This is a genomic window from Streptomyces sp. NPDC059787 (assembly GCF_042732315.1).
Taxonomy (GTDB): Bacteria; Actinomycetota; Actinomycetes; order Streptomycetales; family Streptomycetaceae; genus Streptomyces; species Streptomyces atrovirens.
In genome coordinates, this window is sequence record NZ_JBHWHX010000025.1 from 52,631 (window position 1) to 107,510 (window position 54,880).

Below are 54,880 nucleotides of genomic sequence, written 5' to 3' on the forward strand. Positions count from 1 at the left end.
AGCAGCGCCGACGCCGTGAGTACGGTCCCGCGCGGTCCTCTCATGACATCCCCCCGTGACGACCGGCCTGCGACGCGAGTGCGTCCGGTCAGGTGGATACCCGGCGGAGGTGAACCGTCCGCCGACCACGGGACACGAAGCCGTCACGACAGGGCGGCCAGCCACTCGGTCAGGAGCCGGTTGACCTCGTCGGGGCGTTCCTGCTGGATCCAGTGGCCGCAGCCGTCGAGGAGGTGCGAGGAGACCAGGCCCGGCAGCGTCACCGGGTACGCCTCGATCGCGTCGGACAGCCAGGTCGTGGAGGCGTCGAGGGTGCCGCCGACGAACAGTGACGGCTGGGTGACCGGGGCGCCGTCGAAGGCGGCGAGGTCCTCCCAGTCGCGGTCCATGTTCCGGTAGCGGTTGAGCGCCCCGGTCATGCCGGTGCGCTCGAACTCCCCGGCGTAGACGTCGAGATCCCGCTCGCTCAGCCAGCCGGGCAGCCGGCCCGCGGGGAACCGGTCGCGCAGCGTCCCGCCCCTGCCGACGAAGTGCGGATCGGGAGCGCCGGGCGCGGGCATGGTGTCGGCGGACAGCGCCGCGTAGAAGCCCGCGAGCCAGCCCCGTACATCGGGCTCGATCTCCGCCTCGGCGCGGCCCGGCTCCTGGAAGTACGAGACGTAGAACTCCTCGTCACCGCCCATCCCGGCGAAGACGTCACGGGGCCGGGGACCACCGCGCGGGGTGTACGGGACGCTCAGCAGCCCCACCGCGCGGAAGACGTCCGGCCTGAGCAGCGCGGAGTTCGCGGCGACGGTCGCGCCCCAGTCGTGCCCCACGACCACGGCCGACTCCTCGCCCAGGGCGTGCACCACCGCGACGTTGTCCTCCACCAGGGCCGTCATCCGGTACGCGTCCGTCGCGGCCGGCCTGGAGGAGCGCCCGTACCCGCGTACGTCGACGGCGACCGCGCGGTACCCCGCCGCCGCGAGCACCGGCAGCTGGTGCCGCCAGGAGTACCAGGACTCCGGGAAGCCGTGCACGAGCAGCACCAGCGGCCCGGTCCCCTGCTCCGCGAGATGGATCCGGCCCCCGGGCGAGGGAACCAGCCGGTGCGTGATCTCCGTGGCTTTCCTGCTCATGCGCCCTCCTCCAGGACCGTGGTCCGCCATGCCTCGATCATGCGGAAGACCACCCCGAAGACCCGAGCGCGTTTGCCGGTCCGGCAAACCCGGGTCCGGTGCCGACAGCGGACAGGGCGTTCAGATCATGCCGGTCGACGCGGAGCTGACGACCCGCCAGGCCGCCGACATGCCCAGCGTGTCCCGTCCGTACCTGATCGGACTCCTCGAGTCCGGCGAGATCCCCTTCCGGGCTGCCCCGCGTCCTGGACCGGGAGCCGTGACCTGGCGCGGTCGGGCGTGCTACTGCCCCACCCGCCCGTCGACGCACTCGCGCAGCAGGTCGGCGTGGCCGCAGTGGCGGGCGTACTCCTCGACGCGGTGGACCCACAGTTCGCGTACGGAGTCGCCGTCCCGGACGACCCGCGCGCCCAGGTCCGGGTACTCGGCCAACGCCGCGTCGGTGGCCGCCTGTTCGCGGGCGAGGTCGGCGAAGGCGCCGTCGACCAGCGCCTGATCGGCGACGGCGCCGTCGAAGTCGGCGTCACGCGCCCCGTACAGCTTCGGTTCCGGTCCGCCGGGCCGGAACCAGCCCCGCCAGTCCCGCTCCACCTCCGCGAGATGCCGGACCAGCCCCAGCAGGGACATGGTCGACGGCGGCACCGACCGGCACGCCAGCTGCTCCGGGCTCAACCCCTCGCACTTCATCTCCAGGGTCAGCCGGTAGCTCCGCAGGTAGTCCTGCAACGTCGCCAGCTCACCCTCCGGCCCGGCCCCGTCACTCTCCCGGGGATCGTCGTCGGGGTCCGCCCACATGTCGGGGTGGACACTGGCCTGGCTCCATCGCTCCGGCGCATCGCTCACCGGGCCCACGATGCTGAGCGGTACCCCGGGCCGCAAGCGAATATCGCGGCGGCGGCGGTGATGTCAGTGCGGTCCCCGACTTCCACGGAGGTCTTGAGCCGCACCGACCCGTCCGGAGCCGGGGAAAGCGGTCGTGGCCGGCGTACAACCATTGACGGTCCGTACGCGTCCAAGATCGCAGTTCAAGTGTCCGTCCACAGGACGCTTCTCGGACCTCGGAGAATCATGCCCTCCTCGCGTACCGCCCTCGCAGCCGCTTCCGCCCTCGCAGCGGCGCTCTGCACACCGCTCCTCGCCGCCCCCACCGCGTCCGCGGCCCCCGCCAAGTACGCCGACGACTTCAACGGTGACGGCTACCGCGACTACGCCTACGGACAGAGCGTCACCGACGCGGGCAACGACGGATCCGGAACCGTCGGCATCATCTACGGCACGGCCACCGGACCGAACGGGCGCAAGCAGAACATCACACAGAACAGCGCGGGCGTCCCCGGCGCCAACGAGTGGGACGACAGCTTCGGCAACGCGCTGGCGGCCGCCGACTTCAACCGCGACGGATACGGCGACCTGGCCGTCGGCGTCTACGGCGAGGACATCGGCGCGAACAAGGAGCAGGGTGCGACCACGATCCTCTGGGGGTCCGCGAAGGGCCTGTCCGGAGGCACCACCGTCCCGAACAAGGCGCCCGGGAAGTACGGCCAGATGGGTCTCGACCTCGTCGCCGGTGACTTCAACGGTGACGGCAAGCCCGACCTGGCCCTGATCAACGACCGCACCGCGCACGTGTACACCGGCTCGTTCACCAGGTCAGGCTTCAGCGGCAAGGTCACCAAGCTCAGCAACGACAGGGTGTTCGCCGAGCACCTGACCGCCGGACGGGTCACCAAGGACAAGGCTTCCGACCTCGTGGTCATCGGCGCGGTGGACGGAGACCAGCACACCGTCACCGGCGCCTGGTTCATCCGCGGCGGAAGCACGCTCACCCGGGGCAAGACCTACAGGATGGGCACCGGCGAGGACACCAGCTGGGAGGTCGACGCCCGGATCGCCGACTTCGACAAGGACGGCTACGGGGACATCGCCCTCGGACACCCCAACGCCAACGGCGCGGGCGGCGTGCTCGTCTGGCGCGGTGGTTCCAGCGGCCCCGGCAGCGTCACCCGCGTCAACCAGAACACCGCGGGCGTCTCCGGCGGCATGGAGAGGGGCGACCGCTTCGGCGCCCGGATCTCCGTCGGCGACGTCAACCGCGACGGCTACCCGGACCTCGCCGTCTCCGTCCCCGGAGAGGACATCGGCAAACACGCCGACGCCGGCGCCGTCCACATCCTGCGCGGCAGCGCCTCCGGGCTCACCGGCTCCAAGTCGCAGTTCATCGACCGCAACACCTCGGGTGTGCCGGGCGGCCTGGAGGCGAACGCGTCCTTCGGTTCCTACCTGCGCCTGCGCGACTCCGACCGTGACGGCCACGCCGACCTCTTCACCGACGACCTCCGCCTGCGCGGTTCCTCCGGAGGCATCACGGCCTCCGGCATCCAGCAGGCCGCCTGGTCCGACTTCCTGGAGTAGGGCTCAGGCCTGACGGGTGCGCGGCTCGATGCCGGGGGCGCAGACGAGCGGCACGGACTCCGGCAGGGCCGCCGGTGCGGCCGGGTCCGGACGCCGGTCCGCGGGCGGTCCGACGACGAGTGGGTCGTACGGGTCGAGTGGTTCCGGGACGGAACCTCGCTGCGCGCGGAGGTGTACGGTCCGGGGTTCCCCGCGAGCGTGCGCCTCCGTCGGCCGGCACCGCTCTCGGCCACGCTGCCAACGCCGTCGACCGGAGCGAGCCGCGACGGCCGGCACACGGCGACGATGCCCGAGTCCACAGCTCGGGAAGCTGTGATCACCCTTTGCGACGCGGCCGGAGCGGGATCAGTGGTGGAAGCCGACGCGGGCCGAGTCGTGGGGGTGCCCCTGGTCGAGGTGTTTGATCGCCCTGCGCATGTCCTGGGCGAGGAGTTCGATCTCGTCGCGGTCGACGCCGTGCCGTACGAGGACGCGCTGGATCACGGTCTCCTGGCGGTCGGGCGGGAGCGGGTAGGAGGGGACCTGCCAGCCGCGCATGCGGAGCTGGTCGGACAGGTCGTACAGGCTCCAGCCGGTCGAGGCGGGGTCGGTCAGGGTCCAGGAGGCGGCGGGCAGTGCTCCGGTGCCGTCGTAGAGCAGGGTGAAGGGGCCCATGTCGGCGACCTGCCGGGCGAGGTGCTGTGCGGTGTCGGCGCACGCCTGGTACACGCGCCGGTATCCCTCGCGGCCCAGGCGCAGGAACATGAAGTACTGGGCGACGACCTGGCCACCGGGGCGGGAGAAGTTCAGGGCGAGGGTGGGCATGTCGCCGCCGAGGTAGTCGACGTGGAAGACCAGGTCCTCGGGCAGGGCCGCCTTGTCGCGCCACAGGGCCCAGCCGACGCCGAGCGGGGCCATGCCGTACTTGTGGCCGGAGGCGTTGATCGAGGCGACCCGCGCCAGTCGGAAGTCCCACTCCAGGCCGGGGTGGAGGAAGGGCGCGATGAACCCGCCGGATGCCGCGTCCACGTGCAGGGGGACATCCAGGCCGGTCTCCGCCTGGATGCGGTCGAGTTCGGCCGCGATCTCCGCCACCGGCTCGTAGGTGCAGGTGTAGGTCACCCCGAGGATCGCCACGACGCCGATGGTGTTCTCGTCGACGTACTGGCGCAGTTGGTGCGCCTGGAGGCCGGTGGCGCCCGGTTCCACCGGCACCTGGCGCAGCTCCACGTCGAAGTAGCGGGCGAACTTCTCCCAGCACACCTGCACCGGCCCGCACACCAGGTTCGGCCGGTCGGCCGGCCGGCCGGCGGCGCGCCGGCGGTCGCGCCAGCGCCACTTCAGGGCGAGGCCGCAGAGCATGGCGGCCTCGCTGGAGCCGGTGGTGGAGCATCCGACGGCGGGCTCGGCGTCGTCGGCGCCGAGCGGGGCGTGCCACAGGGAGGCGAGGATGTTGACGCACCGGGACTCGATCTCCGCGGTCTGCGGGTACTCGTCCTTGTCGACGATGTTCTTGTCGAGGCACAGGTCCATCAGGCGGCGGACCTCGTCGTCGATCCAGGTGGTGCAGAACGTGGCCAGGTTCTGGGCCGCGTTGCCGTCGAGCAGCAGTTCGTTGCGCAGTAGCTGGTGGACGACGTGCGGGGGCGCCGGCAACTCCGGCATCGCCCGCTTGGGCAGGGGCTTCTCGCTGATCGGCGACGTGAAGATGTCGGCGGCCGGATCCGCGGCCGTCCCCTGGGCGTCGTGCAGAGCCACCGCCGGCCCCTCTCGCGTTGTCCTGTGGTCTCCCTTTCGGAGGTTACGAACGGGAGCCCGTGCCCGACACCGGGCGTACTCCACCCGGGTGAAGCGGTCCGCCCCGGGGCCGGACCTCCAGCCACTCCGGTTGCCGTTCCCGCGGAGGGGAAGACCAAAATACCCATTACGCGCGGTTTGCCTTTGCGAGGTTGCCGCGCGATCGGGAGTGCACAGGCCAGCCGCCCCATGCGTCCAGTGACCCGGGAAGTGACATGAGCGAAGCACGAGGTGGCTCCGGCAGGAACGCGGACGCGAGCAGCGGGAGCGGCACAGGGGTGTCCCCGGAACCGGACGCGGGACCGAGGCCGCCGTCCTGGCGGGCACTGCTCGGCGGCCTGCTGATCGCGCTGGTCATGGCCACCGTCATGATCACCACCTATGTGTCGGCGCAGCACGCCGTGGTCGCCCGCGACCTTCCGTGGGGCGTGACGGGCAGCTCGCCGCTGACCACGGCCGTCCAGGAGAAGATCTCGCTGAGGATCCACCGGTACAAGGACCAGGCCGCTCTGGAAGAAGCGGCCCATCGCACGGAGATCTACGGCGGATTCGTGGCGCAGAGCAACACCCTCGTGATCGCCGAGGCCGCGAGCCTGGTCGCCCCGGGACAGATGCCCGCCCTCTACGAACAGGCCGCCAGAGCTCAGGGCCGGCACCTCGCCTTCAAGGTGGTCGACAAACTCCCCAAGGAAGACCCGCTCGGCGTCGTCCCGGGCATCGCGGTGTTCGTACTGCTCGTGGCCGGTTATCTCGGCTCCACCCTGGCCATGCAGCGCACCGGCACCGCGGCGGCCCGCAGACGCGTCCTCAGCCTCGTCTGCTACGCGGTCGTCGCCGCCCTGGTGTGCAACGTGATCACCGGTCCGATCCTGGGGGCCCACCCCGACGTCGGCAGCAACTTCCGGCCGCTGTGGGGGGAGTTCGCCCTCATCTGTCTCGCCGTCGCGCTCTTGGCGGCGACCCTGCAGAGTCTGATCGGCCCCCTCGGCACTCTGGTCACCGTCGTCGTCGTCTTCTTCGGCAACCCCTCCACCGGCGGCGTCAACGGAACCGCCCACCTGCCGGCCTTCCGGCAGTACCTCGGCCCGGTCCTGCCCCCGTGGAACGGGACGGCCCTGATCCGCAACACCCTCTACTTCGACGGAAACGCCATCACCCAGCCGCTCATCGTCCTCAGCGTCTACGTCGTCCTCGGCGCCGCCCTCGTCATCGTCTCCACCTACGGCCGTCTGCTGTGGTGGCGTGGCGGCAAGCGGCGTTCCCCCATCAGCCCCGAGGAAGAGGGCGGCATCGCCGCCATCCCGCCCGCATGAGCTCCGCCGAGCAGCACGCCGAGGGCGCGGGGCCCTTCACCACCCGGCTCACCTGGCGTCTTCCCGGCGGCGGCACAGCCGTGTGGGAGTCGCGGCCCGCACGGCGGCGCGGAACCCTCACGGTCCACACGCCCGGCGTGCCCGGCAGCCGTCGCACCAGCGCCGACGAGGTCGCGCTGCGCCGTCTGCGGGGGCTCAACGCCGTCGCCGCGACCGCCTTCGTCATCGGCGGCGCCCTCTTCGCGGTCGGTGCCGGCGTCGCCCAGTTCGGCTCCGGGGACGCCACCACGTGCGCGTCGGTCTACTTCGCCGGCGGGCTCTTCTTCAACACCGGCGGCTACGTCTCCCTGCTCCAGGTCGTCAACGCTCCCCGCCACGTACCCGGCGGCGAAGGCCTGCTGGTCACCCGGCGCTGGTGCTGGTGGAGCTACGAGCCGACGCGGGCGGACTGGCTGAGCGCGTTCGTCCTGTTCGCCGGAACCCTGGTGTTCGCCGTCAACCTGCTGGACTCCTTCATCCAGGGCCTGAGCGTCCAGCAGATCAACCGGCTGATCTGGACCCCGGACGTGATCGGCTGCGTGCTCTTCCTGATCTCCGGCCACCTCGCGTTCGCCGAGATCTGCCACGGCCGGCTCTGCTTCCGCCGCCGCAGCCTCGGCTGGTGGATCGTCGCCGTGAACCAGTTCGGCTCCGTCCTCTTCATGGTCTCGGCGCTCGCCGCCTACACCCGTCCCGCCACCGGCAGCCTCGTCAACGCCGGCCTCGCGAACTGGACCACCCTCACCGGCGCCTCGTGCTTCTCCGTCGGCGGCCTCCTGCAGCTCTACGAACGCCCCTGACCGAACGGACCTCCCGGCCACGACGTGTGACGTGCGGCGGCGGAGGACCGGCGTGCACAGGATGTGAACGGCCTGGGACACGGCACCTGCCTGGGGGCGCCCCGCCCGGACGTCGTCGACCAACCGGCGTACGGAGCCGGGTCCTACCGGGCCGCCCCCATGCCGTCGGCCGCCGTGCTCCGCGCGCCCTTGAACCTGGCCCGGCTGATCGAGGCCGGAGCGCACCGGACTGCCGGAGAGGCGGAGGAACCCAGGTCGGTGAGCGAAGGTACGGGTCCCGTCAGGGACCCAGGAGCCTGGTGAGCGGTGGCACCTCCGGCGGTCCAGAGGCGTCCCCGACGCAGCAACAAGGCCCCAGCCCGCGAGGAAACAGCGGGCAGGGGCCTTGAAGACGTGGGCCTACTTCTTCTTGCCCTGGGTCTGGCGGGCCCGTTTTCCGCCCCTGGTCAACGGGCCGCGCACCTGAACTGACCTGCGGTTGGACTGTCGTTGTTGGTCGTTGTTGGTCGTCGTCGGTTGGCCTCGGAGGGCCCAGAGGGGGCCCGGCGCCGTCAACCCGACCTCACTCACGAAGAAGAGCAACCTTCATCCGGCGACAGAGTTCGGGGCCGTCCACGGCCACCCTCCGGGCGGGGCCCCGTGAACGCTGCCGGACAGTGGCGATTGAGACGGGCGCCCGAGCCCAACGGCGCCTCGAAGCTCTGCGTTCCGTAGGGGCAGCGGCACATCGTCCGTTGGCTCTGGGGCTCGGGATGCGTTGCGCGCTTACCGGTGCGAGGGTTGACCTACGGAGGTGGTATGACGATGGCGATACCTGTGAGCCTCCTGGCGACAAACATGGACGCTCAGATGATCGGGCACCGCAACATTGCCCCACCGGATACCCCCATCGCGAAACTAAACGTACGAAATGGGCGGGACGTCTCTCGGGAGTTGGGGGGCCGAGTGCTTCTGAGGTACTGCACCCTGACGGACCTCTCCGCCTTTCGGTGGGGGACTGACCGCGAGATCTACACCACACCGACGCCGTACCCACCAGACCAGGTCATAAGCAATCTGGAGCTACCAGGCGTGACGGTGCCGAGACCTTACGCGTTGGTACTGGACCCAAGAGCACTGGATGGCGTGGCGGGACCCAGATTCATATGGTGGGGCATGGGAATCGAGTACATTCTTCTGCGAGGATTCGACCGTAAGGCGATTCTGTCGAAGTGGGAGGTGGCCCTGTCATGAGCTACGCGCCCAGAGACATGAGCCACACCCCCAGAGAGAGCACGCTCCTGGACTGGCTGGCGTACGCTCAGCCGCAGATGGAGCACAGCAAAGTGCCCAACCGCGACCGGTACATGACCGTCAACAGAGGGGGCGACCGTCACGGAGCCTTGGAGTGGTCATTCAGTTCTGCGGCCGGCAAGGATGACCGCCTGACACGCATGGTGGGCCTTGCGATCATCCCGGACGCATCAGGAGCTGAGGCCACGATCGAGTTCTGGTTCGGCGCGCGGTTCAAAGACCGTTACATACGCAGGCCAGCCTCCGCGATTGTCTTCAGGTATGGGTACAACACGTGGGATCTGGTAGAGCAGCATCTTGTGGAGGCCGAGCAAATGGCCGACAGCCTCACTGAAGATGACCTAACGCAACAGATTCCCACCGCCCTCTGGTGAGCAACCGCCCCTTGAACCGTGCTCACCGGCGTGAGGCGGAGACTGGGCCGTGTAGCCCGGCAGGCTTGTTTCTCGCGCCTGGTCAGCGGGCTGCGCACCTCAACTGACCTGCGGTAGGGCTGTCATTGTTGGTCGGTCCTCCTCACTCGCGAAGAAGAGCAGCCTCCCGCCCGCCTTGCGAGCACATACTTCTCTTCGCCTTGCCCAGGTCGACACCCGCGGTTCGCCAGACGACGCCACGACGAGCCGGTGGTTCACTTTGATGCGCAGATTACTGCTTTCGGCTACAGTGCAGCCATGACCGAGCAGGAGCAGGTCGTTGACGACCTCTCGAAACCGGGTGTGCTTGCTGGCATCACCTGGGCAGCGACCTCCGCCTACGCGGACACGATGCGGATCTACGACCCGCGCAAGGGGCACAAGCCGGGCACTATCGGCTACGTAGCTCACGGACTCATCTGCGACCGCATGGACCGAGTTTTCTCATGCGGTGACTATCTCCTCCCCGCAGGCCAGCCAGCCGGCGCCGGCATGGAGGCGGTCAGAGAGGGTTTGGACCCTGAGGATGCCGACGCGATGCCCCAACTCCCACCCGATCTCGTCTCCTACGCCCCGCTGAACACCTCGCCGGGATGGCTGTTCGGAACACGGCGATGGCTCTTGCAGTCTTTCGAGTTCGGGCAAGTTCGGAAGATCCCGTGGGCCCGCAAGAGCGAAACGAAGCGGCGCGTAGCTTCATACCCGGATCCCGATCCGCCAGAGGACCTCTTCTCCGCGGGCGCACTCGTCATGGATGGGTACCTGGATATGCCTGCGGTCATCGACCCGGAGGAAGACGACGGCATCGACACGTTCGTGCTCGCTCACAGCATCCATGAGGAACTTCGGACGCGCGAACTCTTCTTCGGAAGGCCCAACTTGGTCCGGCGCAAGTCGTGGCACTGGCGCCATGACCTGATCGCCAATCCTCCAACGCTTGGAGGGGGTATGCCTATCGGGCGCGACCCGCAGCCGTACACTCCGAACCCGAACGAAGTCGTCTCCGATGCTCCCGTGCGCCTGCGTAAGACGCCGAAGGAGCGCCATAGTAACGAAACGAGTGGTTAGGCATGAATTCTCGTCACCGGTCCCCGGTCCAGGTCGGTGATGTAGCGCACCTCTTCGACGGAAGGCGCTTGCGCTTGGCCCGCCAGTTGGCGGGCCTCCGTAAGAACGCCTTGGCCGACAAAGTCGATAAAACCCCCACAGCGATTGCTTCGTACGAAAAGAACACGAAACGGCCAGCTCCAGCAACCGTTGCACAGCTGAGCCTGGCTCTCGGAGTGGATCCATCCTTCTTCCTGCCAGGTCCAGTTGAGCTGGACTTCTCGGATGTAGTCGCTCACTTTCGGTCATTGCGATCCACCACACAACTGGCAAGAGACCAGGCCCTCGCTTACGGACTGGCCACGGTAGAGGTGTCCGCAACACTGGAGAGGCACGTAGAGTTTCCCTCCGCCGAGGTTCCGAATTTCGAGATTCGAAGCGACGAAGACTCTCCCGAGGAAGCCGCGAATCTCCTCCGGTCAACCTGGGAGCTACCTACTGGGCCTATTCCGCACCTCGTGCGAGCCGCCGAAAATAGAGGCGTTCTTGTGGTCTTCAGCGCACCCGCAAGCGCAAGCGTTGACGCCTATTCATTCGAAGGCATGTCTCGACCAGTAGTGGTACTCAACCCAGCAAAACGCGACTACTACAGGCAGCGTTTCGACCTGGCTCATGAACTAGGACACCTGGTAATGCATACCGATGCAGAGCCAGGGTCGGCAAAAATCGAGTCTCAAGCGGATCGATTCGCGGCAGAATTCTTGATGCCGCGCGATCAAATCTCGGAGCTTTTGCCCACCAAGGCTGACTGGGGGCAATTTCAACGCCTCAAAGAAGTCTGGGGAGTGAGTTTGCAAGCGCTTCTTTACCGCTCGCGTGCATTGGGTGAAATGAGCGAAGTGACATACCGGAATGCAATGATGTTCCTAAGCTCCAAGGGCTGGCGACGTCAGGAGCCCGGCGTGATGCCTGTACTCGAACAGCCATCACTTCTACCTGGCTCCGTTGCCCTACTGGAATCCTCGGGAGTAGACCCATGGGAACTTGCCGAGGAATCGCGCGTACCCTTGGATCTATTCCGCCAGATTTGCTCCAGATCTCCTAGATACATCCCCGACGGCGGGAGTAATACCGAAGACGTGAATCTGCCTTCTGGGGTCGTGTCGATTTTTTCGAACCGTTAAAAGCGTTCACTCCACTGCAAATAGGATTCGAAGCGAATCTAAACTAGAGTGCCGCGCTAAGCATCGGGCACGGGGGCGGTGCGAACATCTGTCGGAACGAGGCGGCTCGTGAATCGACGCGACACGAGCCACTCGTATGCCTGCGTCACGTCGCCGGGCACCTCCTTCGGTACCGTGAACCCATGCATTGGATAGATCAACAGCCGTTGCAGCGGCATCTCTCGGGGCCGCATTTTCGAAGAAGAGTAGCTGCAGGTGACGCGGGCGAGGTCACCACCGGCAGTAAGCCACGGTCGCATCATCCCCGGATTTGTAGCGTGGCCACCGGCGGCCGGTCGGGTCCGTCGCCTCCGTCTTGCGTACGGTCTCGATCAGCCCTCGGGGACCGTCCGTCCGGAGGGTCGCGAACATCTCATCCCAGGTAGCCATCCCGTACTCCGTGACCAGCCTTGACACCCCGTCGGACATCACTGCAGCGGAACGTACGTCGCGGAGCATCGCCGAGCCGGTCAGGCAGTGCTGCGCTGCCTCTGGATTGGTGCCGGCCACCCAGTAGCCGTCTGGTGTGTTGCGCACTTGCCGCTGAGCGAGCACCAATCGCTGTACGGCCTCTCTGTGCCCCGGGGTGTGGGTTTCGTAGCTCTCCACTTCCGCCCGGAGGTCTGGCAGTACATCGTCCACGCGAAGGTCAGTAATCACCGTGTGGCCACCCTTGGCCCCTTCGAGCACCACGGGCGAGTCAGCGAGCACGAGGTAGTCAAGCACTGCGTGCCGTTGTCGTAGTACTGCGACTGTGGCGGACGGTGTACCTGGGTCGGCAAGGTCGCAGCCCGGGTGGAGTGCTGCGACCCGCTCAAGGGCGAGAGCCAACCCGTCGGACAACGTCGTGCTCGGTTCTGCGAGAGCGGCCATGAGGTGCCCTCCCAGGTGGGCCACGAACCACGGAACACCGTGACGGCATCCTGTGGACAGCCCGGCGGTGCTTAGCCCGTCTAGCACCACGGCTAGGTCCGGTGAGCCGCCCACCCAATCCTCGTTGGGGTTGGCGCCGCCGGCCAGTGAGTCAAACCAGACGCGCATGATCAGCCTTCGTGTCGGTACAGCGGGGTGACCCTGCGGCTCTCCAGCACTTCAAAGGTCTCAGGGTTGTAGCGGCACGAGATGAGCGTGGAGAAGCGTTTCGTGCGGACTTCTCGATACAGCTCAGCAAGGTTGTGCTCCAAGTAGTGGACGACTCCGTTCGCGCCGATGGCGTGGATACCGGCGATGTAGAGGAAGGTCCCGCGCCCATCGAGCCGAGGTAGCCGGCCGAGGTAGCCGAAGTCACCTGCGGACCCGTCTTCGTCCATCGGGGACCGGTACTGCTGCCCCGCCTTCTGGTCGACCAGGTGCCAGGCGTGGTCCTTCTCAAACCGCAGATTGTCGTCCCCTTCCAGTACCTGAGCCACGATGGGCGACAGGCGCGGACCGCAGACAACCACATGGTTGTCACGGTTCAGGTTGACGATGCCGGAGGGCGGAATCACCTCGTACTGGGTATCGAGCTTCATGCCGCTCAGCAACTTGCGCAGGTGCTCGAAGTTGTCGAGGTCTTCCCTGGCTACGACCTCACCAGGGTTCTGGTCTGGCGTCTTTCCGCCCTCGTACTTGCCGCCGAGGGAGACGGTCACGAGGTCAGTGCCGAAGAACGCTCGTTCCGGCGGCGGGCCGGCGGACGCTAGCTGACCGACACGCCCGCGGCTCACTCCGAGTCGCGATGCAATTTCCGCTTGGGTCATGCCGGACGCCTGCGCCTCTTCGATGGCCTCGCGGCGAACGCGGGACAGCTCCAGCACCCACCCCTGATACGTCGCCATCAGGTCGATTGCCGCCTTGGCCCGGTCGACCGGATCTCCGATGTCAGAGACCCGCTCCATGTCGTCGTGCACGACTCTCCAATCGTCGCCTAGGGGGGCTATCAGACTGTACCGCGAGAGGGGGTTGCGCGCAGCCATTAGTTTGCCTACCGTACCTATCAAGCGCGGATGCAACCCCCCCTAGGCAAGCTGGAGGGAGTGTCATCGCGGCTGTTCGACCTGCACAAATAGCCCCGCCGGTCCCGCCTACACGCGGCCCGTGCGGTAGGGGAGACGTCAAAGTCCGTCGTCTTCACGGATCGATCGGTGTCATCGGCTAAGCCGCTGGTCTGACCCTCGGGCGTGGACCCAGGGACCGGATCACGGGGACCCCGGTGATTGGGCTGCACCCGGTCCATGACACCCGCAAGGGATGGGAGCGCCGTTCAGCGAGTGACGTCTGAGCGGCACGGCAATGGCGCGCCGTCCAAGGGAGGCGGAGTGAGGCGTGTCCGGAGCCGCGAGAGATCAAGTCGATTCCCTGCGATCTACGGGGGTCGGTGTGAACCGACGACATATCTGGGGTGCTGCTGGACGCCGGACCGGCCGGCGGCACCTGTGCAGTCTCCCGGTCCGTCTCTCCCTGGTTTCGCAGCACCACCGCTGCGGCCGGCTGCCTCTCCTGCCCGTCCGTTCCACGCAACGCGTGAGGGCGTACGGGCGGGAGCGCGGGGAGCCGGAACCGACTCCAACGGCAAGCGGCTCCCGGGTGGCACCCCGGGAGCCGCGACGGGCCGTTCCGCTGCTGAGAGGAACACGACCCAATGGAGCACATCGTCACTGTTCAGGACGCTGTTACCGCGTTCGCCGACTTCATGGAGCCGACAGCCGCCGAGCTGGACGCGATCGAGCGGGAGATGCCCGTCATCCTGGCGGACGTCGAGCTGCTGGACGCGCACATCACCATGCTGGACCGCACGCCGACCGATCTGGACACCCGGCGCATCCGCCGGGCCCGCCGCCGCGCCCTCGCCGCCCTGCTCAACCACACCACCGCCGCGACCCTGCCCGGGGGTGCCGCGTGAGCGCCACCGACAGGGCCCTGACCCGCACACAGATCGGCGTCCTGGCCGCTGCCTTCGTGCCGATGCTGGCCACGGGCGTGTTCGGCGGCATCGGTACGTACAGCAACATCGGCCACTCCTACGGGAAGGGCACCGCGCTCGGGGCGCTTGCCGCCGGCGAGGGTGCCACCGCTGTGCTCGCCCTGGTCCTGCTCGGCTTGACCATGCTGGGCCAGTCCTCGCCGCGCATCGTGCGCGCCGGTCTGTGGGCGCTGCCGGCCGCCGCCGCCGTCATGGGCGCGATGGCCGCACCCGACATCGGCCGCACGGTCATCTACGCCCTGACCCCCATGGGCATGTCCGTCTCGGCTGAGGGCATGGCGTTCCTGGCCCGCAGGATCGTGGTCCACACACACGGGCGTGACGCGGAGCACGAGCGTCGGACGGCCGATCTGGTGCAGTCACTGGCCTACCACCGGGCCCGCGCCACTCACCACCCCAGTGACCGGGTCAAGAAGTGGTCCGAGCGCAAGTCGTGGCGTCTGGCCCGCAGGGTCGGGGTCGGGGACGTGGCGCTCGGATCGAGGCTGCTGGACGTACAGCGCGACCGCGTCACCGCCGGCGCGGATGCCGCGCTCGCGTCGATGTTCGACACCACCGCCGCCGATCCCACCTCGGTCACGAATGCGGAGGAATTCATCAAGACCGTAAGGAAACGGTCTATGGCTGACCTGCCGGAATCGACCCCGGACCCGGCGGTGACGCTGACCGTGCCGGAACCGGTCGCGGTCGACCTGGGCAAGTCGATTCCACCGCTCAAACCGATGCCCGCGATCCCCGCCCCGATCGAGCCCGCCGGACGGCCCGCGCGCCGGACGGTTCCGGCGGAGTCGACCCCGCCGCGCCGGGCGACCGGCCGACTCCCCGAGGCGGCCCGATCGCCCCGCCCCAAGCGCACCCCGGATCAGTTGCTCGCCGAGGCGCGGTCGGCAACCGCTGAACTGCCGGACGCGAAGGTGACGGCCGAGGGCATCCGCCGCGCCATCCACACCTCACCCGCGAACGCCCGCAAGCTGCGTGACGCCATCCTCGCCGAGCGCGCCACCGTGGCTGAGGCGGCGTGATGGGGGCGCTGCCGGTCTTCCGGTGGCGTCTCGCCCCGGACGGCTACGCCACCCGCCGCCAACTGCGCGCCCTCGGCCTACGCCCCGGTGGGCAGGACGTGGCCGCGCAGTTGGAGCGCCCCCGCCGCCGGCGGGGGCCGCTAGTCGCCTACCTCTACCGCGTCGACCTGGCCCTGCCGGTCCGGCCGATGACCCCGGCCCGCAGGGCAGCACTGGCCAAGGCGAACGCTGCCCGCCGGCTCTGCCCCGCGTGCCGGCGCGATGCCGGTTACGTCATCCCCGCCTCGCTGGGCACGTGCGTGCCCTGCGCCGACCTCGGCCCGAACGGGTCCGATGGGAGCACCTGTGAGCAGTGCTGACCTGCGTCGTCTGGACCGCGAGATCAGGCACACGGCGAAGAAGTTGGAGGCGGTACGGCGGGGTGAGTTGTGGCCGTTGAACGGCCGCGAGCGCCGCGCCATGACCCGCGCCCTGGCCGGCGGCGCCTACCGCACCGCGCGAGGCCGCAGCACCGGCCGCGCGGAGCAGCAGATCGAGTCCACCGGCAGCGCCGCCGAGATGCGGCTGAGCGCGGAACTGTCCGCCCTGCACGGCGAGCGGCAGCGGCTCATCACCGAGGCCGCCCGCGACAAGGCGGCCAAGAAGTCGTCCGGCTGGTGGTGACTAGCCCGCCCTTCTCCGCCGGGGTGACCGCTCTTTCCACGGACCCGGCCACCCCGGCTCTTCCAAACTCCCGCCCCTCGGGGGCAGTCAGGAGCAGTCCCAGCATGTCTGAGAACGTCGTCCCCTTCCACAAGCACACCGACCCGCCGGTCCCCGACGCCGCTCCGACCGTGCTCACGGTCGTGCAGGACGCGCCGCCCGCGCGGCCGGTGCCACTGTGGGTGCGCTCCGGGCGCGCGGTGAAGACCGCCGTCACGCACGAGCGCACCCGGTCGGCCGGCCGTTCGGTGGTCCGGCACAGCCTCTACACGTTCAACGGCGGGCGGATCGTGGCCCGTCGCGCGTGGGACGGCCGTACCGGGGCCCGGTACGAGCGGATGATCCGTGCGGCGGAGGCCGCGGGGAACCTGGAGGCGGCGGAGGAGTGGGAGGAGCGGTTGCAGCGCTTCCGCGCCGCCCGCCACCACCGCCGCATGGACCTCCTGCACTCCCCGGTCGACGCCGCCAAGGGTGTGGCCGTGGGGGCCGGCATGAGCGTCGGTCTGCTGGTCGCCCTCGGCATCGTCATGGCCATCAGCACCGGGGACGCCGGGCACGTGGTCACCCCGCTGTCGGCGACCATCGACTTCATCGCCTTACTGATCCGCATCGTCCAGGTGGTGTGGGGCCCGGCCCTCACCATCGGCCCGTTCCTCGCGCTGCTGGCCCTGTGGTCGGTCGGACGCAAGCAGCACGCCGCCCCCGCGTGGGCGCTGCCCGTGAACGTCCGCACCGGAGAGGGGGAGCCGATCACCCCGTCCATCGTCGTCAAGGCACTACGGGACCTGGGGGTGCCCGCGTTGGCGCGGGCCATCAAGGAGATGGGCGACGCCGGCGCGAGCATGCTCGGGCCGATCACCATCGCCGGATGCGGCGTGGAGGTCGACGTCACGCTTCCGTCGGGGGTGGCGACGAACGAGGTGCAGGCCAAGCGGCGCAAGCTCGCTGAGAACCTGACCCGGCATGAGCACGAGGTGTTCATCACCATCCCGCCGGCCGCCCGCACGGTGCGGCTGTGGATCGCCGACTCCGGGGCGCTGGACGAGCCGATCGGTCCGTCGCCGCTGGTCACGGACGAGACGCTGACCGCGAACTACAAGACCGGCCGCGCGCCGTGGGGGCAGGATCTGCGCGGTGACGCGGCGGAGTTGAGCGTGTATCAGCGCCACCTGTTGGTCACGGGTCTGTCCAACCAGGGCAAGACCGCCGCTCTGCGGGCCCTGGCCCTGTGGCTGGCGCTGGACAGGTCGGTGCAGTTCTGGATCGCCGACCTGAAGGGCATCGGCGACTGGGCCATGTTCGACGGCATCGCACAGGTCCTGATCGAGGGTCCGTCCGATGACCACGTGATCCAGGCGACCGAGATGGTTGAGGACGCGGTGGAGGAGATGAACCGGCGGATCGAGGAGCGCCGCCGCGATCCGGCCGTCGTGTTCGAGCCGCTCATCGTGGTGGTGGATGAGGCGCAGTTGGCGTTCATGTGCCCGGTCAAGGGCGAGGACGGCCGCCCCTACGGCGGTGCCAAGGCCACGTCCCGTTACTTCATGGCCGTGCGCAAGATTCACAACCAGGGCCGTGCGGTCGACGTGCTGATGTGGCAGGGCACGCAGGACCCCACCGACCAGAACCTGCCCAAGCTCGTGCGCGAGGGCGCACACACCCGCGCCTCCCTCGTGCTGGGCACCGAATCGCAGGCAGTGATGGCGCTGGGGGCCAAGGCCGTCAACGGCGGCGCGGCACCCCACCTGCTGCGTCAGGGGCTGGACAAGGGCACCCTTGTGGTTGCCTCCGACGGCATCGCCATCCCCGCCGGGCAGGCGTCCATCACCGTGCGGACCCACTTCATCGACGACGAACCGGCCGCCGAGATCGCCGACCGGGCCAAGGCCCTGCGCGACGGCGTCACCACCCTGCGCGTGGTCGACCAGGGCGAGGAGCGCGACGCGCTCGCCGACCTCGCCACCGTGATCGGCGACGCGCCCCGGCTGCGGACCAATGAAGCCCTCAAGCGGCTGCACACTCTGGCCCCGGACATCTACGGCGACCAGTGGACCAACGACCGTTTGAAGGCTCTGCTGGAGGCGCACGGCGAGGAGCCGAAGAAGTCGCACGGCGTCATGGTCGTCCACCGCGATCACGTCCTGCGGGCCCTCGCCAACCGCGACGAGAACGGTTCCGCTTCCGCCTCCGAGTAGCGGGGAGGAACCACCGCCCGGCCCGGGGAGGCGGGGAGAACTCCCCAACCGCCTCCCCGTACCCGCCTCCCCGTGCTGATCAGCACAAACATCGTTTCGGGGAGGCGGGGAGGCTGCCTGCTCAGACCCCCGAAACACCCCTCTACGCGGCACCCCCAAGGGGGTGCCGCTGCCTCCCCCGCCCAGCACTGGAAGGGATTCCGCATGTACCCCGACCACGTCCGCCACGTGCCCGCCGAACGGGCCGTGACCGCCTACCAGCCGACCCTGCTCCCGCCCGCCGTCGTCCACCCGGCACCGGTCATGCCGGTGCAGCCGGGCACGGTGCCGTCGGTCGCGAGCATCGTCCTGCCCGACGGGCGGATCGTCACCGGCTACGCCATCGACCACCCGCAGCCCGCCCCGGTCGTCGTGAAGCCGGCCGTCTCCCGCGCGGCGGTGAACGTCGCCCTTGGAGGCGTGGGGTTCCTCGCGGTGTGTGGCGGACTGCTGCTACTCACCTCGTTCATCGCCGCGCTGACCGCGTTCATCGGCCAACTCATCACCCTCGCGGCCGTCATCTTCGGCGGCTGGGTCGCCGTCCACGTCCTCGGAGCGAACGGCCACAAGGGCGGCACGACCGTGAACATCCGCCGGGCCGTGTTCAAGCGCAACCACTTCCACGGCTAGCTACGCCAAGGGCGGCCCCCCATTCCGCCAAGAACACCGGGGCCGCCCTTGTCCACCTGCCATCCAACTGACCTGTGGAGGTCTCCCAGCATGACCCAACCCACCACCATCCGGCGAGTGCCCGGCCCACAGCCGGAGTCGGCCGAACTCCTGCGGAGCGCGCTGACGCTGGCCGCGACCGGGGTGCCGGTGCTGCCCCTGCGGGCGGGCAAGGTGCCGTTCGGCAACTGCCACCAGTGCGCGGGCAACGCGTGCGGGGGCCGGCCGAACATGAAGAGCGCGGGACCGTGCCAGTGCCCCGGTGTCTGCCACGCCTGGGCCGCCGCCACCACCGACCCCGCCGTCCTCACCTCCCCGGCCTGGACGGCCGCATGGCAGCGGGCCGCCGCTGTCGCCTACCACCCCGGCGGCGCCGGCCTGACCGTCGTCGACCTGGACGACGCAGCAGCCATCGCCTGGGCCCGTACCGCCCTGCCCGCCACACGGACCGTGGAGACGACGCGCGGAGAGCACTGGATCTACCGGGGCACCATGGCGTCCCGAAACGCGGTCCGCCCCGGCGTCGACCTCAAGTCGACCATGGCCTACGCCCGCTACCTCGGCCCCGGCACCAGCACGATGACCGCCCTGCCGGACGCCGTCCGCGCGCTGGCCGTCAAGGAACGCTCCCCGGCCCGCCCCGAGCCGTACTCGGTCGCCATGCCCGCGGGAGCCGGGAGCAGGGAGTGCCCGCACCGCACCCCCGCTTACCTGGCCCGTGGCATCGCCATGGCGGAGCAGCGCATCACCACCGCGTCCAGCGCGGTGCACGCGACCGTGTACCGGACGTTCCTGGCAGTGCTGTCGACGCACGGCCGGTGCGGCTGCCTCAGCGACGCCCACATCACCCGGCTGTTCACCGCCGCGCAGGCCAAGGGCGAAAGCCTGCGGCACTGCTCCGACGCGTGGACCAACGCCCGCACGACGTTGGGACTGTGACCATGTCCGACGACGACAAGACCCCCGCCCGCGAGATCATCACCGACTACGCGCAATCCCACTTCCGGTACTTCCGCACCGCCGACGGCACCGTATACGCGCAGCGCAACGGCCACCCCGTGGCCCGCCCCATCCGCTCCCAGGGCACAACCGGAAGCCACCGCCAGGAACTCATGGTCGGACTGTTCAAGGACGGCATCGGCGTGTTCAACGGCACCGCCATGAAGGAAGCACTGGACCTGATCGAAGCGCTCGCGCTGACCGAGGACGTCCAGCCCGTACACATCCGCGTCGCCCCCGGCTACGACGGGGCCACATGGCTGGACCTCGGACGGGCCGACGGGCAGTCGGTGCGCATCCACCCCACCGGATGGGACATCCGCACCCCCGACCCGCAGGAAGTCTGCTGGCGGCGCACCCAGCTCACCGGAGAACTGCCCCTGCCCGCCAAGGACACGAACGGCAAGGGCATCGACCTGCTGATGCGGCTGTGCAACTTCGCCACCGCCGAGACCGAGTGCCTGGCCATCGCGTGGCTGATCGGCTGCATGGGGCCGACGGTGCCCGTCCCGGCCCCGTTCCTCACCGGCCCGCAGGGCGCGGGCAAGTCCACCGGCGGGCGGATGCTCGTGCGGATCATCGAGGGCATGAGCGGCGACCTGCGCCGGGCCCCGAAGGACGAGGAAAACCTGATCACGGCCGTGGCCGCCGGCTGGGTCACCGCCCTGGACAACCTCTCCCACATGACCCCCGAGTTGTCCGACGCGATGTGCTGCATCGTCACCGGCGCCGAGAACGTCAAGCGCGCGCTGTTCACCGATGGGGACGTCTTCCGCGTCGGCTACCGCCGCCCGCTGCTCCTGACCGGCATCGACGTCGGGGTGATCCGGCCCGACCTTGCGGAGCGGCTGTTGCCGCTGCGGCTGGAACGTCCCCGGGTTCGGCGTACGGAAGCGGAACTGTGGTCCGACTTCGCCGAGGTGCTGCCCGTCATCCTCGGCTCGCTCCTGGACCTCACCGTGCAGGTGCGTGCGGCGGAGGCGGACATCCCGACTGACCTGCGCATGGCCGACTTCGCGCACCTGTGCGCGCAGCTGGACGCGGCCACCGGTCTGGGGGCGCTGGCCGCCTACCGGGCCAGCCTGGACGACCTCAACGACGACGTCATCGAGGGCGACCTGTTGGCACAGACCGTGCTCAAGCACGCCGCTGGCATCGAACCGGGCACCGAGCAGCGGATGACGTCCGCCGAATGGCTGCACAGCCTCACCGGCCTCTACAGCGGTGAGGAGTGCCGTCCCCTGCCTAAAGGGTGGCCGACCACGGGCAAGGTGCTCTCCGACCGGCTCAAGCGGCTACAGCCCACCCTCGCGGCCCGGGGTGTCCTCATCGACTGGGGGCGCACAAACGCATCCCGCTACATCGAGATCGCGCGGCCGGCCGCCGCACCGCCGGCGTCGGCGCAGGAAGCGGCCTTCTAACCGCCCGGCACCACGACCGCCCGGACCAGCAAGAGGAGCACCCGGGACCGGGTGCTCCTCTTGCTGTTCGGCGGCAGCGCCGCCCTGCGCAGGTCGCGCCGCGCAGCGGCTCCCTCTTCACTCTCTGAGCCGCGCACCACAACAGACACCACCCCCTCTTTGTCCTAAGTAGGAAGACGCTGCGTCACCTGCGTCACCCACACCCCGAAGACGGCCGCTGACCTGCCGAAAGACCGGTGACGCAGACGGCCGATTCCTGCGTCACCCCGCGTCACCTGCGTCACCCGATGACGGAGGTCTACGTCACCGGTGACGCGCCCCCACCGCGCTGCGTCACCACGAAACCGCAGGTCAGAGCCGCGAATGACGCAGATGACGCAGGTGACGCAGAAATCCGCCCCTCGGACACACGCGGAGTCCGAGAAACCCCCGAAGCCAACGCGACTCAACCTCTGAGGACTCCATGAGCCGAACCAGTTCCGCTCAACCTGACCCCCGCGACACGCTCCGCAGCGGCTTACCTGATCGGTACCTCACGCCCGACGACATCGCCGAGATGTTCGGCGTCCCCCTCGAAACCGTCTACCAGTGGCGCAGGAAGCGCAGTGGTCCTCCTGGCTTCCGCGTCGGCAAGCACGTGCGTTACGACCCCGCCGAAGTGGGGGCTTACGTCGCTCAGCTCAAGAACGTCGACCGCGTCGCGGCCTGACGTGACCTCGCACACCGCCAGGGGCGGCCGGTGAACGGCCACCCCTGATCCATGCTGAGAAGGGACTCCGCCTCCGATGGCAGGCAGCATCCAAGACCGTTGGTTCAAGACCACAACCGACGCCAACGGCAAGACCGTCCGCGTCAAGACCGACCGTCACGGCACGGGCATGCGCTACCGGGCTCGCTACTTCACACCCGACGGGAAGCGGAAGGGCAAGTGCTTCCCCGATGGACAGAAGCGCCTCGCCGAGCAGTGGCTGAGCAGCATCACGGCGGACGTGGCCCGCGGCGACTTCATCGACCCGAACGCGTCGCGTACGACGTTCCAGGAGTTCGCCGAGAAGTGGCTTGCGAGCCAGAGCGGCGACCCGAACACCCGGGCGTCGATGGACTCTCAGCTCAGGCTGCACGCCTTCCCGCGCATTGGGGCGCGTAAGCTCGGGGCGTTCCAGCCGAGTCACATTCGGGAGTTTGTGACGCAGCTCGAAGCGTCCGGCATGTCCGGCGCGTATGCCCGTGTGATCTTCTCCAACGTTCGCGCCGTGCTCTCCGCAGCAGTCGAAGATGGGTGCCTGCGCCGCAATCCCTGCAACTCGCGCACGGTGACGCCTCCCGAGCTGGGGACGCGTCGTGTCGTCCCCTGGCCGCCGGAGCGAGTCTTCGCGATGCGGGCCGCCATGGTCGAGCGCTTCCGGCCCATGGTCGATGTTGGTGCCGGCTGCGGTCTGCGGCAGGGCGAGATCCTGGGTCTGTCCGTGGATGACCTTGATTTCGAGGGGGGCACCCTGAACGTGGTGCAACAACTGAAGCTGAGCCTCAGCAAGCCCGTGTTCGCGCCCCCAAAGGGCGGCAAGCTCCGTGACGTCCCTCTGCCGGACCCCGTGGCGGAGGCTCTCAAAGAGCATATGGAGCGCTTCCCGCCGGTCGAGATCACGTTGCCGTGGATGCGCGCGAACGGCCAACCCGTGACCAAGAGGCTCATCTTCAGCGGACCCAACGGCGGCCACGTCTGGCGCACGTCACTAAATGAGGACCACTGGAAGCCTGCTCTGGCGAAGGTCGGCGTCATCCCGCAGGCCAAGAGCCGCGAGCACGCCGCCGCTCGCGAGCACGGCATGCACGCCCTGCGGCACTTCTACGCGTCCGTTCTGCTGGATGCAGGGGAGAGCATCAAGGCCCTTGCCGAGTACCTCGGACACTCCGATCCGGGCCTGACCCTGAAGGTGTACGCGCACCTCATGCCCAGCAGCCGGGAGCGTGCCCGGAAGGCTCTCGGCCACGCACTCCGACCGCAGGACCCGGAGGACTGAGGGCCCAGAGTGGTCCCAGGCCGTGAAAATGCCTCCCATCCGCGCCGTATGCGCAGGTGGGAGGCATGATCATTGGACCTACTTCTTCTTGCCCTGGTTCTTGACCGCCTCGATGGCGGCGGCGGCCGCCTCCGGGTCGAGGTACTTGCCGCCGGGGGTGACCGGCTTGAAGTCCGAGTCGAGCTCGTAGTACAGCGGGATGCCCGTCGGGATGTTCAGGCCCGCGATGTCGGCGTCCGAGATGCCGTCGAGGTGCTTGACCAGGGCGCGCAGGCTGTTGCCGTGGGCGGCGATCAGGACCGTGCGGCCGGTCAGGAGGTCGGGGACGATCGCGTCGAACCAGTACGGGAGCATCCGGACGACGACGTCCTTCAGGCACTCCGTCTGCGGGCGCACCTCCGGCGGGAGGGTCGCGTAGCGCGGGTCGGAGAACTGGGAGTACTCGGCGTCGTTGGAGAGCGCCGGCGGCGGGGTGTCGTAGGAGCGGCGCCACAGCATGAACTGCTCCTCGCCGAACTCCGCGAGGGTCTGCGCCTTGTCCTTGCCCTGCAGGGCGCCGTAGTGACGCTCGTTCAGGCGCCAGCTGCGGTTCACCGGGATCCACAGGCGGTCGGCGGCCTCCAGGGCGAGCTGCGCGGTGCGGATCGCGCGCTTCTGGAGGGAGGTGTGGAGCACGTCGGGCAGCAGGCCGGCGTCCTTGAGCAGCTCGCCGCCGCGCGTCGCCTCCTTCTCGCCCTTCGGGGTGAGGTTGACGTCCACCCAGCCGGTGAACAGGTTCTTCTCGTTCCACTCGCTCTCGCCGTGGCGGAGGAGGATCAGCTTGTACGGTGCGTCGGCCATGTGCCCGAGCGTAATCGACACCCCGCAGGGGCCGCGCGCCCTGCCCGCTTGGCGGACGGTTGACGGGATCTGTTAATTGAGTGGTTACCCCGGCCCCCTGCTCCGTAAGTTGTGCTCACCGCTTCAGCCGCTTACATCTTCCACGGGGGTCCCATGTCGGTCGACGGACTGAGACGTGCCGCGCGTGAGTCCGTCTCCGGGCTTCCCCGCGAGTTCTGGTGGCTGTGGACCAGCACCCTCGTCAACCGGCTCGGGGCGTTCGTCGCCACCTTCATGGCGCTGTACCTCACGCTCGACCGGGGGTACTCCGCCTCCTACGCCGGACTCGTCGCCGCGCTGCACGGGCTCGGCGGGGTCGTCTCGTCGCTGGGGGCGGGTGTGATGACCGACCGGCTCGGACGGCGGCCCACGCTGCTGGTGGCGCAGACCGCCACCGCCCTGTCCGTGGCGCTGCTCGGCTTCATGCGGGACCCGGTCGCCATCGCCGCCGTCGCGTTCCTCGTCGGCATGGCCTCCAACGCCTCCCGGCCCGCCGTGCAGGCGATGATGGCGGACATCGTGCGGCCGGAGGACCGTATCCGGGCCTTCTCGCTCAACTACTGGGCCATCAACCTCGGCTTCGCGATCTCCTCCGCGGGGGCCGGGTTCATCGCCGAGTACAGCTACCTCGCCGGGTTCCTGATCGAGGCGGGCATGACGCTGGTCTGCGCCGTGCTCGTCTTCGTGAAGCTGCCCGAGTCCCGGCCGGGGGGCAAGGACTCCCCGGATGCTTCCGGGGAGAGCGGGTCCGTCTCCCTTCTGACCGTGCTGCGTGACGGGCGGTACATGGGGGTCGTCGGGCTGTCCTTCCTCGTCGCCCTCGTCTTCCAGCAGGGGTATCTGGGGCTGCCGGTCGCCATGGGGGAGGCCGGGTTCACGCCCGCGGACTTCGGGATGGCCATCGCCGTCAACGGCGTACTGATCGTCGTCCTGCAGATTCCCGTCACCCGGTTCATCGAGCACCGGGACCCCGGTCGGCTGCTGGTGATCTCCTCACTGCTCGCCGGATACGGCTTCGGGCTCACCGCGTTCGCCGGGTCGGTCGGCGTCTTCGCCCTCACCGTGTGCGTGTGGACGCTGGCCGAGATCGTCAACGCGCCGACCCAGACCGGCCTGGTCGTACGGCTCTCCCCGGTGCACGGACGCGGGCGCTACCAGGGCATGTACACCATGTCCTGGGCGGTCGCCTCGCTCGTCGCCCCGCTGATGTCCGGGTTCGTCATCGACCACTGGGGCGCCGAGTGGCTGTGGGGGATGTGCGCCGTCGTCGGTACGGTGGCCGGCCTCGGGTACGGGCTGCTGATGCGGCGGCTTCCGGAGGAGGGGCTTCCGGAGAAGGGGAGGGAAGCGGTCGTGGTGGAGGTGGAGAAGGCCGCGGAGGTCAGTGCCTCCTGAGAGGCGTCGGCCTCCGCGGGGGTGCGAACATCCCGGTCAGACCGACAGCGTCACCGCGTGGATCTCGTCGGCCATGTGGCCGGTGCGTTCGTGGATGCGCTGGACCGCTTCGGCGGAGGGGGCCTCGGAGAGGCAGTAGATCGTGCCGGACTCCGGGTCCGCCCACGCCTGCCGGAAGTGGACTCCCTCTTCCTGCTGGATCGCGAGGTCGGACTCGTGGGCCTGCCGCAGCTTCTCCTCCGTGATGCCCTCCATGCCGTGGTGGACGTCCATGAACTGGGTCATGGCTCCGCACCTCCTTCCGACTTCCGAGCTTTCGGGTCGCGTCACCGCCGCCCACCTCCCATCCTGCGCCCCGCCGCACCCACCGGCACGCCGAGGACCCCGGCGCCCGTCACGGGCGCCGGGGTCCTCGGTCGATGACGGGCCGGGTGCGTACGGCGTCAGCCGCACTGACAGGGGTTGCCCGACTGGCAGCCGCAGCCGCAGCCCGAGCCGCAGCCGCAGGCGGCGATCAGGGTGAGGTTCCTGATCTCGGCGGGCTGCTCGGTCTCACGCTCCCGCGCGGGGTCGGGTGTCGTGCTGGGGGATTCGGCCATGGGTCCCTCCTCGGGGCTGGCGCCTGTGCACACCTGCCCCCATTGGACGCCCGCCCCGCCGGGCGCATCAACGGCGCATTGAGGCTCGTACGCACTCCGGCCGAGCCCCTTCGCGCGGGGGTACGCCGGCCGTCAGGCCCCCTCGACCCCCGGCACCGGCTGCAGGTCCGACTGGATCTCGTCCGCGTGTTCGCCGGTGACCAGGTACACCACCCGCTTGGCGACCGAGACCGCGTGGTCGGCGAAGCGCTCGTAGTACCGGCCCAGCAGCGTGACGTCGACGGCCGTCTCGATGCCGTGCTTCCAGCGGTCGTCCATCAGGTGCTGGAAGAGCGTGCGGTGCAGGAGGTCCATCGCGTCGTCGTCCTGCTCCAGCTGGAGCGCCAGGTCGACGTCCTTGGTGATGATCACCTCGGCCGCCTTCGCCATCAGGCGCTGCGCGAGCTGGCCCATCTCCAGGATCGTGGCGTGCAGATCGCGCGGGACCCCCCGCTCCGGGTAGCGCAGCCGGGCCAGCTTGGCCACGTGCTGGGCCAGGTCGCCCGAGCGCTCCAGGTCGGCCGACATCCGCAGCGAGGTGACGACTATGCGCAGGTCGGTCGCCACCGGCTGCTGGCGGGCCAGCAGGGCGATGGCCCGCGCCTCCAGGTCGTGCTGGAGCTCGTCGACCTTCTGGTCGGCCTCGATCACGCTCTCCGCCAGCTTCAGATCGGCGTCGAGGATGGCCGTCGTGGCGCGTCCGATCGCCGACCCGACCAGCCGGGCCATCTCCACCAGACCGTCACCGATCGAATCCAGTTCCTCGTGGTACGCGTCCCGCATCAGGGTTCCTCTCGTGCTTCTTCGTCCGGGCTTCAGGGGCCTGCTCTCCTCCCCACGCTCCCACGTTGTGTCCTCCACGCGTCCGATTCCGCCACCTCACATGAACCGTCCCTGGCTCCAAGGTGAACTCTGGGCGACGAGTGTTCGAGCTCGCACTCCGACGGCTGTGGGCACCGCCCGCGCCATGCCTAACCTGGACGCATGGACGTGAACGCGGCGGTCGCCGCAGTGGCAGCGATCGCCGGGGTGCTCACCGGCGTCATCGCCATGCTGGCGTTCCGCTTCAGCGAGCGCGAACAGAGGCGCCCCACGCGCACCTCCCTGCACACGGACCCGGTGCTTCCGCCCGGTGTGGACACCGTGCTGTCCGTGCTGCGCTCGTCCGCCGTCGTCCTCGACGAGGCCGACGGCGTGGTCAAGGCCAGCTCCGCCGCGTACGCCCTCGGGCTGGTCCGCGGCGGCAAGCTCGCCGTGGAGCCCATGCTGCAGATGGCCCGCGACACCCGGCGCGACGGCGAGATACGCCAGGTCGAGCTGGACCTGCCCCGCCGGGGGACCGGACGCGGCGAGGCCCTCGCGGTGTCCGCGCGGGTGGCGCCGCTCGGCTCCCGGCTCGTTCTGCTGCTCGTCGAGGACCTCACCGAGGCCCGCCGCATCGAGGCGGTACGACGTGACTTCGTCGCCAACGTCAGCCACGAGCTGAAGACGCCCGTCGGGGCGCTCTCGCTGCTCTCGGAGGCCGTGATGGACGCCTCCGACGACCCCGAGGCGGTGGAACGGTTCGCCGGCCGGATGCAGATCGAGGCGACCCGGCTGACGAACCTGGTGCAGGAGCTCATCGACCTCTCCCGGGTGCAGAACGACGACCCGCTGGAGGACGCCGAACCCATCCGCGTCGACGAACTGGTCGCCGAGGCCATCGACCGCTGCCGGCACCAGGCGGGCACCAAGGAGATCACCATGGCTGCGGGAGGCACCGCCGACCTGCATGTATGGGGCAATCGCGGCCAGCTCGCCGCCGCGCTCGGCAACCTCGTCGAGAACGCGGTCAACTACTCACCCGCCCGCACCCGCGTGGGCATCGCGGCCCGTACGGTCGCGCAGCCCGGCGGGGCCCTGATCGAGATAGCGGTGACCGACCAGGGCATCGGCATCTCGGAGAAGGACAAGGAGCGCGTCTTCGAGCGCTTCTACCGGGTCGACCCGGCCCGCTCCCGTGCCACCGGCGGTACGGGGCTCGGCCTCGCGATCGTGAAACACGTGGCCGCCTCGCACGGCGGGGAGGTCACGGTGTGGAGCGCCGAGGGCCAGGGTTCCACCTTCACCCTGCGGCTGCCGGAGGCCCGTGCGGCCCGCGACCGCGCCCACCAGATGTCCCACCGGGACGACATGTCCCACCAGGGCGGCGACACCCACGGCCTCGACGGTGAGGTCCGACGGGCGTCCCACTCATCCCCCCACTCTTCCGATTCATCCGCGTACGAAACGCTTCCCTCCCCGGAGGTCCTTCCGTGACCCGTGTGCTCGTCGTCGAGGACGAGGAGTCCTTCTCCGACGCCCTGTCGTACATGCTCCGCAAGGAGGGCTTCGAGGTCGCCGTCGCGACCACCGGGCCCGACGGACTCGACGAGTTCGAGCGCAACGGCGCCGACCTCGTTCTGCTCGACCTGATGCTGCCCGGGCTGCCGGGCACCGAGGTGTGCCGCCAGCTGCGCGGCCGTTCCAACGTCCCCGTCATCATGGTGACTGCCAAGGACAGCGAGATCGACAAGGTTGTCGGGCTGGAGATAGGGGCCGACGACTACGTCACCAAGCCCTTCTCCTCGCGGGAGCTGGTGGCCCGTATCCGCGCGGTGCTGCGGCGGCGCGGGGAACCGGAGGAGGTTGCTCCGGCGGCGCTGGAGGCCGGGCCGGTGCGGATGGACGTCGACCGGCATGTGGTGACGGTGGGCGGTACGAAGGTCGATCTGCCGCTGAAGGAGTTCGATCTGCTGGAGATGCTGCTGCGGAACGCGGGGCGGGTGCTGACGCGGATGCAGCTCATCGACCGGGTGTGGGGGGCCGACTACGTCGGTGACACCAAGACCCTCGATGTTCATGTGAAGCGGCTGCGCGCCAAGATCGAGCCCGATCCGGGGGCGCCGCGGTATCTGGTGACGGTCCGGGGGCTGGGGTACAAGTTCGAGCCGTAGGCCTGCGGCGCGGCGTTGTCCGGTGCCGGTGCCGGTGCCGGTGCCGGTGCTGTGGCCGGTGCTGTGGCCGGGCGGGGGGTGTTGCGCGGCCCGGCGTTTGCGGGGTGCCGCCGCGCCCACCCGTGCCGCCCCAGCGGCACGACTGCCCGCGGTGGCGCGGCGGGGTGGGCGTCGCCTCGGTGGCATGACTGCCCGCGGTGGCGCGGCGGGGTGGGCGTCGCCTCGGTGGCATGACTGCCCGCGGTGGCGCGGCAGGGTGGGCGTCGCCTCGGCGGCACGACTGCCCGCAGTGATGCGGCGGGGTGGGCGTCGCCTCGGCGGCACGACTGCCCGCGGTGACACAGCGAAGGGCGGGACCCCTCTGGGGGCCCGCCCTTCTGTGTTGTGCGTGTGCTCAGTGGCCGGTCTGGGCGCTTGCCGAGGCTGCGTCGGTCGGGGTGACCGAGGACTCGTCGGTCTCGGTGTTCTCCGTGTTCCCCGGGGCGCCGGTGGCCTCGTCCGTGGTGCCGGCGGCCGGCTCGTCGGAGGACTCCGCGGACGGCTCCGTCGACGGCTCCGTCGAGGCGCCCGGCGCGGCGGCCTCCTCGCTCGGGCCCCAGCTCTCGAAGAAGTGCTCGGCCGGGAAGACGAACGCGCGCAGGCTCACGTCGCCGGTCTTGCTGAAGGTGAAGGTGACCTTCTGGGCGTTGCCGTCCTGGACGGCCTCACGGCTGCTGGGCAGAACGGCGGACGCGTTGCCCTCGCCGCCGAGGATCAGCGAGCCGCCGGCCGGGACGGTGAGGCTGCCGCCCTCGGCGGGGCTCAGCTCGGCGGTCTTGCCGGTGCCGGGGATGGTGACCGACTCCAGCGTCTGGTCGGTGCGGCCCTCGTTGAACAGGGTGGCGGAGACGACCGCCGGGCCCGTCGACTCAAGGTCGGGCTGGGTGATGACCGTGGCGTTCTGGACCTTGATGTCGCCGACGGTCGTCGCCGCGTTGTCCGGCTTGATCTCCAGGGTCTGGGCGTTGTGGCCGGCCGCGCACGCGGAGAGCGAGGCGATCGAGAACGCGATGGCGGCGGCGGCGAGAGCGCCGCGTCGAAGGCTGCTGCTCACGGCGGCGGCAACTCCTTGACTCGAGTCGTTCGGCGACCGGGTGAAGCCGCCCTAAGTGTCTGTCAGCGGCCTCAGGTTACCGAGCCGTTCCCGCCAGGCCGCACCCGACCCTCCCGAGACGTCCCGTGTCGGCCCGGTAAGGCGTGCCCGGACCCCTCGTCACCGCCCCCGGCACCACCTCGTCGACGGTCGGGAGCGGGTGCGCTCCGCCTCATGAGTCACAAGTGACTCACCAGTCACTTGGGCCGCTTTCGCGCCGTACTCCCGCGCCATTCCCATAGTGACCGCGCATTTCCCGTGAAGGAATGAGCGAAGGGCTCCGGAATTGATCACCGGCCGCTCATCCTCGTGTCGTGTGATCAATTCCGGATTCGACCGGAACCCGGCTCCGCTCACCGAACGGAGTAGCGGAACTCGAGCACTTGGAACCGGACATATGGGGATGTTCGACCGCTCGTGCGGGGCTCCGGATGTGTGTGACGTGCGCGTTTCGCTTGCGCCGGAGAGCCGCTCCGACCTGCGAATACCTGCTTCCGCTAGGCGTCCGCAGCACGTTCCTGTTGCTGTTGTCAAGCCCCGAGAATGGCCCTGACCTGCGAAAACGCCATTCAGAAGACGCCGTATCCGTGTTACCCTGGATAGCCACGGAAGGGGTACCTGTCACATGACGTTCAAGGTTGGCGACACCGTGGTCTATCCCCATCACGGGGCCGCGCTGATCGAGGCTATCGAAACTCGCCAGATCAAAGGCGTGGACAAGACCTACTTGGTGCTGAAGGTCGCCCAGGGTGACCTGACGGTACGTGTGCCAGCGGACAATGCGGAGTTCGTCGGCGTACGTGATGTGGTCGGTCAGGACGGGCTGGACCGGGTCTTCGAGGTGCTGCGCGCGCCGTATGCGGAGGAGCCCACGAACTGGTCCCGTCGTTACAAGGCAAATCTCGAGAAGCTCGCCTCGGGCGATGTCATCAAGGTCGCGGAAGTCGTGCGTGACCTGTGGCGTCGTGAGCGCGAGCGCGGACTCTCCGCCGGTGAGAAGCGCATGCTCGCCAAGGCGCGTCAGATCCTGGTCAGCGAGCTCGCCCTCGCGGAGAACACCAACGAGGACAAGGCCGAGGCCCTGCTCGACGAGGTCCTCGCCTCCTGAGATTTCTGAGTCGGTCGCGGCCCGCGGCCCACTCTCAGCACTCAGCACTTGAAATGCCGCGGTGCCCGATGACGTCATGGACGTCGCCGGGCGCTGCGGCATGTTCGTACCCGGACACCGCACGTACGCTGCACTTGCGCCGTATCGGGGAATGTGTCATGACTCACGTCCCCACCCCTGGCGTACCGGGCCCGGACGGTCGACTCGACCAGAATCACGGAAGGGGCTGGTCAAGGCGGAACGCCCGGCACTCCCCCCGCTCCGGGAGCAGGGGGTACGCCCAGGCCATACCCACCCGGGCCGAGCACACAAACCTGACAGGAACCGATGTCTGACGATCCGCTCCCCCAGCCGTCGCCGAACCCCGTATCCGGCCGTACGACCGCCCGTACGGCGGCCGTGATCCCGGCCGCCGGCCGTGGTGTACGCCTCGGACCGGGCGCCCCCAAGGCGCTCCGCGCGCTGGGCGGCACGCCCATGCTCATCCACGCCGTCCGCGCGATGGCCGCCTCCCGCGCCGTCTCCCTGGTGGTCGTCGTGGCCCCGCCCGACGGCGCCCCCGAGGTCAAGTCACTGCTCGACGCGCACGCCCTGCCCGACCGCACCGACTTCCTCGTGGTCCCCGGCGGCGAGAGCCGCCAGGAGTCCGTGAAGCTCGGCCTGGACGCGCTGCCGCCCGGCTACGACATCGTCCTGGTGCACGACGCGGCCCGCCCGCTCGTCCCCGTGGACACCGTCGACGCCGTCATCGAGGCCGTACGCGACGGAGCGCCGGCCGTCGTACCCGCCCTGCCGCTCGCCGACACCGTCAAGCAGGTCGAGCCCGCCGACGTCCCGGGCGAGCCGGAACCCGTGGTCGCCACCCCGGACCGGTCGCTGCTGCGGGCCGTGCAGACCCCGCAGGGCTTCGACCGGGCCACCCTCGTGCGCGCCCACGAGACGGTGAAGGACGACGTCACCGACGACGCGAGCATGGTCGAACAGCTCGGCCTCACCGTCGTCACCGTCCCCGGGCACGAGGAGGCCTTCAAGGTCACCCGCCCCCTCGACCTGGTCCTCGCCGAGGCGGTCCTGGCCCGCAGGAGGCTCATCGATGGCTTCTGAACAGCCGTACCCCCTGCCGCAGGTCGGCATCGGCACCGACATCCACGCCTTCGAGGACGGCCGCGAACTGTGGTGCGCCGGCCTGAAGTGGGAGGGCGAGGGACCCGGCCTCGCCGGCCACTCCGACGCGGACGTCGTCGCCCACGCCGCCTGCAACGCCCTCTTCTCCGCCGCCGGCCTCGGTGACCTGGGGCAGCACTTCGGCACCGGACGCCCCGAATGGTCCGGCGCGTCCGGCACCACCCTGCTGACGGAGGCCGCCCGCATCGTCCGCGAGTCCGGCTTCCGCATCGGCAACATCGCCGTACAGGTGATCGGCCCCCGCCCGAAGATCGGCAAACGCAGACAGGAAGCCCAGAGACTCCTCTCGGAGGCAGCGGGCGCCCCGGTCTCGGTCTCCGGCGCCACGACCGACGGCCTGGGCTTCCCGGGCAGGGAAGAGGGCCTCATGGCGGTGGCAACAGCGCTGGTCGTAAGAGAAGCAGGAGAAGGGTGAGCTGTCCGACTCAAGGGGCGCGGGACCGTGCCGATATGCGGCTCCGCCGCGCGGGCGCGATCAACCCCCACCGGGCCCGCACGTGACATACGTCGTCGAAACCGCCAGAGGCGCACCGCACGCGTCCGCGCCTACTACCCTGGTGTCGTGACTATTCGCCTGTACGACACCAGCGCCCGGCAGATCCGTGACTTCACCCCGCTCCAGCCGGGTTGCGTCTCGATCTACCTGTGTGGTGCCACCGTGCAGGCGGCACCCCACATCGGGCACATCCGCTCGGGCCTGAACTTCGACATCATGCGCCGCTGGTTCGAGTACCGCGGCCTGGCGGTGACGTTCATCCGCAACGTCACCGACATCGACGACAAGATCATCGCCAAGTCCGCCGAGCAGGGCCGCCCCTGGTGGTCCATCGGCTACGACAACGAGCGCGCCTTCACCGACGGCTACCGCGCCCTCGGCTGCCTGCCCCCGACCTACGAACCGCGCGCCACCGGCCACATCACCGAGATGGTCGAGATGATGCGCGGCCTCATCGAGCGCGGGCACGCCTACGAGGCCGACGGCAACGTGTACTTCGCGGTCACCTCGTTCCCCGAGTACCTGAGGCTGTCCAACCAGGAGCTGGACAACCTGCTCCAGCCGTCCGCCGAGGGCGAGACCGGCAAGCGGGACCCGCGCGACTTCGCGATGTGGAAGGCGGCCAAGCCCGGTGAGCCGAGCTGGGAGACGCCGTGGGGCCGCGGACGCCCCGGCTGGCACCTGGAGTGCTCGGCGATGGCGCACAAGTACCTCGGCAGCGCCTTCGACATCCACGGCGGCGGCCTCGACCTGATCTTCCCGCACCACGAGAACGAGATCGCCCAGGCCAAGGCCTACGGCGACGAGTTCGCCCGCTACTGGGTGCACAACGCCTGGGTCACCATGAGCGGCGAGAAGATGTCGAAGTCGCTCGGCAACAGCGTCCTGGTCTCCGAGATGGTCAAGCGCTGGCGGCCCATCGTGCTGCGCTACTACCTCGGCACCCCGCACTACCGGTCGATGATCGAGTACAGCGAGGAGGCCCTGCGCGAGGCCGAGTCCGCGTTCGCGCGGATCGAGGGCTTCGTGCAGCGCGTGGTGGAGAAGGCCGGGGGCGTCGTCGAACCCGCCGACGAGGTGCCGCCCGCGTTCGCCGAGGCGATGGACGACGACCTGGGCGTCCCGCAGGCGCTCGCCGTCGTGCACACCACCGTCCGGCAGGGCAACAGCGCGCTGGCCGCCGACGACAAGGAGGAGGCCGTCGCCCGCCTCGCCGAGGTCCGCGCCATGCTCGGCGTGCTCGGCCTCGACCCGCTGGACCCGCACTGGGCCGGCGAGAGCGACCGCGGCGAGGACCTGCACGGCGCGGTCGACACCCTCGTCCGCATGGTCCTCGACCAGCGCGAGGCCGCCCGCGCCCGCAAGGACTGGCCCACCGCGGACGCCATCCGCGACCAGCTCAACCAGTCCGGCCTGGTCATCGAGGACAGCCCGCAGGGGCCGCGCTGGAGCCTCGGCCCGCGCTGAGGAGCCAGGCCCTGACAGGCCCTGACCGGCTCTGACCTCGGCATCCGAAGATCGACTGTGCCGTCCGGGCCTCCGGGCGGCACACTTCATAGGCACACGTCACAGACGTACGCACGCAGTACGCACAAAAGCAGCACCACCCACGACTTCACGGAGACGGATACCTCATGGCCGCGAACAACCGCCGCATGTCCGGCAAGAAGGGCGCGCAGGTCGGCAGCGGCGGCCAGCGGCGCCGGGGCCTGGAAGGCAAGGGGCCCACGCCGCCCGCCGAGATGCGCAAGGGGCACGCCAAGCAGCGCGCCGCCCAGGCGAAGGCCCGCCGTGCCCAGGGCGCCCGCCCGCAGCAGCGGCGCGGCGGGGGCCGCTCGGCCTCCGAACTCGTCGTCGGCCGCAACCCGGTCGTCGAGGCGCTGCGCGAGGGCGTGCCCGCGTCCACGCTGTACGTCCAGCAGTTCATCGACAACGACGAGCGGGTGCGCGAGGCGCTCCAGCTCGCGGCCGAGCGCGGCGGGATCAACCTCATGGAGGCCCCCCGCCCCGAACTCGACCGCATGACCAACGGCCTGAACCACCAGGGTCTGGTCCTCCAGGTCCCGCCGTACGAGTACGCGCACCCCGAGGACCTCGTCGCCGGCGCCCACGAGGAGGGGCAGGACCCGCTGATCGTCGCCCTCGACGGGGTCACCGACCCGCGCAACCTCGGCGCGGTCGTCCGGTCCGTCTCCGCGTTCGGCGGCCACGGCGTCGTCGTGCCCGAGCGGCGCGCCGCCGGGATGACCGCCGGCGCCTGGAAGACGTCCGCCGGTACGGCAGCCCGTACGCCCGTCGCCCGCGCCACCAACCTGACGCGCGCGCTGGAGGCGTACAAGAAGGCCGGGATCGCGGTCGTCGGCCTGGCCGCCGACGGCGAGGCCGAGCTCGGCGACCTGGACGCGCTGGACGGACCGGTCGTCATCGTCGTCGGCAGCGAGGGCAAGGGCCTCTCCCGCCTGGTCGGCGAGACCTGCGACTTCCGGGTGCGGATCCCGATGCCGGGCGGCGCGGAGTCGCTCAACGCCGGTGTGGCGGCGGGCATCGTGCTGTATGAGGCGGCGCGTCGGCGGGGCTGATTGCGGGGGCCGGTGGAGGTCGCCGGTCGGAGGCCGGCGCGGCCGTGCGAAGCCGCGCAGCGTGCGAGTGCGGCAGACGGGGGTGCCGCCGGTGTGGCGGCGGGCATTGTGCTGTACGAGGCGGCGCGTCGGCGGGGCTGATTGCGGGGGCCGGTGGAGGTCGCCGGTCGGAGGCCGGCGCGGCCGTGCGAGTGCGGCAGGCAGAGGTGCCGTCGGCGGGGCTGGACGGGTGTTCGGCTGGGTCGCCCATACGGGGTGTTCCGGGGGGTCCGGGCAGGCTTGACGCGGCCCGGACACTTCCGGCGGGTCAAGGCAGTGTCCTAACGCCATGTCACTCGGTTAGATGAGTGTGGACACGAGAACACCCCGCACACCCACGGGGGACCGCTCGTCGGGACTCGACGACGCTCCCGCGCTGAGCATGGTGAAGGTGCCGAGCGATCCGGCGCAGGTCATCGTCAATCACGCCAGCTTCCGCGTGCAGCTGGGCGTCTCGGCGCGGCGCGCCCAATCGCCGCGGATCGCACGGCACGTGAGCGCCGCCGAGGACACCGCCCGCATCCCCGTCGTCACCACCGTGGGCACGCCCGGCCAGGCCGCCCGCCGCCGGCCCGTCGTCTGGAGCGGCCGGTCCGCGCCCGACGACACCGGCGCCCACCGGCTGCTCCAGGCCGTACGGCACGAAGGCGTCCGTCACGCCGACGAGCCGCTCACCGACTCCGGTGCCACCCGGGTCATCCCGCGCACCGGCACCGGGTACGACCACGCCGACGACCCGGTCACCCAGACCCTCGAAACCCCGTTCGTCGGCGCCCAGCGCCGCCCGGCCGACGGCCCCCTGCTGCCCCCGATGCGCACGGTCGGCAGCGCCTACGACGAACCCGCGTACGACAACGGGCCCGAGAACACCGGCCGCCGCGCCAGGCGGCACGGCGACGACCCGGCCCGGCACGCCTACTACCCCGGCCGCCGGATGAACCTCGGCGTCGTCCTGCTCCCGCTGCGCGTCTTCCTCGGCGGCATCTCCGTCTACGCCGGAATGAGCAAGCTGTGCGACCCCCTCTACTTCGAGGGCGGCAAGCGCGGCTCCATGGTCAAGTGGCTGCACACCCTGCACCCCTGGGAAGTCGCCGAGCCGCTGCGCCAGTTCGCCCTGGAGCACCCCATCGGCTCCGGCCTCGCCATCGCCTTCGCCCAGATCGTCGTCGGCGTCCTGACCGCCCTCGGCTGCTGGCAGCGCCTGGCCGCCGTCGTCGGGGCGACGCTCTCGGCGGCACTGCTGGTCACCGTCAGCTGGAAGAGCGTCCCCGCCTACGAGACACCCGACATCATCTACCTCGCCGCCTGGTCACCACTGGTCATCGCGGGCGCCCCCGTCTACTCCGTCGACGGCCGCCTCGCGAGCCGGGCCTGGCGCCGGCTCGGCCCCCGCGCCGACATTTGGGACCTGCGCCGGTACGTGCTGCGCCGGGGCGCCCTGGTCACCTTCGTGGTCTGCGGGTTCAGCATGCTCGTCGGCTCACTGCTCGGCGGTGCCGTGCGGGACGCCGACCGGGTGGTCGTCCCCGGGCCCGGCGAGGCCCCGCGCAACGAGCTCCCCGGCTCCCCGCTGCCGGGAGAGTCCGGCGAACACCAGAAGGAGAAGCGGACCCCGGCCGCCTCCACCTCGCCCACCCGGGACGCCACTTCGGACGCGACGAGCCCGTCCGCCGACGCCACCACCCCCGGCGCGACCCAGGGTGCCGACGCGGCCACCGGCGCGCCCAGCCAGACCCAGGGCAGCGCCGGCCAGGCCCCGCCCCGGCAGTCCTCCCCGGCCGACCAGGCACCGAGCACCAGCTCCGGCCCCACCTCGGGCGGCGCCGGCGCCTCCGGCGGCAGCGGCGCACCGAGCGGGGGCAGCGGCGGCTCCTCCGGGAAGCCGGGACTCGTGGGCGGCCTCCTGGGATAGCCCGCGTACGGCAGTGGGGTCCCGCATGTCGTCCGTGCGGGACCCCACTGCCGTGGAAGCGGCGGCTACGGACGGACGGCCGTCACGCCCCGCTCGCCCGGCCGCGCTGGCGCAGTGCGATCCGGTTTCCGTCCGGGTCCACGGCCTCGACGCGCACCCCGAACGGGTAGTCCTCCGGCTCGGGCTGGTCGAACGTCACACCGCGGTCCCGCCACACCGCGAAGTCCTTCCGCAGATCGTCCGATTCGAGGAAGACCGCACCGAGCGCCCTTCCGCCCGGCTCGCCCGCGGCCGGCTGCCCCGAGCCCGCCCCGTGCGGCCACAGGAGGAACTCCAGAGCACTGCCCGGGACACCCACCGTGAGGAAGCGCCCCTCGGGGCCCGGATGGTCCACGCGCTTCTCCAGACCGAGCTGGTCCGTGTAGAACCTCAGCGCCCGGTCCTGGTCGGTCACGTTGATCGTCACGTACATGACGCTGGTCAGCATCGTGCGGTCCCTTCCGTCCGTCCGACGTGGCGGGGCGCCACGTCGTGTCACGTCACTGACGGACGGCGGCCGGACGATGTGACGGGCGGAAGGGAAAAGATTTCAGCGGCCCTGGGCCGAGAGCTCCTTCGCCGCCTCCGTCAGGTCCTTCGCGGTGTCGATCGCCCGCCAGTAGGAGCCCTGGGGGATGGGGAAACCGGCCAGGCGGCGTTCGCGCGCGAGGTGCGGGAACGTGGTGCGTTCGTGGTCGCCGCGCTCCGGGAGCAGACCGGCGAACTCGGGGGAGAAGACGTACACGCCCGCGTTGATCTCGAAGGTCGACGGCGGGGCCTCGATGAAGTCGGTGATGTGCCCGAAGCCGTCCGTGCGTACCGCGCCCCACGGGATGCGCGGGCGGGCCAGGGCGAGGGTCGCGACGGCGTCCCGCTCGGTGTGGAAGTCGGCCATGTCGCGCAGCGAGAAACGGGTCCAGATGTCGCCGTTGGTGGCGTACCAGGGCCGGTCCGGGTGCGGGAGGCGGGCGGCGGCGTACTTCAGGCCGCCGCCGCGGCCGAGGGGTTCCGTCTCGACGACGGTGGTGACGGAGAGGGGCAGGTCGGCGGTGTCCAGCCACTTCTGCAGGACCTCGGCGAGGTGGCCGCAGGAGACCACCACGTCCGTCACGCCCTCCTCGGCGAGCCAGGAGAGCTGGTGGCCGATGATCGGGGTTCCCGTGCCGGGGATCTCGACCATCGGCTTGGGGCGGTCGTCGGTGTACGGCCGGAGCCGGGACCCCTGGCCTCCGGCCAGGACTACGGCTTGTACGGGGCGGGCGACGGCTCGCGGATCGGTCATGCCCGCACTTTACGCGGCGCGGCGTTTTGGGGGTTGCCCGGTGTTGGCGTGGGCCGGGGGGTGGGGCTGCGGCCCCGGCGCTACCGGGTGCCCCGCGTCGGTGTGGGCCGGGGGTGGGTTGCGCGGCCCGGCGCATGCGGGGTGCCGTCGCGCCCACCCGTGCCGCCCCAGCGGCGCGACTGCCCGAGGAGGGCGGGGCATACGGCTGCCCGCGGGAACGGGGGCAGCCGGGGTCAGCGGTTGGCTGTGGTGACGCCTGAGGCGAAGGAGGTGTCGCAGACCGGGCGGGCGTAGGACTGGGCCTTGGTCGGGCCGTAGACGCGGACCGCCGCCTTGCCGAGGGCGCGGGCGATGGACGCGCAGTGCTTCGCCAGCGACGGGCGGTCGTTCACGGCCTGCTGGAGGTGGGTGAGCGCCGCACCCGGGTTCTCCTCCTGCAGTTCGACCAGCAGCCTGTCCCGCAGCACATGCTGCGGCGCCCGGGCGTCGGCACGGGAGGACGCGCCGGAGGCGGCCGTGAGCACGGGGCTCGAGGGGGCCCCCGACCAGTTGACCCGCGCGACCGCGAAGGTCCCGGAGAGCACCAGGACGACGGGCAGGACGAAGGCGAGGGAGCGGCCGATCCGGCGGGCGGGGCCCCGGCCGCGACGCGTCTGAGGGTTAGTGGAGTGCTTCACGCGTGTGAGGGTAGCGCCCGGTAGCGACAAGAAAACATTCCGTCACCGTTACGGGGGACAAGGAACCCGGTATCCCGGGCGGCGTGTTGACGTACGGGGTCGAAATGACCGATGTGCCGGGGTATTTGTCGACAACGTGGAAGGGCCCCGCAGCGATCTGCGGGGCCCTTCCACGAAACGGCGTCAGTCGGACAGGCGCGCACCGGTCGACGTCGAGAACACGTGGGTCTCGCCCGCGCGCGGCACGACGTGCAGCACGCTGCCCTTCTCCGGGACGTCACGGCCGCCGACGCGGACGACGATGTCCTTGGACTCGCCGCCGATCTGCGAGGTGCCGTAGACGAACGCGTCGGAGCCCAGCTCCTCGACGACGTTGACGGTGACGGCGACACCCTGGTCGGAGTCGGCGCCGGCCACGTCGAAGTGCTCGGGGCGGACGCCCACGGTGACGGTCTTGTCGCTGGTCGCGGAGAGCGCGTCACGCTGCACCGGCACCACCGAGTTGCCGAACTTCACACCGCCGTCGGTGACCGGGACCTCGATCAGGTTCATGGCCGGGGAGCCGATGAAGCCGGCGACGAACAGGTTCGCGGGCTTGTCGTACATCTTGCGCGGGGAGTCGACCTGCTGGAGCAGACCGTCCTTGAGGACCGCGACACGGTCACCCATGGTGAGGGCCTCGACCTGGTCGTGGGTGACGTAGACGGTGGTGATGCCGAGACGGCGCTGGAGCGACGCGATCTGCGTACGGGTGGACACACGGAGCTTGGCGTCCAGGTTGGACAGCGGCTCGTCCATGAGGAACACCTGCGGCTCACGCACGATGGCACGGCCCATCGCGACACGCTGGCGCTGACCGCCGGAGAGCGCCTTCGGCTTGCGGTCCAGGTACTCGGTGAGGTCGAGGATCTTCGCGGCCTCCTCGACCTTCTGCCGGATCTCCGCCTTGTTGACGCCGGCGATCTTGAGCGCGAAGCCCATGTTGTCGGCGACCGTCATGTGCGGGTAGAGCGCGTAGTTCTGGAACACCATGGCGATGTCCCGGTCCTTCGGCGGCAGGTGCGTGACGTCGCGGTCACCGATGCGGATGGCGCCGCCGTTGACGTCCTCGAGCCCCGCGAGCATGCGGAGCGAGGTGGACTTGCCGCAACCGGACGGGCCGACCAGGACGAGGAACTCGCCGTCCGCGATGTCGATCTCCAGCGCGTCGACGGCGGGCTTGGTGGAACCGGGGTAGATCCGGGTCGCCTTGTCGAACGTGACAGTGGCCATGGTGAATGGTCCCCTTCTACCGGCAGGAACGTGCCGGACGATCCGAGTAGGAAGGTGATGCCACGACGGGTGTTCCGTTGTGGTGTTGGTCCACACGAGTGAACTGGCACAGGACGGTACCCGGCGTTCACCTGCTTGTCAGTAGTTCCAGGGCTGTGAATTTCGCGGAAACTTTCGACGACGGGGTGAGTGGCGGAGCACCCCGCTTTTGACCATCGCCAGAGCAACGCCCTGTGACCTCGCCCTGTGCTGGGGCAGAGCACGGACCTTTTGACCTTGTCCAGGGCTTCCCGCTTCATCGCCCGCTGCCGACCACACAGCCTTGTTGAGCTGCGCATGCCCGGTCTGACACGGGTTCCACAGGCATGACGGCCGACGGCCCGTCGGTCCGTATACGAACGGCCGCCCCTGCACGGCCGGAGAACACGCTTCCGGCTCCGACGCCCTGACGCGGCGACTCGCCCCAACCGGCGTGCGGAGTCGCCCCGTTCGGCTTCGCCTTCCGCCGCCTCCCCTCGCCCTGCTCCTCGCTGTGGGGCCGCAAAGGGGCCGTCTTGCGTGCGTGCCGCGCACCGCGTTCGTGGATGCCGGGGACCTCGCGCTTGACGCGCTCGGCCTCCTCGCCCTTCACCGCCTTCGGCTGGGACCCGTCCGCCGGCTCCGCCATGATCCCCTCCCCGGCGATCCGGCCTTCGGAACAGCACCTCGGACCGATCGGAGGACGGGTGCACGGATGGTTACGGTCGGTTTCCGCGGCGGGCGGTACGGAGAACTTCGTGGCTGCACGGAAGGCGCTCTGTGTACAGTGGAGCAGCCCTTCGCGTACGGCGTCGTAGTGCGCGATGCCTCCTTAGCTCAGTCCGGCCCAGAGCGGCTGTCTTGTAAACAGCAGGTCGTCGGTTCGAATCCGACAGGGGGCTCAGCGAAACCCCAGGTCAGCTCTGACCTGGGGTTTTTCATGCCGTAAGACCGCGCAGCCGGCGGGCGATCTCCAGGTCCGCCTCGTCCGGTGGACGGCCGTCCTCGACCTCCCACAGGCAGTTCTGCAGCAGTCGCCCGTACGTCCACGCGCGCGCCCGCGCGCGGTCCAGGCCGAGGACGTCGGTCATGGCGTCGAAGCGCCGGACGACGTCGTCGGGGTCGAAGCGGTTGGCGAGGGCGGGCCAGAGGTCGAAGCCGGGGTCGCCGGCCAGGGGTTTGGGGTCGATGGCGAGCCAGGGGGCGCGGTCGGAGGCGAGGACGTTCTCGTCGTGCAGGTCCCAGTGGAGGAGTCGGTCGCCGGGTTCGTCGGCGACCTCGCGTACGGCGGCGGCGCAGTCCGCGACGAGGCGGCGGGCGGCAGGGTCGGGGATGCGGTCCAGGGCGGCGGGGGTCCGTTCCAGCATGGCCGGTGCGATGTCGCGGAGGTGGCGCATGCCCTCGGGGGCCGGGGTGGTGTGGAGGTGGGCGAGGAGGCGGGCGATCACCAGGACGGCCTCGTGGACGTCGTCCTGGTGCGAGAGCATCCGGGTGGCGTCGAGACGTTCCAGGAGCATGGTGCCGGTGGGTTCGTCGTGGTCGAGCAGGCGGACCGCGCCGTCGCCGTTCCACAGGCGCAGGGCGACCGGTTCGCCTTCGGTCTCGTGGTCGCGGATCTGGAGCTTCAGTACCGCGTGTGTGCCGTCCGTGCGGGTGACGGGGAGGACGAGGGCGCTCACGCCGTGCATGGGTGTTCCGGTGACGTGCAGGTTCCAGCGGCTCAGGAAGGCGGCGGTGAGGTCCGGGAGGGCGGCGATGAAGGCGCGGCCCGCCTCCTTGTTGTATTTCTCCTGGGTGGCGGCGAGTTCCGCGGGGATGTCGATCACTTCCTGCACGGTAGTGGTGTCGGTCACGGCTCCAGAACCACCTTTCCGGTCGTGGCCCTGTTCTCCAGTGCCCGGTGGGCGGCGGCGGCCCCGGCGAGGGGGAAGCGGTGCACGGCGGGGGTGAGTCCGCCCTCGGCGGCCTGGGCGAGGGCGCGTAGTTCGAGGGTGCGGACGGGGTCGGGGCCGCCGGCCCTGCGCATCATCTCGGGGCCGAGGACGTTGAGGGAGACGCCCTCGACGAAGTAGGGGCTGTCGCTGTTGATGCCCTGGGAGGACCAGCCGAACACGATGTGCCGGCCGTCGGGGGCGAGGTGGACGCTGGCCGCGCGGACGGCGATACGGACCTGTCCGGGGCCTGGCCGGGGGTCCTCGGTCTCCTCGTAGGTGAGGTTCTCGGCCGGTCCGAAGGCGTGCAGACGGATGGCGTGCATGTGGGATTCCCCCGGGGGTCGGATTGTGCGCCGTTACGGCTCCCACGGTGCGACCTCAAGCACGCTTGAGGTCAAGGGTGTTCCGGCCGAGGGCGAGGGAGACGGCTGTCAGGGCGCTGCTGAAGGAGACTTCGGAGAGCACGCCGGGCGCGGCGACCTGGTCGCCGGCGAGGTAGACGCCGTCGCCGCGGTCGACGGCGGGGCGGTCGCGCCAGGTGGTGCCGGGCGGGTCGACGGCGCCGGTGCGGCCGTTCGCCACGGCGTCCCGCCGCCAGGTGGTCCGTTTCCTCCAGCCGGGGAGGGCGAGGTCCAGCAGTTCCTCCGCGCGGGCGGTGCCGTCCGCCTTGGACTCGCGGGGGCTGATGGGGATCTGGCCCTGGACGAGCTGTTCGCCGGTGGGGGCGAGGGTGCGGTCCTGGGCGGTGAAGCGCTCCAGCCAGCCGGGTGCGTCGAGGTCGGACACGGCGAACGCGTCGCCGCGCCGGGTGCGTACGGCGAGGTCGACCAGGACGGTGCGGCCGCTCGGCCAGATGAGTGTGGGGTCGTCGAGGAGGCGGCGGGCGGAGTCGAGTGAGGTGGCGACGACGACGGGGGTGTCGGTGGGCAGGGTGTCGACGCGGGACAGCGTCTCCATGCGTACGCCGAGGTTCCATGCGCGGGCGGCCATCCGGTCGATGAGGCCGCCCCAGCCGCCGCGCGGGTAGTGGGCTTCCGGGGGGAGTCTGGTGGCGCGGCGCAGGCGTTCCTGTACGAATGCGGCGGACAGGGAGCCGGGGTCGTGGTGGAACAGTGCGACCGCGGTGTAGTGGGCGGCGGCCCGTGCGCCCTCTTCGCCGGCGATTCCGGTGGCCCAGGTGAGGAAGTCGGTGTCGACGGGCGCCTGGGCGACGCTGCGGCGCAGGAGTTTCAGTAGGGCGAAGGGTGGTGTGCGGCGCAGGGTGCCCCGGTGGCGGAGGCGGAGCCGGGCGGCTTCCAGGGGTGGGAGCGGGGCGAGGGGGCCGATGAGGCCGCGCTGGTGGAGCCAGGTCCAGTGGGGGCCGCCGTTGTAGAGGGCGTGGGGTCCGTCGTTGGTCCGGTAGGGGCCTTCGGTGGTGCGGGCCCGGCCGCCCAGGGTGTGGTGGGCTTCGTGGACGGTGGCCTTGGCGCCGGCCTCGGCGGCGGTGATGGCCGCGGTGAGTCCGGCGAATCCGCCGCCGATGACGGTGATGCGGTGCATGGCTGGGGGTCTCCCTCGGTCGGGGTCGCCTTCCGGCTTTGCGTGTACGACGGAGCTGGGGCGGGGGAATGTGACATGCGCGGGGTTTTCGCAGGTCGGGAGGGTTGTCAGTGGTGGGGTGCAGCATGGGGTCATGGCGAGGAGAGCGGTGGGCGGTACGGGTGTGAAGGGGGCGAGGCGCCCTGAGCTGCGGTTGCCCGCGCTGGAGCGTCACGAGGGGGGTGGGCTGGAGCCGGACGGGGATTACGACGGGCTGGAGTTCCGGGAGGCGGACTTCGCCGGGCAGGACGGCGGTGGGGCGCGCTTCATGGACTGCGTGCTGACGGGGTGCGCGCTGGACGGGACGCGGTTGTCCCGGGCGCGGCTGCTGGATTCGGTGCTGGCCGGTGTCCGGGGTGTGGGCACCGACATGGCCGAGGCGACGCTGCGCGATGTGGAGCTGACCGACGCGCGGCTCGGGGGGACGCAGTTGCACGGGGCGGTGCTGGAGCGGGTGCTGATCCGGGGCGGGAAGATCGACTTCCTGAATCTGCGCTCGGCCCGGCTCAAGGACGTCGTCTTCGAGGGCTGTGTCCTGGTCGAGCCGGACTTCGGCGGGGCGCGGCTGGAGCGCGTGGAGTTCGTGGACTGCGCGCTGAAGGACGTGGACCTTTCGGGGGCCACGCTGAAGGACGTGGACCTGCGGGGTGCCGCGTCGCTGGAGATCGCGAGGGGGGTGGACCGGCTGTCGGGGGCGGTGATCAGCACGGGCCAGTTGCTGGATCTGGCGCCGGTGCTGGCGGGGGAGCTGGGGATCAGGGTGGAGGGGTGAGAGGGGGTTACCTCACGCGGGGGTAGCGGGCCTGGAGGGTCCAGACGGCCGGGTTCTCGCCGAGGTCCTCGTGGAGGTCGGTCAGGTCGGCGAGGAGGTCGTGGAGGAAGTCGCGGGCTTCGCGGCGGAGTTCGGTGTGGGAGAAGGTCAGCGGGGGTTCGGAGGCGGGCAGCCATTCCGCCTCGATGTCCACCCAGCCGAAGCGGCGTTCGAAGAGCAGGCGGTCGGTGGACTCGGTGAAGTCCAGTTCCGCGTACTGGGGGCGGGAGGCGCGGGAGCCGGCCGGGTCCCGGTCGACGCGCTCGACGATGTCGCACAGTGCCCATGCGAAGTCGAGCACCGGTACCCATCCCCAGGCTGTGGACAGCTCGCGGTCCGACTTGGTGTCGGCGAGGTAGACGTCCCCGCAGAACAGGTCGTGGCGCAGGGCGTGGACGTCCGCGCGGCGGTAGTCGGTCTGCGGGGGGTCGGGGAAGCGGTTGGAGAGGGCGTAGCCGATGTCGAGCACGGGGGTGATGGTGTCACGTCGTGGTGCGCCGGCCCTCATAGGATCCTGGGGTGCGCCTCCACCGCCCTGGTTCCCGCAGTGCCGTCGCCGTCCTGTTCATGGTGTCCGTGGTTGCTTGCGGGGGTGGTTCCGGGGCTTCCGCCGGTGGCTCCGGTGTGGGTGATCCGTATTTCCCGAAGGCCGGTAACGGTGGCTACGACGTCGGCCATTACGCCCTCGACCTCGCCTACGATCCCCGTGCGCACCGTCTCACCGGCACCGCGACGATCACCGCCCGTGCGACGGAGGACCTCTCCGTGCTGAACCTCGACCTCGAGGGACTCGACGTCGAGGAGGTCTCCGTCGACGGTGTGGCCGCCCGCTGGAGCCGGGCGGGGCAGGAGCTGACCGTCCGTCCGCGCGAGGCGGTGGACGGTACCTTCCGGGTGACCGTCCGTTACAGCGGCGCCCCGGTGACCGTCACCGACCCGGACGGTTCCGAGGAGGGCTGGCTGCGTACCGCCGACGGGGCGCTGGCGTTGGGGGAGCCGGTGGGGTCGATGGCGTGGTTCCCGGGAAATCACCATCCCTCCGACAAGGCGACGTATGCCGTCGCGGTGACGGTGCCGAAGGGGTTGCGGGTGGTGTCCAACGGGGAGCCGGCCGGTGAGGAGCGGAAGGGGAGCCGTACGACGTACCGCTGGCGCACGGGTGAGCCGATGGCGAGCTATCTCGCGACGCTGGCCGTCGGCAGGTACGACGTCCGCCGCACGGTGACCGCCGGCGGGCTGCCCGTGTACACGGCCGTCGATCCGGAGCAGGCGGAGGCGAGCCGTGCGGTCCTGGCGCGGATTCCCGAGGTGCTGGAGTGGGCGGAGCGGACTTTCGGGCCGTATCCCTTCTCCTCCGCGGGTGCGGTCGTCGAGCGTCCCGAGGACGCCGGGTACGCCCTGGAGACCCAGAACCGGCCCGTCTTCCCCGGCGCCCCCGACATCGTGCTGCTGGTCCATGAGATCGCCCACCAGTGGTACGGCGATTCCGTGTCCCCGCGCACCTGGCGGGACATGTGGCTCAACGAGGGTTTCGCGACGTACGCGCAGTGGCTGTGGCAGGAGGAGCACGGCGGCGACAGCGCGCAGCGGACCTTCGACTCGCTGTACGCCGGTTCGTACTTCCCGGACGCGGGGACCGACGAGGCGCTCTGGTCCTTCCCGCCCGCCGAGCCGCCGGACGCGGCGAGTGTCTCCGCCACCCCTGTCTACTGGCGTGGCGCGATGGTCCTGCACAAGATCCGGCAGACGGTCGGCGACGATCGCTTTTCCGCCCTGCTGCGGGGCTGGGCGCGGGAGCACCGCCACGGCAACGCGGACACCGGTGATTTCACGGCGTACGTGGAGAAGTCGGCGCCGGGCGAGGACTTCACCGGGATCTGGGAGGACTGGCTGTACGGGGAGGGGCGGCCGGAGCGGCCCTGACGGTGTGCCGGAGTCCCCGGCCGGGCGGTCACTGCCTGGCCGGGGACTCCGTCATGGGCGGGGCGTCCGTCAGACGTTCACGCCGAAGTCCTGGGCGATGCCCACGAGGCCCGAGGCGTAGCCCTGGCCGACCGCGCGGAACTTCCACTCCGCGCCGTTGCGGTACAGCTCGCCGAAGACCATGGCGGTCTCGGTGGCGGCGTCCTCCGACAGGTCGTAGCGGGCGATCTCGGAGCCGCCGGCCTGGTTGATGATGCGGATGTAGGCGTTGCGCACCTGGCCGAAGTTCTGGCTGCGGTTCTCGGCGTCGTAGATCGACACCGGGAAGACGATCTTGTCGATGTCGGCCGGGAGGGCGGCGAGGTTGACGTTGATCGCCTCGTCGTCGCCGGCGCCCTCACCGGTGCGGTTGTCACCGGTGTGGACGATGGTGTTGTCCGGGGTCTGCTTGTTGTTGAAGAACACGAAGTGGGCGTCGGAGTAGACCTTGCCCTGCGTGTTGACCGCGATCGCCGAGGCGTCGAGGTCGAAGTCCGTGCCGGTGGTGGTGCGGACGTCCCAGCCGAGGCCCACGGTGACGGCGGTCAGGCCCGGAGCCTCCTTGGTGAGCGAGACGTTGCCACCCTTGGACAGGCTTACAGCCATTGTTGGGAGTCCCTTCCCTCGTTTACGTACGGCTAGAAGCTACAGCTACCCCATTGAACGCGGAGAGGGGTGCGAGAGGTTCCAGGTCTCTTTACTTTCTTTACCCGTGTCCCGCGATCCGGGATATTCGGGTGACGTGGCCCGGTCAGGCGCGGGAACCTGTAGGGCATGTCCGGTCCCTATCTCATCCGCGGCTCCGTCTCCCTGCCCGAGGCCGAGCTCATGTGGCGTTTCTCGCGGTCGTCCGGGCCCGGTGGGCAGCATGTGAACACCAGCGACTCCCAGGTGGAGCTGCGTTTCGACCTCGCCCGTACCGAGGCGCTGCCCGAGGTGTGGAAGCAGCGGGCGCTGGAGCGGCTGGCCGGGCGGCTGACCGGTGGTGTGATCACTGTTCGCGCTTCGGAGCACCGTTCGCAGTGGCGCAACCGGGAGACGGCGGCGGTGCGGCTGGCGGCGCTGCTCGCGGAGGCGAGTGCGCCGCCGCCGAAGCCGCGTAGGCCTACGCGTATTCCGCGGGGGATCAATGAGCGGCGGTTGCGGGAGAAGAAGCAGCGGTCCGAGACGAAGAGGGGGCGCTCCGCGCGGGACTGGGGGTGACCCCGGTTCCCCACTGACTCCGGGTGGGGCCCCGGCCCTCGGTGGCTCCTGCGGAGGTGTTGGAGCAAGAGGTGCGGGGATGCCGTGTGAGTGTCCCTGCGGGTCCGTCGTGGCTGGTCGCACAGTTCCCCGTGCCCCTTTCGGGGCGCGCCCGTGCGGCGTTAGCCGCATGTCGGATACAGCCCCATGTCCCTCTCGGGGCGCGCCCATGCGGCGGTAGCCGCACGTCGGTCACAGCCCCGTGTCCCTTTCGGGGCGCGAGACCTCGCCCCCTGACAGGATCTCGGTGTCTCGGTCCAGCTCCAGCTCCAGCACGCCCACCGTCTCTTCCTCGGCGAGTTCGCCGGTCTTGTGGAAGCCCAGGCCCAGGTAGAAGTTCTCGGGGCCGTTGTCACCGGGGTGCCAGGTGACGTAGAGCTCCTTGGTGCCCCGGCGGCGGAGTTCCTCGGCCACCGATTCCACGGCGAAGCGGCCGTAGCCCTTGCCCTGTTCCTCCGCGGCGATGTTCAGGCGCCACAGGCCGGAGCGGATGACGCTGCCGCCGTCCTCGTGCCAGTCGATGTCGAGGAAGGCCATCAGGAAGCCGACCGCGCGGTCGCCGTCCATGATCAGGCGGGGCCAGGCCCTGCCGGGATGCACGTAGGCCTCGGCTAGGGAGTTCGCCACCGGGTCGACCGCGAATTCCTGGTCGGGACGGACCCGTATACCGAGGGCGGCCTTGAGGTTCTTCGGGGTGATCTCTTCGAGGCGGAGTGCGGTGGTGGTCGTCACCCGGGCACCCTAAGCAGGTAAATCCCGCCCGGTAAAAGGGATTTCGACCACGGCGGCAATGCGTTCAGCCCAACTGCCGGTAACGGCCCCGGAAATACGCCAGTGGACCGCCCTCCGCGCTCGGCACCCGGGCGGTCAGGACGCGGCCGATCACCAGGGTGTGGTCCCCGGCCGGGACCCGCTGCTCGGTGCGGCACTCCAGGGTCGCCAGCGCGCCGCCCACCAGCGGCGCCCCGCTGTGCTCGCCGCGCAGGTACGGGATGTCCGCGAAGAGCAGGCGGTCGCTGACCCGGCCCTTCATCGCGAAGCGGCCCGCGACGTGCCGCTGGCTCTCGGAGAGCACGGACACCGCCCACAGGGGCTGCTCGTCGAGGAGTTCGTCCATGCGGGAGCCGTTGCGCAGGCTGACCAGCACCAGCGGCGGGTCCAGGGAGACCGACAGGAACGCGGTGGCCGTCATGCCGACGTCCTCGCCGGCCGGCGCCGAAGGGTCGTCGGGGTCCAGGGGCGGCTCCTGCGCGGTCACCAGGACCACGCCGGCGGCCAGCCGGGACAGGGCGGCTCGGAACTCGTCGTTGCTCACCCCCTCAGCATGCCGGGTGGCGGGCGCGGCGGTGATCGTGGACGGGGCGGAAGTGTTCGGCACGCCGGAAACGCTAATCTCCGCTCCACGGGCACCGCATCGGACCCCGGTCCGAGCCGGGACCTAGGACCAACGCCCGAGTCGGGCACAGTCCCTGCACAAGCACCACAAAAACTGCGTTCGTCGAAAACAAGGGGAAACCGCGGAAAGCCCAGGCAATTGTTCACGTTTACCTGTGACTTGAGTCACAAGGGGCAAGAATTGTTGACCCTGTGTACCGAGTGAGCAGCGCGCTGTGATTCAGTGGCGGGGAAGCTGCTGGGACGATACGCCGAAGACAACCCTTGATTCGCTGCGAGGTCTCGGGGGGAGGGCGAGGATGGAGACCGAGTCGGAACCCTACGTCCGTCTTGCGTCACTGCGGCAACTCCACCAAGCCATGGCCGACATGAACACGGCCCGCAGCCTGGCGGACACGCTGCAGACGGTCGCCGACGGCGTCGTGGGCGCCCTCGGCTACGAGCTGGCGTGCGTCAACCTCGTACGCCCCGACGGTGATCTCGTGGTCGCCGCGCTCGCCGGGAACTCCGCCGCCGAGGCCCTCATCACCGGCCGGACCGGCTCCCGCGACTCCTGGGACCGCCGCCTCCACATGGGCGAACGCTGGGGCGACCTGGTCTTCATACCGCACACCGAGGGCTGGGTCCTCGACGACGACGACGTCCCGCAGTGGTACACCGACGGGCCCGCGCCCCGCTTCGAGGACGAGTGGCACCCCTCCGACCGGCTCTTCGCCCCGATGTACGCCCCCGGCCCGCAGGGCGGCGGCACCTCCGGGGAACTGGTCGGCGTCCTCTCCGTGGACCGCCCGCGCAACGGCCGCCGGCCCGGCGCCTGGGGCCGCGAAGCCCTCCAGATGTACGCCTTCCAGGCCGCCATCGCGATCAGCAACGCGCGTCTACGTGCCAACATGCAGCGCGCCCTGGTCCGCCTGGAGCGCGACCAGCAGGCGCTGCGGGCCAGCGAGGAAAGCTTCCGGCAGGCCTTCGAGTACGCCCCCTCCGGCATGGCCATCGCCGAGATGGGCGGCGACCAGCACGGCCGCATCCTGCGCACCAACGACGCCCTGTGCCGCCTGCTCGGCCGCCCCGCCTCCGCGATGCGCCGCTACTCCTTCTCCGACCTGGTCCACCCCGAGGACATAGGCACCCTGCTGCGCACCTCCGCCGAGGGCGGCCGGGCCGAGCTGCGCCTGTGCCGCCGCGACGGCACGTACGTCTGGGTGTCCCTGCGCAACAGCGTCGTCGCCGACGCCGCCGACGGCCCCCGCTTCCTGCTCACCCACGTCGAGGACATAGAGGAGCGCAAGCGCCGCGAGCTCCAGCTCGCCCACCGCGCCTCCCACGACTCGCTCACCGGACTGCCGAACTCCGCCGAGCTGCGGGCGCGGCTGTCCGCCCGGCTGTGCCGGCAGCAGCCGCAGGGCGTACTGCCCGCCTCCGTCGACTCCATGGAACCCTTCGAGTCCTTCGACTCCGCGGACTCCTTCGACGCCGCCTACGGCCCGCCCGCCGTCTTCGACCGGGGGCACGACTTCGACTTCCCGCCGGGCACGGAGGGACACGGGGGCTACGACGGCTACGACCACCACGTGCACACCGTCGCGCCCGCCGCCGAGTTCGACGACGGCGCCAAGGGGCTCGCGGTGCTCTTCTGCGACCTCGACGGCTTCAAGTCGATCAACGACCGGTTCGGGCACAACGCGGGCGACGCGGTGCTCATCGAGGTCGCCCGCCGGCTCGGCAACGGCGTGCGCGACGGCGACACCGTCGCCCGGCTCGGCGGCGACGAGTTCGTGATCCTCGCCGACGGGCTCGGCCGGGCCGACGCCCAGGACCTCGCCGTACGGCTGCGCAACGAGATCATCCAGCCCATCCGGGCCGAGGGACGGGCCGTGCGGGTCGGCGCCAGCTTCGGCATCGGGTGGGCGCAGTGCGGGATGACGGCGGACGAAGTGCTGAAGTCAGCCGACGAACGGATGTACGTCGAGAAACGATCTCGTCCCAAACAGCACAGACGTGCGGGATGAAGCGCAGGTCAGTGGGTTGATGCGGTGCGGGTCACCCGTTCGGGCCATGGGAAGCGGGTACGCTCGTTCTCTCCACCCTTCGTACCGCACCCGATCCGCAGCTAGGAGCACCAAGGGATGACGGCCGGCAACAACGGCGCGAGCACGCCGGAGGACGACGACCCGTTCGGCTACCTCTACGCCGACGGGCAGGCCAACGGGGCCCAGCCGCCGTCCGGGGGCTACGGCTACCCGAACTCGGTCAACCGGGTGCGGCCGGTCGGGACCCGCCAGTACGGCCAGCAGGCACAGCCCGCTCCGCAGCAGCAGGGCGCGTACGGCCAGGCGAACGCCCACTACGCCGCCCCGGAGACGCTGCCCGGCGGCGCCACCACCGTCCAGTCGCACCAGGCGTCGCACGGCGGCGGGGGCGGCCGGGGCCGCGGCCCGAACACCAAGGGCCTGCTCATCGGCGCGATCGCGGTGGTCGCCGCGGTCGTGATCGGCATCAGCGTGGCCATGATCGGCGGCGACGACGAGGACAGCGGCGGCAACCAGGCGGACTCCACGCCGACCCAGTCCCAGGAGAGCGGCGAGCCGACACCGTCGGCGAGCAAGGGCGCGGGCGAGGAAGAGACGGCGGAGCTGCCCACCGCCGACGCAAAGGTGATGCGGCTGGGCGGTACGGCCGCCCTCGCGTCGGACGTCGAGGGAGCGCAGTCCGACGGCGGCACCTACGTCGCCAACCTCAACCAGCCGGGGAACTCGGTCACCTGGACCGTCAACGACATCCCGGAGGACGGTGCCTACACCGTCTTCGTGCGCTACAGCACCACCGACGAGCCCCAGTCGATGACGCTCACCGTCAACGGCAAGGAGTTCGGCTCCAAGCTCAACATGGACAACTTCGCCCGTGCCAAGGACGGCGACTTCTCCAAGGGCTGGACCCAGACCTACGCCTGGCCGACCCTCAACAAGGGCTCCAACACCATCTCGGTCTCCTGCGCCGACGGCGACAAGTGCAACGTCCTGCTGGACCAGCTGTGGCTGAAGGAGGGCCAGGTCGAGAAGTGACCTGCCCTACGCCGCGGTCGCTTCCCCGGTCACCGTGACCCCGCCCAGCAGCTCCTCGTAGGCCGCCCGGTCGAAGTCGCCGGCCGTCGGGGACAGGACCGTCGCCGTCGACAGGGCGACCGCGCGGGCCAGCCGGTCCGGCCAGGGACGGTGTTCGACCAGGGCGGAGAGCAGGCCCGCGACGGCCGAGTCGCCGGCGCCGGTCGGGTTGCCGCGCAGCCGTCGCGGAGGGGCCGCGCGCCAGCGGCCCTCGCCGGTCACCGCGAGCAGGCCCTCCGGACCCAGGGAGGCGACCACCGCGCCCGCGCCGCGCCGGCGGGCCTCCTGGGTGGCGCGCAGCGGCTCGTGGGAGCCGGTGAGTCCGGCCAGTTCCTCGGCGTTCGGCTTGAGGATGTCGGGCCGCCCCGCGACCCCGCGGCGCAGCGCCGCGCCGCTGGTGTCCAGGAGGGTCGGGACCCCGGCCGCGCGGGCCGTGCGGATCAGGCCCGCGTACGCGCCCACCGGGACGCCCGGGGGCAGGCTGCCGCACAGGGCCACCGCCGAGGCGGCGGCCAGCAGATCCTCGTACACCTCCTGGAACGCGGACCACTCGGCGTGGCCGATCACCGGGCCGGGCTCGTTGAGCTGGGTGGTGGTGCCGGAGCGCCCGTCGACGACCGCGACGGTGCGCCGGGTCGTACCGGAGACCGGGACCAGCGCGTCCGTCAGGCGCGGGACCTCGGCGAGCCGGTCCCGCAGGATCCGGCCCGTCGCGCCGCCCGAGAAGCCGGTGACCGTCACCTCGTGGCCGAGGGCCGCGAGCACCCGCGCCACGTTGACGCCCTTGCCGCCGGGGCGTTCCGTCACCTCGGCGACCCGGTGGGAGGCCCCCGGCCGCAGGGACGGTACGCGATAGGTGATGTCGAGAGCGGTGTTCAGCGTGACCGTGAGGATCACCGGGCCGACCTCCCCCTTGGTGCCTGCGCTTGCCGTGGAACCCGTGGTCACGATCATGCCAAACGGACGGCGGTCGGCCCACCCCCCCGGACCGGCCACCGTCCGTCGACGGAGGGACGGATCAGCCCAGTTCGGGATCGACCACCCATTCCCCTCGGCGCATGACGCCCACCAGGTCGAAGCCGGCGTCCAGAACCACCAGGTCGGCGTCCTTCCCGGGCTCCAGGGAGCCGATCCGGTCGTCCAGGCCGAGCAGACGGGCCGGGTTGGCGGAGATCGCCCGTACGACGTCCTCGACGGGCAGACCGTCCAGCGTCACCGCCCGCTTGAAGGCGCGGTCCAGGGTGAGCGTGGAGCCGGCGATCGAGCCGCCCTCCACCAGCCGGGCCACCCCGTCCGCGACCTCGACCTCCAGGGGGCCCAGCATGTAGCGGCCGTCGCCGAAGCCGGCCGCGTCCATCGCGTCGGTGATGAAGGCGACCCGCGCGGCGCCCGCGTGGTGGAAGGCGAGCCGGAGCGCGGCCGGATGCAGATGGGTGCCGTCGTTGATCAGCTCGACGGTGACCCGCTCGTCCTCCAGCAGGGCGGTGATCGGGCCGGGGGAGCGGTGGCCGAGCGGCGGCATCGCGTTGAACAGGTGGGTGGCGACACTGGCGCCCGCGTCGATGGCCTGGAGCGTCTGCTCGTACGTGGCGTCCGTGTGCCCGACCGCCGCGATCACCCCGTGTTCGGCGAGCAGCCGTACGGAGTCCAGGCCGCCCGGCAGCTCGGTGGCCAGCGTCATCATCCTCGCGTGCCCGTGCGCCGCGTCGAGCAGCTTGCGCACCTCGGCCGGGTCGGGGTCGCGCAGCAGCTCCTCGTCGTGCG

At 70.3% G+C, this 54,880-nt stretch carries 53 protein-coding genes, 1 tRNA gene and 4 pseudogenes (2 of these 58 cut by a window edge); 34 read left to right on the forward strand and 24 right to left on the reverse strand.

From position 1 onward, the window contains the following. Together ACFV5H_RS23245 and ACFV5H_RS23250 are read right to left on the reverse strand one after the other, a co-directional pair. Positions 1–44 carry the 5' end (the start) of a hypothetical protein gene (locus ACFV5H_RS23245; RefSeq protein WP_385050593.1) on the reverse strand. 202 nt of this gene lie to the left of the window's left edge, so the window shows 44 of its 246 coding nt (coding positions 1–44); its start codon is at positions 42–44; its stop codon lies beyond the left edge, outside the window. 99 nt (positions 45–143) lie between these two features. After that, positions 144–1,121, reverse strand: a complete 978-nt coding sequence (locus ACFV5H_RS23250) for an alpha/beta fold hydrolase (protein WP_385197079.1) — start codon at positions 1,119–1,121, stop codon at positions 144–146. A 106-nt stretch (positions 1,122–1,227) separates the two neighbouring features. Here ACFV5H_RS23250 and ACFV5H_RS23255 point away from each other — a divergent pair. Beyond that, positions 1,228–1,365: pseudogene (locus tag ACFV5H_RS23255) on the forward strand (DNA-binding protein); the annotation flags it as partial. 38 nt (positions 1,366–1,403) lie between these two features. Here ACFV5H_RS23255 and ACFV5H_RS23260 read toward each other — a convergent pair. Then, complete coding sequence (locus ACFV5H_RS23260) at positions 1,404–1,964, reverse strand: DinB family protein (protein ID WP_385050597.1); 561 nt, start codon at positions 1,962–1,964, stop codon at positions 1,404–1,406. Between the two features lie 225 nt (positions 1,965–2,189). On the opposite strand from ACFV5H_RS23260, the gene ACFV5H_RS23265 reads away from it, so the two are divergent. Beyond that, positions 2,190–3,533, forward strand: coding sequence for an FG-GAP repeat protein (locus ACFV5H_RS23265; RefSeq protein WP_385050599.1), 1,344 nt, complete (start codon positions 2,190–2,192; stop codon positions 3,531–3,533). Between the two features lie 102 nt (positions 3,534–3,635). Beyond that, positions 3,636–3,749, forward strand: a pseudogene (locus ACFV5H_RS23270) (ATP-binding protein); the annotation flags it as partial. A 129-nt stretch (positions 3,750–3,878) separates the two neighbouring features. Here the strand turns inward: ACFV5H_RS23270 and ACFV5H_RS23275 are convergent. Further along, positions 3,879–5,270 (reverse strand): glutamate decarboxylase, encoded by a 1,392-nt coding sequence (locus ACFV5H_RS23275; RefSeq protein ID WP_385050601.1) that lies wholly within the window; start codon positions 5,268–5,270, stop codon positions 3,879–3,881. A gap of 254 nt (positions 5,271–5,524) precedes the next feature. Between ACFV5H_RS23275 and ACFV5H_RS23280 the strand changes: the two genes are divergently transcribed. The 6 genes and pseudogenes from ACFV5H_RS23280 (at position 5,525) to ACFV5H_RS23305 (ending at position 11,398) form a co-directional block, all read left to right on the forward strand. Next, positions 5,525–6,622 carry a hypothetical protein gene (locus tag ACFV5H_RS23280; protein ID WP_385197081.1) on the forward strand — a complete coding sequence of 366 codons (1,098 nt, stop codon included), beginning with the start codon at positions 5,525–5,527 and terminating at the stop codon, positions 6,620–6,622. Further along, positions 6,619–7,461 (forward strand): hypothetical protein, encoded by an 843-nt coding sequence (locus tag ACFV5H_RS23285; RefSeq protein ID WP_385050605.1) that lies wholly within the window; start codon positions 6,619–6,621, stop codon positions 7,459–7,461. The genes ACFV5H_RS23280 and ACFV5H_RS23285 overlap by 4 nt, the downstream gene beginning before the upstream one ends. 1,229 nt (positions 7,462–8,690) lie before the next feature. Beyond that, the gene (locus ACFV5H_RS23290; protein ID WP_385197082.1) at positions 8,691–9,128 is read left to right on the forward strand and encodes a hypothetical protein; all 438 of its coding nucleotides are present in this window, start codon (positions 8,691–8,693) and stop codon (positions 9,126–9,128) included. 297 nt (positions 9,129–9,425) lie between these two features. After that, positions 9,426–10,235: a hypothetical protein gene (locus ACFV5H_RS23295; RefSeq protein ID WP_385197083.1), complete on the forward strand. Its 810-nt coding sequence runs from the start codon at positions 9,426–9,428 to the stop codon at positions 10,233–10,235. Positions 10,236–10,237: 2 nt separating this feature from the next. Then, positions 10,238–10,408: pseudogene (locus tag ACFV5H_RS23300) on the forward strand (helix-turn-helix domain-containing protein); the annotation flags it as partial. 324 nt (positions 10,409–10,732) lie between these two features. Then, on the forward strand, positions 10,733–11,398 hold the full coding sequence (locus ACFV5H_RS23305) for an ImmA/IrrE family metallo-endopeptidase (protein ID WP_385197111.1): 666 nt from the start codon (positions 10,733–10,735) through the stop codon (positions 11,396–11,398). Between the two features lie 270 nt (positions 11,399–11,668). Here the strand turns inward: ACFV5H_RS23305 and ACFV5H_RS23310 are convergent, their stop codons facing one another. Then, positions 11,669–12,310, reverse strand: a complete 642-nt coding sequence (locus ACFV5H_RS23310; RefSeq protein ID WP_385197084.1) for a hypothetical protein — start codon at positions 12,308–12,310, stop codon at positions 11,669–11,671. 170 nt (positions 12,311–12,480) lie between these two features. After that, positions 12,481–13,326, reverse strand: coding sequence for a sigma factor-like helix-turn-helix DNA-binding protein (locus ACFV5H_RS23315; protein WP_385197085.1), 846 nt, complete (start codon positions 13,324–13,326; stop codon positions 12,481–12,483). 731 nt (positions 13,327–14,057) lie between these two features. Here ACFV5H_RS23315 and ACFV5H_RS23320 point away from each other — a divergent pair. From ACFV5H_RS23320 to ACFV5H_RS23365, 10 genes are all read left to right on the forward strand, one after another. Continuing rightward, positions 14,058–14,318: a DUF6284 family protein gene (locus ACFV5H_RS23320; protein ID WP_385197087.1), complete on the forward strand. Its 261-nt coding sequence runs from the start codon at positions 14,058–14,060 to the stop codon at positions 14,316–14,318. Then, the gene (locus ACFV5H_RS23325) at positions 14,315–15,421 is read left to right on the forward strand and encodes a conjugal transfer protein (RefSeq protein WP_385197088.1); all 1,107 of its coding nucleotides are present in this window, start codon (positions 14,315–14,317) and stop codon (positions 15,419–15,421) included. Before ACFV5H_RS23320 ends, ACFV5H_RS23325 begins: the two co-directional genes overlap by 4 nt. Further along, entirely contained in the window at positions 15,421–15,780 is a 360-nt protein-coding gene (locus ACFV5H_RS23330; protein WP_385197089.1) for an RRQRL motif-containing zinc-binding protein, read from the forward strand. The genes ACFV5H_RS23325 and ACFV5H_RS23330 overlap by 1 nt, the downstream gene beginning before the upstream one ends. Continuing rightward, entirely contained in the window at positions 15,767–16,084 is a 318-nt protein-coding gene (locus tag ACFV5H_RS23335; RefSeq protein WP_385197091.1) for a hypothetical protein, read from the forward strand. The genes ACFV5H_RS23330 and ACFV5H_RS23335 overlap by 14 nt, the downstream gene beginning before the upstream one ends. 104 nt (positions 16,085–16,188) lie before the next feature. Beyond that, the gene (locus ACFV5H_RS23340; protein ID WP_385197092.1) at positions 16,189–18,318 is read left to right on the forward strand and encodes an FtsK/SpoIIIE domain-containing protein; all 2,130 of its coding nucleotides are present in this window, start codon (positions 16,189–16,191) and stop codon (positions 18,316–18,318) included. A 204-nt stretch (positions 18,319–18,522) separates the two neighbouring features. After that, entirely contained in the window at positions 18,523–18,987 is a 465-nt protein-coding gene (locus ACFV5H_RS23345) for a hypothetical protein (RefSeq protein ID WP_385197093.1), read from the forward strand. Between the two features lie 90 nt (positions 18,988–19,077). After that, entirely contained in the window at positions 19,078–19,965 is an 888-nt protein-coding gene (locus ACFV5H_RS23350) for a bifunctional DNA primase/polymerase (RefSeq protein ID WP_385197094.1), read from the forward strand. Positions 19,966–19,967: 2 nt separating this feature from the next. Continuing rightward, a complete protein-coding gene (locus tag ACFV5H_RS23355) occupies positions 19,968–21,446 on the forward strand; it encodes an ATP-binding protein (protein WP_385197113.1) in 1,479 nt (492 codons plus the stop codon). 463 nt (positions 21,447–21,909) lie between these two features. Next, entirely contained in the window at positions 21,910–22,155 is a 246-nt protein-coding gene (locus ACFV5H_RS23360; protein ID WP_385197095.1) for a helix-turn-helix domain-containing protein, read from the forward strand. A 76-nt stretch (positions 22,156–22,231) separates the two neighbouring features. After that, positions 22,232–23,467 carry a tyrosine-type recombinase/integrase gene (locus ACFV5H_RS23365; RefSeq protein WP_385197096.1) on the forward strand — a complete coding sequence of 412 codons (1,236 nt, stop codon included), beginning with the start codon at positions 22,232–22,234 and terminating at the stop codon, positions 23,465–23,467. A gap of 78 nt (positions 23,468–23,545) precedes the next feature. On the opposite strand, the gene ACFV5H_RS23370 is transcribed toward ACFV5H_RS23365, so the two are convergent. Then, on the reverse strand, positions 23,546–24,307 hold the full coding sequence (locus ACFV5H_RS23370; RefSeq protein ID WP_385050607.1) for a phosphoglyceromutase: 762 nt from the start codon (positions 24,305–24,307) through the stop codon (positions 23,546–23,548). A 153-nt stretch (positions 24,308–24,460) separates the two neighbouring features. On the opposite strand from ACFV5H_RS23370, the gene ACFV5H_RS23375 reads away from it, so the two are divergent. Continuing rightward, positions 24,461–25,741, forward strand: coding sequence for an MDR family MFS transporter (locus ACFV5H_RS23375; RefSeq protein ID WP_385050609.1), 1,281 nt, complete (start codon positions 24,461–24,463; stop codon positions 25,739–25,741). 36 nt (positions 25,742–25,777) lie between these two features. Here the strand turns inward: ACFV5H_RS23375 and ACFV5H_RS23380 are convergent, their stop codons facing one another. The 3 genes from ACFV5H_RS23380 to phoU form a co-directional block, all read right to left on the reverse strand. Then, positions 25,778–26,026 carry an SCO4226 family nickel-binding protein gene (locus ACFV5H_RS23380; protein WP_385050612.1) on the reverse strand — a complete coding sequence of 83 codons (249 nt, stop codon included), beginning with the start codon at positions 26,024–26,026 and terminating at the stop codon, positions 25,778–25,780. Positions 26,027–26,184: 158 nt separating this feature from the next. Then, complete coding sequence (locus ACFV5H_RS23385; protein WP_167748580.1) at positions 26,185–26,340, reverse strand: hypothetical protein; 156 nt, start codon at positions 26,338–26,340, stop codon at positions 26,185–26,187. A 132-nt stretch (positions 26,341–26,472) separates the two neighbouring features. Further along, on the reverse strand, positions 26,473–27,162 hold the full coding sequence (gene phoU / locus ACFV5H_RS23390; RefSeq protein ID WP_073934358.1) for a phosphate signaling complex protein PhoU: 690 nt from the start codon (positions 27,160–27,162) through the stop codon (positions 26,473–26,475). A 201-nt stretch (positions 27,163–27,363) separates the two neighbouring features. Here phoU and ACFV5H_RS23395 point away from each other — a divergent pair, with 201 nt between their 5' ends. Next, the gene (locus ACFV5H_RS23395; RefSeq protein WP_385057091.1) at positions 27,364–28,677 is read left to right on the forward strand and encodes a sensor histidine kinase; all 1,314 of its coding nucleotides are present in this window, start codon (positions 27,364–27,366) and stop codon (positions 28,675–28,677) included. Next, the gene (locus ACFV5H_RS23400; RefSeq protein ID WP_030829297.1) at positions 28,674–29,354 is read left to right on the forward strand and encodes a response regulator transcription factor; all 681 of its coding nucleotides are present in this window, start codon (positions 28,674–28,676) and stop codon (positions 29,352–29,354) included. Before ACFV5H_RS23395 ends, ACFV5H_RS23400 begins: the two co-directional genes overlap by 4 nt. 394 nt (positions 29,355–29,748) lie before the next feature. Here ACFV5H_RS23400 and ACFV5H_RS23405 read toward each other — a convergent pair whose 3' ends face one another. After that, positions 29,749–30,447: a DUF461 domain-containing protein gene (locus ACFV5H_RS23405; protein ID WP_385057094.1), complete on the reverse strand. Its 699-nt coding sequence runs from the start codon at positions 30,445–30,447 to the stop codon at positions 29,749–29,751. Between the two features lie 664 nt (positions 30,448–31,111). Here ACFV5H_RS23405 and ACFV5H_RS23410 point away from each other — a divergent pair. From ACFV5H_RS23410 to ACFV5H_RS23435, 6 genes are all read left to right on the forward strand, one after another. Beyond that, a complete protein-coding gene (locus ACFV5H_RS23410; RefSeq protein ID WP_003953493.1) occupies positions 31,112–31,594 on the forward strand; it encodes a CarD family transcriptional regulator in 483 nt (160 codons plus the stop codon). 327 nt (positions 31,595–31,921) lie between these two features. Next, a complete protein-coding gene (ispD, locus tag ACFV5H_RS23415) occupies positions 31,922–32,698 on the forward strand; it encodes a 2-C-methyl-D-erythritol 4-phosphate cytidylyltransferase (protein WP_385057097.1) in 777 nt (258 codons plus the stop codon). Beyond that, the gene (ispF, locus tag ACFV5H_RS23420; protein WP_385197097.1) at positions 32,688–33,194 is read left to right on the forward strand and encodes a 2-C-methyl-D-erythritol 2,4-cyclodiphosphate synthase; all 507 of its coding nucleotides are present in this window, start codon (positions 32,688–32,690) and stop codon (positions 33,192–33,194) included. The genes ispD and ispF overlap by 11 nt, the downstream gene beginning before the upstream one ends. A 147-nt stretch (positions 33,195–33,341) precedes the next feature. Then, entirely contained in the window at positions 33,342–34,742 is a 1,401-nt protein-coding gene (gene cysS, locus ACFV5H_RS23425; protein ID WP_385057102.1) for a cysteine--tRNA ligase, read from the forward strand. A gap of 167 nt (positions 34,743–34,909) precedes the next feature. Next, a complete protein-coding gene (gene rlmB, locus ACFV5H_RS23430; RefSeq protein WP_385197098.1) occupies positions 34,910–35,854 on the forward strand; it encodes a 23S rRNA (guanosine(2251)-2'-O)-methyltransferase RlmB in 945 nt (314 codons plus the stop codon). 343 nt (positions 35,855–36,197) lie between these two features. Next, positions 36,198–37,805 carry a DoxX family membrane protein gene (locus ACFV5H_RS23435; RefSeq protein ID WP_385197100.1) on the forward strand — a complete coding sequence of 536 codons (1,608 nt, stop codon included), beginning with the start codon at positions 36,198–36,200 and terminating at the stop codon, positions 37,803–37,805. Between the two features lie 82 nt (positions 37,806–37,887). Here ACFV5H_RS23435 and ACFV5H_RS23440 read toward each other — a convergent pair whose 3' ends face one another. From ACFV5H_RS23440 to ACFV5H_RS23455, 4 genes are all read right to left on the reverse strand, one after another. After that, the gene (locus ACFV5H_RS23440) at positions 37,888–38,292 is read right to left on the reverse strand and encodes a VOC family protein (RefSeq protein WP_385057108.1); all 405 of its coding nucleotides are present in this window, start codon (positions 38,290–38,292) and stop codon (positions 37,888–37,890) included. 102 nt (positions 38,293–38,394) lie between these two features. Continuing rightward, the gene (locus ACFV5H_RS23445; protein WP_085572515.1) at positions 38,395–39,126 is read right to left on the reverse strand and encodes a nucleotidyltransferase family protein; all 732 of its coding nucleotides are present in this window, start codon (positions 39,124–39,126) and stop codon (positions 38,395–38,397) included. 233 nt (positions 39,127–39,359) lie between these two features. Then, complete coding sequence (locus tag ACFV5H_RS23450) at positions 39,360–39,803, reverse strand: hypothetical protein (protein ID WP_385057111.1); 444 nt, start codon at positions 39,801–39,803, stop codon at positions 39,360–39,362. A 183-nt stretch (positions 39,804–39,986) separates the two neighbouring features. Continuing rightward, on the reverse strand, positions 39,987–41,075 hold the full coding sequence (locus tag ACFV5H_RS23455) for an ABC transporter ATP-binding protein (protein ID WP_385057114.1): 1,089 nt from the start codon (positions 41,073–41,075) through the stop codon (positions 39,987–39,989). An 844-nt stretch (positions 41,076–41,919) separates the two neighbouring features. On the opposite strand from ACFV5H_RS23455, the gene ACFV5H_RS23460 reads away from it, so the two are divergent. After that, positions 41,920–41,995 (forward strand) — tRNA-Thr (locus ACFV5H_RS23460). A 36-nt stretch (positions 41,996–42,031) separates the two neighbouring features. Here ACFV5H_RS23460 and ACFV5H_RS23465 read toward each other — a convergent pair. From ACFV5H_RS23465 to ACFV5H_RS23475, 3 genes and pseudogenes are all read right to left on the reverse strand, one after another. Next, positions 42,032–42,946 carry an aminoglycoside phosphotransferase family protein gene (locus ACFV5H_RS23465; protein ID WP_385197101.1) on the reverse strand — a complete coding sequence of 305 codons (915 nt, stop codon included), beginning with the start codon at positions 42,944–42,946 and terminating at the stop codon, positions 42,032–42,034. Next, positions 42,943–43,230 (reverse strand): annotated as a pseudogene (locus ACFV5H_RS23470) (zinc-binding dehydrogenase); the annotation flags it as partial. The pseudogene ACFV5H_RS23470 and the gene ACFV5H_RS23465, both read right to left, overlap by 4 nt. Before the next feature lie 175 nt (positions 43,231–43,405). Next, entirely contained in the window at positions 43,406–44,566 is a 1,161-nt protein-coding gene (locus ACFV5H_RS23475; RefSeq protein WP_385197102.1) for an NAD(P)-binding protein, read from the reverse strand. A 133-nt stretch (positions 44,567–44,699) separates the two neighbouring features. Between ACFV5H_RS23475 and ACFV5H_RS23480 the strand changes: the two genes are divergently transcribed. Next, entirely contained in the window at positions 44,700–45,377 is a 678-nt protein-coding gene (locus ACFV5H_RS23480; protein ID WP_385197103.1) for a pentapeptide repeat-containing protein, read from the forward strand. 7 nt (positions 45,378–45,384) lie between these two features. Here ACFV5H_RS23480 and ACFV5H_RS23485 read toward each other — a convergent pair whose 3' ends face one another. After that, positions 45,385–45,885, reverse strand: coding sequence for a hypothetical protein (locus tag ACFV5H_RS23485; RefSeq protein WP_385057125.1), 501 nt, complete (start codon positions 45,883–45,885; stop codon positions 45,385–45,387). A 98-nt stretch (positions 45,886–45,983) separates the two neighbouring features. Between ACFV5H_RS23485 and ACFV5H_RS23490 the strand changes: the two genes are divergently transcribed. Further along, positions 45,984–47,339, forward strand: a complete 1,356-nt coding sequence (locus ACFV5H_RS23490) for a M1 family metallopeptidase (RefSeq protein ID WP_385057145.1) — start codon at positions 45,984–45,986, stop codon at positions 47,337–47,339. A 69-nt stretch (positions 47,340–47,408) separates the two neighbouring features. Here ACFV5H_RS23490 and ACFV5H_RS23495 read toward each other — a convergent pair whose 3' ends face one another. Then, on the reverse strand, positions 47,409–47,984 hold the full coding sequence (locus ACFV5H_RS23495; protein WP_030864397.1) for a TerD family protein: 576 nt from the start codon (positions 47,982–47,984) through the stop codon (positions 47,409–47,411). A gap of 168 nt (positions 47,985–48,152) precedes the next feature. On the opposite strand from ACFV5H_RS23495, the gene arfB reads away from it, so the two are divergent. After that, the gene (gene arfB, locus ACFV5H_RS23500; RefSeq protein ID WP_385197104.1) at positions 48,153–48,581 is read left to right on the forward strand and encodes an alternative ribosome rescue aminoacyl-tRNA hydrolase ArfB; all 429 of its coding nucleotides are present in this window, start codon (positions 48,153–48,155) and stop codon (positions 48,579–48,581) included. 231 nt (positions 48,582–48,812) lie between these two features. Here arfB and ACFV5H_RS23505 read toward each other — a convergent pair whose 3' ends face one another. Together ACFV5H_RS23505 and ACFV5H_RS23510 are read right to left on the reverse strand one after the other, a co-directional pair. Continuing rightward, positions 48,813–49,352: a GNAT family N-acetyltransferase gene (locus tag ACFV5H_RS23505; protein WP_385057131.1), complete on the reverse strand. Its 540-nt coding sequence runs from the start codon at positions 49,350–49,352 to the stop codon at positions 48,813–48,815. A gap of 64 nt (positions 49,353–49,416) precedes the next feature. Further along, positions 49,417–49,998, reverse strand: a complete 582-nt coding sequence (locus tag ACFV5H_RS23510; protein ID WP_385057133.1) for a flavin reductase family protein — start codon at positions 49,996–49,998, stop codon at positions 49,417–49,419. Positions 49,999–50,314: 316 nt separating this feature from the next. Here ACFV5H_RS23510 and cdgB point away from each other — a divergent pair, with 316 nt between their 5' ends. Together cdgB and ACFV5H_RS23520 are read left to right on the forward strand one after the other, a co-directional pair. Beyond that, positions 50,315–52,024: a diguanylate cyclase CdgB gene (gene cdgB / locus ACFV5H_RS23515; RefSeq protein WP_385057135.1), complete on the forward strand. Its 1,710-nt coding sequence runs from the start codon at positions 50,315–50,317 to the stop codon at positions 52,022–52,024. 117 nt (positions 52,025–52,141) lie between these two features. Further along, a complete protein-coding gene (locus ACFV5H_RS23520; protein ID WP_385197105.1) occupies positions 52,142–53,077 on the forward strand; it encodes a carbohydrate-binding protein in 936 nt (311 codons plus the stop codon). Between the two features lie 6 nt (positions 53,078–53,083). Here ACFV5H_RS23520 and ACFV5H_RS23525 read toward each other — a convergent pair whose 3' ends face one another. Together ACFV5H_RS23525 and nagA are read right to left on the reverse strand one after the other, a co-directional pair. After that, complete coding sequence (locus tag ACFV5H_RS23525; protein ID WP_385197114.1) at positions 53,084–54,013, reverse strand: 1-phosphofructokinase family hexose kinase; 930 nt, start codon at positions 54,011–54,013, stop codon at positions 53,084–53,086. 121 nt (positions 54,014–54,134) lie between these two features. After that, positions 54,135–54,880, reverse strand: partial view of an N-acetylglucosamine-6-phosphate deacetylase gene (gene nagA, locus ACFV5H_RS23530; RefSeq protein WP_385197107.1) — the 3' portion only. It continues 400 nt past the right edge of the window; 746 of the gene's 1,146 nt are visible here — the last part of the coding sequence; its start codon lies off the right edge, out of view — the gene reads right to left on this strand; its stop codon occupies positions 54,135–54,137.

What these genes read in the sequence shown, in the direction of transcription:
- ACFV5H_RS23365 (WP_385197096.1), top strand. Translation starts at nt 22,232, where the DNA reads ATGGCAGGCAGCATCCAAGACCGTTGGTTCAAGACCACAACCGACGCC.
- ACFV5H_RS23495 (WP_030864397.1), bottom strand. Translation starts at nt 47,984, where the DNA reads ATGGCTGTAAGCCTGTCCAAGGGTGGCAACGTCTCGCTCACCAAGGAG.
- ACFV5H_RS23435 (WP_385197100.1), top strand. Translation starts at nt 36,198, where the DNA reads ATGAGTGTGGACACGAGAACACCCCGCACACCCACGGGGGACCGCTCG.
- ACFV5H_RS23395 (WP_385057091.1), top strand. Translation starts at nt 27,364, where the DNA reads ATGGACGTGAACGCGGCGGTCGCCGCAGTGGCAGCGATCGCCGGGGTG.
- phoU (WP_073934358.1), bottom strand. Translation starts at nt 27,162, where the DNA reads ATGCGGGACGCGTACCACGAGGAACTGGATTCGATCGGTGACGGTCTG.
- ACFV5H_RS23355 (WP_385197113.1), top strand. Translation starts at nt 19,968, where the DNA reads ATGTCCGACGACGACAAGACCCCCGCCCGCGAGATCATCACCGACTAC.
- ispD (WP_385057097.1), top strand. Translation starts at nt 31,922, where the DNA reads ATGTCTGACGATCCGCTCCCCCAGCCGTCGCCGAACCCCGTATCCGGC.
- ACFV5H_RS23320 (WP_385197087.1), top strand. Translation starts at nt 14,058, where the DNA reads ATGGAGCACATCGTCACTGTTCAGGACGCTGTTACCGCGTTCGCCGAC.
- ACFV5H_RS23490 (WP_385057145.1), top strand. Translation starts at nt 45,984, where the DNA reads ATGGTGTCCGTGGTTGCTTGCGGGGGTGGTTCCGGGGCTTCCGCCGGT.
- ACFV5H_RS23385 (WP_167748580.1), bottom strand. Translation starts at nt 26,340, where the DNA reads ATGGCCGAATCCCCCAGCACGACACCCGACCCCGCGCGGGAGCGTGAG.
- ACFV5H_RS23480 (WP_385197103.1), top strand. Translation starts at nt 44,700, where the DNA reads ATGGCGAGGAGAGCGGTGGGCGGTACGGGTGTGAAGGGGGCGAGGCGC.
- ACFV5H_RS23280 (WP_385197081.1), top strand. Translation starts at nt 5,525, where the DNA reads ATGAGCGAAGCACGAGGTGGCTCCGGCAGGAACGCGGACGCGAGCAGC.
- ACFV5H_RS23455 (WP_385057114.1), bottom strand. Translation starts at nt 41,075, where the DNA reads ATGGCCACTGTCACGTTCGACAAGGCGACCCGGATCTACCCCGGTTCC.
- ACFV5H_RS23370 (WP_385050607.1), bottom strand. Translation starts at nt 24,307, where the DNA reads ATGGCCGACGCACCGTACAAGCTGATCCTCCTCCGCCACGGCGAGAGC.
- ACFV5H_RS23250 (WP_385197079.1), bottom strand. Translation starts at nt 1,121, where the DNA reads ATGAGCAGGAAAGCCACGGAGATCACGCACCGGCTGGTTCCCTCGCCC.
- ACFV5H_RS23380 (WP_385050612.1), bottom strand. Translation starts at nt 26,026, where the DNA reads ATGACCCAGTTCATGGACGTCCACCACGGCATGGAGGGCATCACGGAG.
- ACFV5H_RS23285 (WP_385050605.1), top strand. Translation starts at nt 6,619, where the DNA reads ATGAGCTCCGCCGAGCAGCACGCCGAGGGCGCGGGGCCCTTCACCACC.
- ACFV5H_RS23290 (WP_385197082.1), top strand. Translation starts at nt 8,691, where the DNA reads ATGAGCTACGCGCCCAGAGACATGAGCCACACCCCCAGAGAGAGCACG.
- cdgB (WP_385057135.1), top strand. Translation starts at nt 50,315, where the DNA reads ATGGAGACCGAGTCGGAACCCTACGTCCGTCTTGCGTCACTGCGGCAA.
- ACFV5H_RS23475 (WP_385197102.1), bottom strand. Translation starts at nt 44,566, where the DNA reads ATGCACCGCATCACCGTCATCGGCGGCGGATTCGCCGGACTCACCGCG.
- ACFV5H_RS23295 (WP_385197083.1), top strand. Translation starts at nt 9,426, where the DNA reads ATGACCGAGCAGGAGCAGGTCGTTGACGACCTCTCGAAACCGGGTGTG.
- ACFV5H_RS23350 (WP_385197094.1), top strand. Translation starts at nt 19,078, where the DNA reads ATGACCCAACCCACCACCATCCGGCGAGTGCCCGGCCCACAGCCGGAG.
- ACFV5H_RS23340 (WP_385197092.1), top strand. Translation starts at nt 16,189, where the DNA reads ATGTCTGAGAACGTCGTCCCCTTCCACAAGCACACCGACCCGCCGGTC.
- ACFV5H_RS23445 (WP_085572515.1), bottom strand. Translation starts at nt 39,126, where the DNA reads ATGACCGATCCGCGAGCCGTCGCCCGCCCCGTACAAGCCGTAGTCCTG.
- ispF (WP_385197097.1), top strand. Translation starts at nt 32,688, where the DNA reads ATGGCTTCTGAACAGCCGTACCCCCTGCCGCAGGTCGGCATCGGCACC.
- ACFV5H_RS23345 (WP_385197093.1), top strand. Translation starts at nt 18,523, where the DNA reads ATGTACCCCGACCACGTCCGCCACGTGCCCGCCGAACGGGCCGTGACC.
- ACFV5H_RS23410 (WP_003953493.1), top strand. Translation starts at nt 31,112, where the DNA reads ATGACGTTCAAGGTTGGCGACACCGTGGTCTATCCCCATCACGGGGCC.
- ACFV5H_RS23520 (WP_385197105.1), top strand. Translation starts at nt 52,142, where the DNA reads ATGACGGCCGGCAACAACGGCGCGAGCACGCCGGAGGACGACGACCCG.
- ACFV5H_RS23375 (WP_385050609.1), top strand. Translation starts at nt 24,461, where the DNA reads ATGTCGGTCGACGGACTGAGACGTGCCGCGCGTGAGTCCGTCTCCGGG.
- rlmB (WP_385197098.1), top strand. Translation starts at nt 34,910, where the DNA reads ATGGCCGCGAACAACCGCCGCATGTCCGGCAAGAAGGGCGCGCAGGTC.
- ACFV5H_RS23440 (WP_385057108.1), bottom strand. Translation starts at nt 38,292, where the DNA reads ATGCTGACCAGCGTCATGTACGTGACGATCAACGTGACCGACCAGGAC.
- ACFV5H_RS23265 (WP_385050599.1), top strand. Translation starts at nt 2,190, where the DNA reads ATGCCCTCCTCGCGTACCGCCCTCGCAGCCGCTTCCGCCCTCGCAGCG.
- arfB (WP_385197104.1), top strand. Translation starts at nt 48,153, where the DNA reads ATGTCCGGTCCCTATCTCATCCGCGGCTCCGTCTCCCTGCCCGAGGCC.
- ACFV5H_RS23310 (WP_385197084.1), bottom strand. Translation starts at nt 12,310, where the DNA reads ATGGCCGCTCTCGCAGAACCGAGCACGACGTTGTCCGACGGGTTGGCT.
- ACFV5H_RS23330 (WP_385197089.1), top strand. Translation starts at nt 15,421, where the DNA reads ATGGGGGCGCTGCCGGTCTTCCGGTGGCGTCTCGCCCCGGACGGCTAC.
- ACFV5H_RS23360 (WP_385197095.1), top strand. Translation starts at nt 21,910, where the DNA reads ATGAGCCGAACCAGTTCCGCTCAACCTGACCCCCGCGACACGCTCCGC.